The following is a 49,339-nucleotide window of genomic DNA, read 5'->3' as shown; positions in this document are numbered from 1 at the left end:
AAATGAAAGAAGGGATTTTTGAAAATCTAATACAAAGGATGGTGGCGAAGCCACCGTATCCGTACAAAGCCTTTATTTGATAAGTGCCTTATTCAAAAATTTGATTTGTTCACTAGGTTTTACAATATGACCGAAGATACTCTGTTCGTTGGTTTCCAAAGAAATGTATTCAATACTTTCAGCAATCTCACCCAAATTTACGGTTTCCTTCTTACCCGTAAGCAGGGGATCCAACTTTATCACACTAACATGCTTTGCATCGTTAGAAACTGGCTCACTACAAGCCCAAATCAGTGCGAAGAACAGAATATAATATTTTCCATTTACTACCATTAATTTATAGCAAGTTTATAGCAAGATGAATTATTAATGAATTTATTCTAATTTAAACCCTAAACTTCCACAGGATTGACGTCATGTTTTTATTTAAAAGAGTTGCATACAAAACACCAATTCTCATGATAAACACTTTGAAATTCATGTTTTTTATGATTAACTCTATTCCAATTCATAAATGGCAGAAAATAGTACTAAACATAAGCTTATCAACCACTGGAATCTCCTGAGCAAACCTGGTCACCATTGTCCTAAATTAGGTTTACTCTTTTTTTCCATTTAACACATTATTTATGTAAAACTTTTTTCAGGACGGGTCATATCGTAGACATTAATTGGATTGTGAACCAATCCCTCCGCCGCGGCGAAGGGCAAGGGGGATTTACCTACGTAACTATCAATATTTCAGTATATTGAATAGTTGAAATCCTCGAAAAAATCCCCCAACCCCCTTTAAAAAAGGGGGAATTGTTTACGTTGGGATTTTTAGGTACGTAAATACATGCACGTTGTGGCAAATTACTAGCACCGCCTACCGTTTCCAATGCTGCCGCAAGCCGATCGAAGCCAAATCCCTCCGCCGCAGTTGAGGGATTTGCTGAAATGCAGCGGGAACGGGAATGTTGAGTAGGTGTCATTTGATCGGGCTGTCCAAAAGTGAAGCGCTTAATGTACCTCCTATACCGATTACTACCAATCGCCCTTTTTCCACCCTAAAACTGCGCCGCTACCCGCTTGAAATAATCCATGCTTTCCTTGACTTCCGGCAGGTTGTTTTCCCAGTTGTGTTCGTATTCGGCGGAAAAGACGCCTTCAAACCCTTGCCGATTTAATTCGTGCAGGACCCCGGCCACATCGCAAGTGCCCGTACCCCAGGGGATATCGTGCGCATCCCGGACGCCGGCTTTGTTCAGGTCTTTCATGTGCAGGCTGATGATTCTTCCTTCCAGTTTGCGCAGGCTTGCTACCGGGTCCAGGCCGGAGCGCACCCAATGGCCAATATCCGCACAGACCCCCATCAGTTCGGACCGGCCTTCCAGAAAGCGCAAGGGCACTTCCGGGTGCCAGTACATAGAAGGCAGGGGATGGTTGTGCAGGGCAATCTTGATTTGATGTTCCACTGCCAGCTTCTCAATCAGGTCAAACTGATTGGGCCGGGGCTCTGTGGTCAGGATGCCGATGCCCATTTCTTTGGCGAAGGCAAACAAGTCCGGCCATTCCTCATCACTGGGACTGGCTACCCCGTAGGCCACGGCTTCGATACCGTACTGTTGCAGTAAAGACTTGATTTTATCTTTATCTGCTTGGGAAGCGGAAAAATGCGTGGTGGCATCACCGGTTTTGGTGATTTTTTGCCCTGGGTACAGCTCCACATAGCGTACGCCGATACTGTTGAGTTTTTCGAGGGTTTCTTCCAGGGAAAAGAGGCGAAAGGTATAGGCCTGACTGCCCAGTTTCCATCCGGAGGGAATTTCCTGCTGCGCATGGACAGATAGGGTAAGGAAGGCAGTCAATGCTAGGATAAGGGAGCGAAGGAATAAGGTTTTCATAGAGATCGGGTTTTTTGGGAAATAACGTTTTGTTAAAACTACTTATTTTTACCGAATTCTAAAATTGGCTTACTTGCGTTAAACCGGAAGAAAATGGTTTTATACCCAATTTTCGTGGAGAAACGACCATTCTCGTAGGCGACTACTTCCTTTGAGAATGAAAGGCATCCACTAAGCATCAATCTATTGACTCATGAAGGCTAATTTAAACTATTCCCTACCTGTGAATAAACGAATGCAGCGAATTAAATTTCTACTGATTCTGCTTTTTTCGGGATGTTGCCATTCCACTCTTTTGGCTCAGGAATCAGGGTTTGCTTCTTATCAACTTATTGCCCACCGGGGAGGGGTGGTCAACGATACCCTGCCTGAAAACAGCCTGGCCGCCCTGGAGGAAGCCATCAAAAGGGGCTATAACCGGGTGGAGATTGACGTACGGCTGACCAAAGACAGCGTGCTCATCAGCCACCACGACAAGGATTTTCAGCGCTATTATGGGGTGAATCGGGAGGTTTCTGATATGACCTGGGAGGAAATCCAATCCCTGACCGGAAAGCAGGGACAAGGGGTGTTGCGATTGTCCACCCTGTTGGCGCATTGTCAGGGTCGCATTCAGGTAATGATTGATAATAAAATCTCCGGGTTTAATGAGGAGCTGTTCGATTCGCTGATAGCACTGCTGGATTTTTACGATCTTCGGTCAGAAGCCCTGCTGATCGGAACCGAAGCATCGACGGAGTATTTCACCGGAAAAATCAAATTGAGTTGTAGCATGGACCAACTAAAGGAAAACCGGAACCGGGCCGATTTCAGCCCGGACCATTACTACCTGTTTTCCACGGCTATTTCCCCGCAGGAGTTCGAATGGGCCACCGAACAGGGTTTTCTGGTGGTAGCCGCCGTGAATGCCTGGGTGTTTGAAAGCGGCCGGATCCGGGAGCCGGCCGAAACGGTCGTCGAAAACCTAAAACGGGCCGGCGTTCGTACCTTTCAAATTGATTCCGTCTACGAGCCGTTTTTCAGGTAAGGTTGCCAATTTTGCTTTGCCCCGTTCATCCAGTTTCTGGTTACTAATTTCGCTTAATCCGCAATATTACGCTACTATATGTTATTGAAAAAGGGTAAAACCTGTCAGGTTTTATCTACGCAAAGAAAGATTGTATTGGGTTGAAGGTCTACAAAAACCTGACAGGTTTGCGGATTTTCGGAATCATACGAATCAAACTTTTTTCCCAAATAGGAAATTCGAATTGCATCGGGTTATGTACCTTGCGAAAAAGTAGTAGTATCCATAACATCTTTCTCTATGCTTATTGAAGCTCCTTTTTCCGGGAATAGATCCCTAGACTCCCAAACCCTTTCTGCCGACCTGGTTGTCGTTGGTGGTGGAATGGCAGGCATTTGTGCCGCCATCACGGCTGCCCGGCAAGGCATGGAAGTCATCCTGGTGCAGGACCGGCCGGTACTGGGCGGCAATGCATCCTCTGAAATCCGGCTTTGGATACTGGGAGCCACTTCCAGCATGGGCAATAACAACCGCTGGGCCAGGGAGGGTGGTGTCATTGATGAGATTCTTCTGGAAAACCAATACCGCAATCCCGAGGGAAATGCCCTGATTCTGGATACGGTACTGCTGGAAAAAGTGACCAGCGAATCCAACATTACCCTGTTGCTGAATACCGCTGTCCATGCCTGTGAAAAAGCAGGCAGCAGCCGAATTGCCAAAGTGCTGGCCTTTTGCAGCCAAAACAGTACGGAGTACCGGCTAGATGCTCCCTTGTTCGTAGACGCTTCGGGAGATGGTATCCTCGGATTTTTGTCCGGGGCCGCCTTTCGCATCGGCGCGGAATCCAGGGAAGAGTTTGACGAAGCTTTTGCTCCGGAAAAGGCCTATGGGGAGCTGTTGGGCCATTCCCTGTATTTCCACAGCAAGGATACGGGAAAGCCGGTGCAGTTCTTTCCTCCGGCATTTGCCAACACCGACCTGGCCAGTCTGCCCCGTTTCCATACCTTCAACCTGTACGACAGGGGTTGCCGCTTGTGGTGGGTGGAATACGGGGGTCGATTGGATACCATACACGCCACCGAAACCATCAAATGGGAACTCTGGCGCATCATCCACGGGATCTGGCACCATATCAAAAATTCCGGAGACTACCCCGAGATGGAAACCCATACGCTGGAATGGGTGGGCATGATCCCCGGGAAGCGGGAAAGCCGACGTTTTGAGGGGGATTACATGCTTTCCCAGCGGGATGTAGTGGAGCAGCGTACCCACCCGGATCGCGTTTCCTACGGGGGCTGGGCCCTGGACCTGCATCCGGCAGATGGCATCTACGGGGAGTTGCCCGGCTGTACCCAATGGCATGCCAAAGGGGTGTACGGCATTCCCTACCGCTGCCTGTATAGTAGAAATATCGATAACTTATTTCTGGCAGGCAGGATCATCAGCGCCAGCCATGTGGCCTTTGGTTCCTCCCGGGTGATGGCTACCTGCGCTCACAATGCCCAGGCCGTGGGAATGGCTGCCGCGCTCTGTAAAGCGGAGGGTCTGTTGCCCCGGGATCTTATGGAAGACGCGCTGATGGATAATTTGCAGCAACGCCTGATGGGCATGGGCCAATACCTGCCTGGCAGGCATTTGCGGGATACCGATAACCGGGTCAAAACGGCTTCGGTATCTGTTTCTTCTACGTTTAGTTTGCAGCAGTTGCCGGCTGATGCCGGATGGAAAGACCTGGATTGCAGCATGGCGCAACTGCTTCCACTGGAAGCAGGCAGGATTCCGGTTTTTACCTTTGTGGTGAAGGCAAAAAAAGCAACCCATCTGGTACTCCGCTTATGGGGCAGTAGTCTGCCGGGCAACTTTACCCCGGACAGGCAATTGGCGGAAAAGGAGATTGCAGTATCAAGAGGGATACAGAAACTGACCGTAGATTTTGATAGGCTGCTAGATGCGTCAGCGTACTACTTTATAGCTTTTGCCGCAAATCCCTTTGTTCAGCTAGCCATTAGTCAGCTTAGGCTAACCGGGATTTTGACGGTATTTAACCGGGTCAATTTGGATGTTGCCAAAGGCAGCCGGCAGGAGCCGCCGGAAGGGTTGGGTGTGGATGCCTTTGATTTCTGGTTGCCGGAACGGCGGCCGGGAGGGCATAACCTGGCCATCGGCTGCGAACCAGCACTGCGATTATACCGTCCTGAAAACCTGCTCAATGGCAGCTTCCGGCCGACTACACAAACCAATGCCTGGGTAGCGGATCCAACGGATCCCGAACCGACCCTTACTTTTTCCTGGCCCGTGCAGCAGGAAATCAGGAAAATTTTGCTTTGGTTTGATACGGACTACGATCACCCCCTGGAGTCGACCCTAAGGGGCCATGAGGAGCGGGTGATGCCTTTTTGTGTGCGGGAGTTTCGGCTGCTCGATGAGCGGGGCAGCCTGCTTTTTGAGGAAAAAAACAATCACCAAAGCAGGTATGAGATTGTGTTTGGTTCGACGGTTACAATAAAAAAACTGGTTCTTCAGCTCCAACACCCGGGAAAGAACGTACCAGCGGGATTGTTTGGTATTGGTGTATACGAAAGCTGAAACCCTTTAGGGTCCAGGTGTTTTCGGGGGATTGGATTCAGGTGCTTTCCCGGATGATCAGCCTGGATTTGATGACCTCATGCCTTTTCTCAGAAGCTTCCCCGGAATAGGCAATCTCGTCAAGCAGTACCCGGGCAGCCATTTCCCCCATTTCAAAAGAAGGTTGCGCCATGGTGGTGATGGGGGGACTGATGAAGCGACTCGTTTCATCATTCCCGAAACCGGCGATAGACAATTGCTCCGGAACTTGAATGCCCAATTGGTGGGCAGCGTGCATGGCCCCTATTGCCAGGATATCCGCAAAGCAAATGAGTCCATCCGGCTTGTCATGATTGGCCCATAATTTTTGGAGAGCTTCCCCGGCAAGATCAAAAGTAAAATCCTCAAGGGTAATGATTAGCTGCTGCTTCACCTGTAAGCCTGCCGCCTGTAGGGCCATATGAAAGCCTTCCAATCTATCCTTGCATACCCCTAGGGCAAGCGGGCCACCGATATAAGCGATATTTTTTCTTCCTCTCGCTATCAAATGGTTGGTCAAAACAAAGGCTCCGTTTTTATCGTCTGTTTTGATCTTTGAGGTTCCCAGATTGGCACAGGCCCTTTCATAAAGCACCACGGGAACATCCCTATCAATCACATGTTGCACATGATCAAAAGTCCAGGTCTCTTTTGAAAAGGCGATAATAATGCCATCCACTTTACTATTGGCCAGGGTTTCCACAATTTCAACTTCCTTATTGAAAGATTCACCGGACTGGAAAATCATCACTTTATAGCCTTCCTGGTAGGCCATATTTTCGATACCGGCGATGGAATTGGACCAGAAGTAACGGTTTATGGTGGGAACGACCACGCCGATGATTTTGGATTTTTTACTGCTCAGGCTACTTGCCAGCAGGTTGGGGTGGTAATCCATTTGCCTGGCCATCTCCAACACGGCATTTTTTGTCTCCTTTTTAATTTCAGTGGAACCTCTCAAAGCTCTGGAAACAGTGGCAATGGAAACCTGGAGTTTTTCGGCAATGTCTTTTATGGTGGTTGGTTTTTTCAAAGTTAGGTTTGGTTTACTCGATATTGTTGCTGGTATTGTCTGTAAATTAAACCATTTGTTATCCATTTACTAAATAGTCCCATGTTAAATACCCCGACGGCTGTTTGCCTATTTTGTAAAACAACCGAACTTCGTTGATGATTTTTTAAATGTAAACGTTTCCGATAACGTTTCCGGTATAAAAGAACAAAAATAAATAGAGCGATCGTTTTTTGTGTTGCAATATAACAGTAATTTAGAATATAATTTTAATAGTGAATACAATATCCTATACCGTTGAAAAGAAATGCGTTAAACGTTTTCTCAATTAGCTGTTGCACCATGCGAGTGAACGGTGCCTGTAAAGCGTTGACACAACCAGAGGTATCTATTTCCCACAAACCACGTTGGGGTTATGAATAGAGGAAGTTTATCCAGATTTTCCTTGAAATCACAAGGAATCGTGTTTTGGCTTGTTCTAGCCGTAGGGGCTTCTTGCGGCGTTGAAAAACCTACCGAAATACTTCGGGTAGAAAATTCCTTACCGGAAGAAATTGATTACAACATCCACGTAAAGCCAATCTTGTCCGATCGCTGTTTTTCCTGTCATGGCCCGGACCCCAATACCCGAGAAGCGGGTTTACGGCTAGATCATGCGGAAGCGGCCTATGGACGTTTGGCAAATGATCCCGATAAACAAGCTATTTCACCCGGGAATCTTCGTCGCAGCGAAGTTTACGAACGATTGATTTCGGAAGATCCGGAACGAATGATGCCACCTCCCCAGTCGAATTTAAGCCTTACTCCACGAGAAAAGGCCATCATTATACGGTGGATAGAGCAGGGGGGGCAATACAAGCCGCATTGGGCGTATACCAAACCGGAAAAAGGAATGCTTCCATCCGTTTCTGATACCACCTGGCCCAACAACGAAATTGATTATTTTGTACTGGCAAAATTGGATCAAGTTGGCCTGTTTCCCAGCCCCATGGCTGAGAAAGAACGGCTAATTAGAAGAGTCAGTTTGGATTTGACCGGTTTGCCCCCTGATTTGGACCTCGTCGATCGGTTTTTAGCGGATACATCTTCTAACGCATATGATAAGGTGGTAGATAGCTTGCTGGCAACAGTTGCCTATGCAGAAAGGATGGCCCTGGACTGGCTCGATGTTGCGAGGTATGCAGATTCCAATGGCTTGCATGCGGATGGCTACCGACTAATGTGGCCCTGGAGAGATTGGGTAATTGAGGCCTTTAACGAAAACATGCCCTACGATAGCTTTATTAAGTGGCAGGTAGCGGGTGATTTGATGCCGAATCCCTCCAAAAAACAGGTTTTGGCAACAGCTTTCAATCGGAATAACCAGACGAATTCGGAAGCTGGAATAATTGATGAGGAATACCGCCTGGAATACGTATTTGACCGTTCGGAGACAATAGGAAAAGCATTTTTGGGGTTGACGTTGGATTGTGCCCGATGCCATGACCATAAATTTGATCCACTATCGCAAAAGGACTACTTCAGCATGGCGGCTTTTTTCAACAACATGGACGAGTTGGGGATGACGGGAAATGATGGAAATTCGGGACCCCTGATGCTTTACCTGGAAGAGGAGGAGGAAAGGGAACTGGAAAGGTTGAAAGCCAAAATCCTCGCATTAGAAAACAAAAAGGAAAAGGCACATCAAAGTTTTAGGCAACAGCAGGAGATCCGTAGCCTGCCCGAACAATGGTCACCCGAAAAAACGCTAAAAATGGGCTTGGTTGGGCATTTCGGTTTCGATACCGTTGACCAAGGTGTTACTCCTGACAAATCTGGAAAGATTTTGGCAAAGGTGAAAGGGAGTCCGGAATTTATCCCTTCTCCTGCGGGCACCGGGATGCTTTTTAAGAACGAGTCGGACTTTTTGGAAATTCCCGGGCAGGGGCTATTTGAAATGACTTCGTCGTTTTCCTTTTCGTTTTGGGCGAAGCCAGAAAGTCAGGAACCGTATCGTTCGCTGCTGGCTAATTCGGGCAATAAAAATAATTTTTTCAGAGGATATGAGGTGTACCTGGATAGCATTAATCGGCTGCATGTGCGGCTTATCCATGCGTTACCCCATAATTGTATCCACATAGCTTCCAGGGATCCGATTGTTGGGAACGATTGGAGTCACATTGCCCTTACCTACGACGGTTCTGCTTCGGCTTCCGGTACTCGGCTATACATCAATGGAAAACCATCCGCTTCCGATGTTCTCGTGGATAACCTTTACAAGAGTATTTTACCGGTGGGAGATAGTCGGGGAATTTCGGTCAACAGGCCCTTACGACTTGCAAGAAGTTATCGTGCCTTCGGTGGAGACAACGGTATTTTTACGGGTGCATTGGACGAATTGTACGTCTATAACAGGGCATTGACCGAGCTCGAAATTACACAGCTACTTTATAATAAGGATTTTTCTCCGGTGAGGCAACATGAGCGTCCTATTATGTTGGAGCACCTGGACTTTCATACAAATAGGGAGGCTAGGGAAATCCGTGAATTGTTGCACGCGGCAAGGAACGAGCAGCTTGCGATGCTGGCGAACAAGATGGAAGTGATGGTCATGAAGGAAAGAGCCCAACCCCGTAAAACTCACATGCTGGATCGCGGTGATTACAATTTGCCTACGAAGGAAGTGACAGCAGCTGTTCCAGGTGTATTACCGCCTTTAGCCGAAGAATGGCCCCGAAACCGGCTGGGATTGGCAAAGTGGCTCACGCATTCGGATCATCCATTGGTAAGCCGAGTAGCGGTAAACAGGTATTGGAATCAATTTTTCGGAAGAGGTATTGTCGCTTCCGTTGGTGACTTTGGCAGTCAGGGCGAATTGCCTTCTCATCCTTTATTATTGGATTGGTTAGCGGTCGATTTTATAGAATCCGGCTGGAATGTAAAAGCCCTGGTGAAGAAAATGGTACTGTCGTCCACGTACAAGCAACAATCCCTGGCAAGCGAGGAATTGGAGGAGTTAGATCCAGAAAACGTCTATTTAGCAAGGGGTCCACGGCATCGGCTGATGGGAGAGTTTATTCGTGACAGTTACTTACATGCGAGCGGTCTTTTGGTGGATGAGGTAGGCGGACCGAGTGTGAAGCCCTATCAGCCGGAAGGATTATGGAAGGAAAAAGGAGAGTTTTCGAATTTTTTACTCACCTATATTCCCGACAGAGGGAAAGACCTGTACCGTAGAAGCATGTATACCTTTATTCGGAGAACCTCACCGCCTCCGGCCATGACTGCCTTCGATGTCCCCGGAAGAGAGGATTGCATCGTGGAGAGACAAGAAACCAATACTCCATTGCAGTCCCTGGTTTTGATGAACGACCCACAGATCATCGAGGCTTCCCGTGTGCTTGCTGAGAAAATGCAAAAAGAAGGTGGAAATAGCCTGGAAGATCAATTAACCTATGGATTCCGAAGGGTGCTGGGAAGAATGCCGGAGCCAGAAGAAATGCATATTTTCCAAAAAATGTATTTAGAAGAACTAGGTCACTTCAATCAGAATAAACGAGAGCGAGAGGCATTATTAACCGTTGGCTCCTCGACGGTAGATCGGAGCCTTTCCGGGGAAAAAACAGCGGCTTTGACGATGGTGGCGAATTTAATGTTTAATCATTTCGATTTTTACACGAAACAGTAACCGATATGGCAGATTTGTGTTCCCAGGTGAACCACTATTCCAGAAGAGAGTTTCTTACCAAAGCCGGTTTGGGAATAGGAGGAATGGCCTTAGCCAGTTTGGTGAACCCCCTTTCTTCTCAGGCCTTGCCGGACCCGGGTATGGATGGAACTCATTTTCCTCCCAGGGCGAAGCGAGTCATCTATTTATTTCAGAGCGGTGGTCCGTCACAGTTTGAATTATTTGACTTTAAACCCGAGTTGATCAAGCGAACTGGCGAGCAGCTTCCTGACTCGGTTCGACAAGGACAACGATTAACAGGCATGTCGGCAGGGCAGCAGTCGCTTCCGATGATCGGATCGAGATTTGGCTTCGAAAGACGGGGGGAATCCGGCTTGTACATCAGTGAACTTTTGCCGCATATCGCATCTATATCGGACGAAATTTGTGTCATCAAATCACTCCATACGGAGGCGATCAACCACGACCCGGCGATTACCTTTTTCCAGACGGGCTCTCAGCAAGCAGGTAGACCCTCCATAGGGTCCTGGGTGAGTTACGGCCTTGGAAGTGACAATGAAAATTTGCCAGCTTTTTGTGTCCTGGTCTCCAAGGGAAGATCGGGTGCGCAACCCGTCTACGGAAGGTTGTGGGGCAATGGTTTTTTGCCTTCTCAGTATCAAGGCGTGCAGTTCCGTTCGGGTAAAGACCCGGTACTTTACTTGAATGATCCATCGGGTGTGGGAAGGGGTCAACGTTCCAGGTACATGGGTCATTTGAAAGCCCTTTATGAACATGCGTTTCAATCCAATCCCGACGAGGAAATCAATTCCAAAATAGCTCAATACGAAATGGCTTACCGCATGCAAACATCGGTTCCAGAAACCATGGATATTTCTAGAGAACCAGAACATGTCCTGGACTTATACGGGCCCGACGTGCATATTCCGGGTACCTACGCAGCCAATTGCCTTTTGGCCAGAAGATTGGCGGAGAAAAATGTAAAATTTATTCAATTGTACCATAAAGGATGGGATCAGCATGGAAACCTTCCCAACGATATTCAAACCATGGCAAGAAGTACGGATCAGCCCACAGCAGGACTGATTCGGGATTTGAAACAACGGGGGCTTTTGGACGATACGCTGGTCATATGGGGAGGTGAATTTGGGAGAACCAGTTATTCACAGGGTCAGATAACCAAGACTACGTACGGCCGGGATCACCATCCGAAGTGCTTTTCGATGTGGATGGCTGGGGCAGGCGTAAAAAAAGGATATTCCTACGGAAAGACGGATGAACTGGGATACAATATCGTTGAGAACCCGGTACACGTACATGATTTTCAGGCCACCCTGTTGCATTTGATGGGTGTGGATCACGAGCGATTAAATTTTAAACACCAGGGTAGGAGGTATCGCCTCACCGACGTTCACGGAACGGTGGTGAAATCGCTTTTAAGCTGAACTCTTGGGTGATTCTGCCTGCAACTTCAATATTATTTCCCAAAGACTGATAATTACGACAAGTAGCACATCTGTCTTATTTCTTACTAATTCACTCCTTTCACGTATGATTAGCTTGTCAAAAATTTGTGTTTTTCTTTGCCTTTATGCATTGGTTGGATGTAATTCCGGAAGTCGAGATAAGGTTTTTATAGAAGCGGACGAAATAGTCTTGTTGAAGAACGGAATACCGTATCATTTTCAACCGAAATTTTCCATTATTTATAGTCAGGAAGACCCGAAAATGGCCATGAGGCCCGCAGGTATAGAGGGGGTACCCTATAATATCATCACTTGGACAGCCTATCAGGGAAAGGATGCGGACCTGGATGAAGTAAAAAGAAGTGAAAGTTCGGTAGGAGATGGGTTTGATGATGCAATTCTAGAAGGTGAGGCAGCCGAAAGAAGCTCCAATCCATTCAATGCAGGAACTGTCTTTTCTATCAGTGCTTCAGAAATGGAAATGACGGAAGGAACAATTCAACTTATTTTTGATGATCATGAGTGGTTTGATTTTTCGGGACAAATAGCAGATTTGGAAGGCCGGAATCCCTCCATCACCTTTACACTCAAACCCAAAAAAGACGGTTTTTTCTCAGTTGGATATACCGGTGCGCCCGAATTTTCGCTTTCTGAGGTAACAGAAATATGGCAGCCGCTGATTTGGCAGGAAAAAAGATTTCCGGAAAGCCCCATTATGACCTTGGTCTTTCGCTGCCCAATTCCTACGGTTTTAGTCCATAACAGCACCCATTCCCTTGGGGTAATGGCTGCATCGGAGGAATTTCCTTTTGATCCTTTGCCATTGTCCACGAACAGTCGATTTGGTGTAATGGTCAGGAATGAAAATGGAAAAGCCCAGCCTCAGTTATTTGCCCCGGTGCCGGGAGGGCAAGGATCCCAAATGAAAACCGGGGAGGCCTTTCAGTTTAAATCTTTTTTGGTAATTGAACCGGGAAAAATCCATGAAGCCTATGAAACACTTGCGAGGAATGACTTCGGCTTTAAAAACTACAGGAAAAATGAGACGGTATCACTGAACCGGACGTTTGAAAATATGGTGGACTATTCCATGTCGGATTATGCCTGGTTTGTAGATTCATTAAAGGGCTTTGCTTATTCCACAGATGTTCCCGGCGCCGTAAAGAATGTTTCCAGTTTGAATCCCATGGAATTGGCCATCGTAATGGATGACTCGGTGATGTTTGAACAAAGAGCCTACCCTACCTTGGAGTATATGTTGTCTAGGGAGAAATTTCTTTTTTCGCTTGACCCCGAACAAAAAATCCAGCATCCATCCAGGAGCATGACGGGGCCCATAGCCCCGGTTTCTGAGCTCACCTCCTTGTACAACATTTTCGGCCCATCCAATGCGTTTTTTTTGGAATTGGCAGAAAGGGAGTTCGCCGGGAGCCGTATTCGAAACCTGGATGTCGCCGAAAAGGGAGATTCCTGGGTCAATGCCATGCATTTGTACAAGGCCTCCGGGTATAAAAAATACCTTGACCTGGCCATTTCAGGTGCGGACGAATACATTCAAAAAAGGGTTGAAGTCAAGCAGACTGATTTTGCGGATCCTTACTTCCCAGGATTATTTTTCTGGAATGCGTTTACCCCCAGATGGGTGGATTTGACTGAATTATATGAAATTACACAATACAAACGGTACTTAGAGGCAGCCCATGACGGGGCCAGGCGCTATACCATGTTTACCTGGATGTCACCTGCTATTCCGGATACCAGTCTTTTGGTAAATGAGGGCGGCAAAGCGCCGCTGTACTGGTACCTGAAATCCAAAGGCCATGAGCAGATGTATTTTCCGGAAGAAAACGTGGAGGCCTGGAGACTCTCTGAAATCGGGCTTACGCCCGAGTCCTCGGGTACCAGCCAGGGTCACAGGGCTATATTTATGGCCAATTACGCACCCTGGATGTTGCGGTTAGGGTATTACGCACAAGACCCCTTTCTTATGGAAGTGGCCAAATCGGCCATTATTGGCCGCTACCAAAATTTTCCCGGTTACCACATCAATACCGCGCGTACCACGGCCTATGAAAAACCCGATTACCCGCTACGTGAACACAAAGCGCTAAGCGTAAATTCTTTTCACTACAACCACATCCTTCCCATGGCCAGCATGCTGCTGGATTACCTGGTTACCGATGCCTTTGTCCGGTCAGAGGGTGAGATTGATTTTCCATCGGAATACATCGAAGGCTATGCTTATTTGCAAAATAAGTTTTATGGCAGCAAAACCGGAACGTTTTATGAAGAGGACAGTGTACACCTGTGGATGCCAAAAAGGCTATTGACTGTTTCTCATTCGGAATTGAACTACGTATCGGGGTATGATGCATCCGGACTTTTTATGGCTTTTATGAACCAATCCGAACAGGCGGTGACCTCCACCATACGAATCAATTCAGAATGTGCACTTGGCACCATCGAAGATATTACGGTGCTATCGGATGATGGAAAGGCTGCTACCCTGAGTGCTTCCCTCTTTGAGGTGGAGGTTGCTGGGCATGGCATTACGGCGATCCGGGTAGAAGGGCTAACACCAATGGTGTCTTTTCAGCAACGCTTGTTGGCGAAAGGGCCCGATTCCGTGGATAGGTTAAAAGAAATTGATTTTGGAAAGGCCCGCGCCATGGTTATCAATCTGGGAGCTTACGACCGCAGAGGGTATGTTTACCTAGAGAAGGACGATGCACACTATTCCAGCGTGACCTTGCATTACGAGGATCGGGAGGGTACCATCAAAAATCTGACTGACGAACACTATCCCTTCGAATTTACGATTCCTTTGAAGGGAATGGCAGGAGAGATTTCATGTTGGTTTTCCGCCAGTAATACGGAAGGAAGTATCGAAAAAAGTGAAAAATTTAATTTTTGATCTGCTATCGTTCAAAGCGATTTTTTTTAAAATGCCCTACTAATCTGCCGTTGTTGGAGGTAAGTTCACCATGATTCGTCCATTCGGTCGGTATTTTTTTACCTGATTTGCGGTACCACTTCACCGTTACTGCAAATCAGGCGGTATAGCCATTTTCTGATCGAGTTTTTATCACCTTCCAGTATTATCAAATTGTTAAAAATAATATTGATTCGTTATTGAATTTTAAAATGAAAACGTTATCGGTAACGATTACGGAATAAAGTTCCTTATTTTTATGAATAATACCTTTTTTATTACGTTTTTTATATATAGTATTGATAGATATTCTGTGTATGCAGAAAGAGTAACAATGTTTCGCCAAAATAACCGTAACAATGAAAAAAAATTTACCAAGTTTATTTGTATTGGTCCTAATGGTCGTCGCGACCAGTTCTCTGGCCCAATCGATCACGGTCAGCGGTACTGTCTTCGACGAAAATGGGTCTGCATTGCCTGGGGTCTGCATTTTGATAAAGAATTCGACTTCAGGTACGGTGACGGATTTGGATGGAAGGTATCAAATCGAGGTGCCGGGCAGTAATTCGGTGTTGGTGTATTCCTTTCTGGGGTATTTCAAACAAGAGATTACTGTTGGGAACCAACGTGCCATCGACGTTAGTTTGCAAGCGGACATGAGTGATCTCAGTGAGGTGGTAGTAGTTGGATACGGAGATCAGCGGAGAATCAATCTAACCGGATCGGTTGAATCCATAGATGGGGCCTCCATTTCCCGCCAACCGGTATTCCAGGCTTCTCAGGCCCTTGTCGGAATGACACCGGGATTGACAGCTATCCAGTCCAGCAGCCGTCCGGGAGCGGATGGTGCCACCTTACGGGTACGGGGGACTGGATCTCTAGGCGCCTCCAATGATCCTTTGGTACTTGTAGATGGTATTCAAGGAGATATCAATAACATTGATCCTTCGGATATCGAGAGTATTTCGGTATTGAAGGATGCTGCGGCTTCTGCAATTTACGGTTCCAGGGGATCCAACGGAGTCATACTTGTGACCACGAAGCGGGGGAAAGCGGGAGCGATGACGGTTTCCTACAATACCTATGCCGGTTGGCAGGAGCCTCAAACGCTACCGTCATATTTGGGTGCGATTGACTTTTTAAGAGTGACTAATACGGACGAAGCCGCGATTGCCAATTACGAGCAGAACATGGCGACAAACCCCGACATTTATCCGGACACTGATTGGATGGATTTGTTGTTTTCAGAAAATGGATTCCAGCAATACCATAACCTCACTGTAAATGGTGGAACGGAAAACGTTCAGCTAATGGGATCCATCTCCTATACGGATCAGGGGGCCAATGTAAAGAATTACAATTTCAAGCGGTACAACGGCCGATTCAATTCCGATATCAAGATCAACGATAAATTCGATCTGACGTTTGATTTGAATTTTAGTCAAGAGTTGACTACCCAGCCCAATTCGGGTTTGGATCGCGTTTTCCTGGACGCCTTTAGAATTGACCCCACACAAATTGCCATCCATACCGATGGATCCTGGGGAGATGGTTGGAGTGGTCAAAACCCCATTGCTCACGCCACAGATGGGGGACTCAATCGCAATGAGAATAATTACTTCCGTGGGTTGATGCGGGTAAATTATTCCCCGGTGAAAGGCCTAAATGTAAGTCTAACGTATTCTCCGGAATACCGAGATCTTTTTGACCGCAACTTTAATAAGATGTACACAACGATTCTGGATTGGGACTCAAAGTCAACGCGTAATGTGCCCGATAGAAATTCCCTGAGCAATACCAATACCAGAATATTCGAGGACAACCTCATCGGTCTAATCACCTATAGCAAAGCCGTCGCGGACCACCAATTTACGATACTCGGCGGTTACGAAATGATTAAGACCAATTGGACGCAATTTGGTGCTTCGAGAACGGATTTTATCATTGATCGGTTTGAACAGTTGAATGCGGGCGCAGAGACCAACATGAGAAACAGTGGAAGAGCTACGCATTCCAGTTTGGTTTCCTATTTCTCCCGATTTAACTACTCCTACCTGGACAAGTACCTTTTTGAGGCAAACGTACGAAGGGATGCATCCTCAAGATTTGCACCGGAAAACCGGGTATCCATATTCCCGTCATTTTCTGCAGGCTGGCGTTTGACGGAAGAAGCATTTTTCAGTCCCTTAGATTTCTTTACAGAGTTCAAGTTAAGGGCTTCCTGGGGCAGGCTGGGGAATCAGCAAATTGGTAGTGATTTCCCGTATACCTCCAACATTCTTCTGGGGGCATCGAATTTTATTTTCGGTGACAACGTCGCAACAGGTGCTGCACAAAATGTATTGGCCAACCGCGGAATTCGATGGGAGTCAGCGGAAACAGCAAATATCGGATTGGATGCGGGCCTGATCAATAACCAGTTGACCTTTACGGTTGAATATTATGTCCGGACGACCAACGATATTTTATTGGCATTGCCTGTACCCAGAGTAGTGGGCTTGAGTGCTCCTCTTCAAAACGTAGGATCTGTTGAAAATAGAGGGATTGATTTCAATATCAATTGGAGGGATGCAATTGGGCAATTTAATTACAGTGCGAACTTCAACTTTTCCGACGTGAAAAATGAGGTGACTAGTCTGGGTGGCCTGGGACAGATAATCAGTGGAAACTCGATTACCACCACAGGAAGCCCTATTGGTTCGATATTCGGGTACCAATCCATGGGGTATTTTCAGAATCAGGAAGAAATCGACAATGCTCCCAATCAATTCGGAGCCCTTATTCCAGGCAACATCAGATACGTGGATCAACCTACCTTGGATACGAATGGGGACGGGATAAATGATTCCCCGGACGAGGTCATTAACCCCGATGACAGGGTAATCATCGGGGATCCTTTTCCCAGGTACAGTTATGCGTTAAACCTGACGGCGGATTACAAAGGTTTTGATTTTGCGCTGATGTTTCAAGGAGTAGGAAAAAGGGATTTGTTATTGCAAGGTGATGCGATCATGCCCTTGTGGAATGCGGGGAAGGTGCAAGAATGGCATGTGGAAGAATCCTGGACTCCTGAGAGGCCAAATGCCAGGATTCCGGTACTTGCGCCTACAAGCTCTGGTAGCAATGATGCGAGAGCTTCCGATGTGTGGGTATTTGATGCATCCTACCTTGCCATTCGAAATTTAAGTTTGGGGTATAACTTCCCCACCTTCAAGGATAGATTAAAAGCAAGGAGTTTACGGGTTTACACTTCGATCCAAAATCTGGCCAATTTTAACAGGCTTCCTAAAGGAACCAACCCACTAACTCCAAACGGTAGTTCCGGGGCATTTTTCCCAATTGCCAGAGCCTATACTTTCGGAGCCAGTCTAACCTTTTAACCAGAAAACACCATGAAAAAATTCATCTATTTTATAGTAGCATTGTTTATGATTTCAGCATGTGATTCCGACTTGTTGGATTTGGAATCGCTTACAGAACCAACGGATGCCACCTTTTTTTCCAACGAGGAGGAATTAGACCTGGCACTCACAGGAGTTTATAACTCATTGATTTGGCTGGGAGGATACAACCTGCCGGTACAGGTAAATATGGACAACGGAGCCACAGATATTGGGCTTGTTAGGGGAGGTTTTAGCAGCTTTGACGAATTGGGAGCCGGTTCTCACAGTGCAAATAGTGGAGGTTTTTTAAATATTTACACCCATATGTACCGGGGTATCGGCCGAGCCAATAACCTGATTAACAATTTGGATCGGGCCGCCGAGGTAGTATCCGCTGAGCGGTTAAACCAAATAAAGTATGAGGCAATGGTGTTGCGAGCCTATTTTTACCATTACCTGGTATTTCTATTTGGTGATGTGCCCTACACAGAAACAGTGATAGCAAATCCCCTGGATGCACTTTTGCCGCGGGTAGACAAAGAGCAGATAATTGACAATCTGATGGCCGATCTTCAAGAGGCCGCCCAGAATTTACCAGCAAACGTGGAGGAAAGTAATCGGGTATTCAGGGATGTTGCGCTTACGTTGCACTCAAGGATTGCACTGTATGCTGGGAGGTATGGAGAGGCTGCTACCTCGGCCCAAGCAGTAATTAATGGCGGAAACCTAAACCTCCACCCGAACTATGAAGAGTTGTTCACACCCCAGGGAGAGGGTTCCGCAGAAGCAATTTTGGCAATGCCGTTCAGAGATGGTTTTGGAACCCTCCCAAACTTTTCAGTCGCCCAAGGTTCCAGGAATTTTGGAGCATATAGCGTGGTCGTACCGACCCAATCCATGATCGATAGTTACGAAGCTACCGATGGGTTACCAATAGATGAATCCGCAGTATACGACCCAAAAAGCCCGTTTGAAAACCGTGATCCGAGGTTGAAAGCCTCGATCATTACACCGCAGAGTGAATGGGGAGGAATCATTTTCGAAAGCCACCCCGATAGCCTGGAGGTACGAAATGTGGATGGAACGATCAGGGGTAGGAACAACGATTCCAGGACCGTGATCTGGCCAGCTGCTTTTTGCGGGTATTTGTGGAAAAAATATACCAACGTTGAATCCCAACTTCAAAATCGATTTTGGAGCGATACAGACTTCACATTAATGCGGTACGCAGAGGTCTTGTTAAACTATGCCGAATCCAAGATAGAACTCAATGAAATCGATGCCTCGGTACACGAGGCGTTGAATCGGGTACGGGCAAGAGCATACGGAGTTCCAGTGGAAGCGACAGACAGCTATCCAGCCGTTACGTCCATGGACCAGTCATTTCTCCGAAGCTTGATCAAAAGGGAGCGAAAAGTGGAATTTGCCAACGAAGGATTCCGGCTGTTTGATATTCGCCGCTGGAATATTGCCGACAAGGTGATGCCGGTGGTTTTGTATGGAAGAATTTTGGATGAAGCTAACGCCGAACATGTACCGGATATCGATGAAGATGGTTTTGTATCCTACGCGGGAATCGAATCTCAATACGATCTCAATACGGATGCTCGTTTTCCCAATGCGATTCGGGTATTCGCCAATCCTAGAGATTACTTGCTACCCATTCCACAGGCCGAAATCGATACCTATAGGGCCAATGGTGCTAGCATTACCCAAAATCCCGGGGGGTATTAAGTCTTCCCACTGATTCTTTAAACGGCACAAGTAAGCTTCCTGATTTAAGCATACGCATCATAACCTTTTGTTTTCCTCGCTGCAACGGTAAGGTTATGATGCGTATTATCACCGTCAATGCGCTGCTTGGATGTACCTCCAGTAAATTCTAATGGTTTAGTTTATGCGGAAAAACGTCTATAGAATATGGAAACGAAGCAGGCGAAATTTCGCTGACTTTCTGGTATTTTTGGTTTTATTTTCCTGTGTGAATAGGGAAGAAGTCAAGAATCCACCGAATGTAATCATCGTTCTAGCGGACGACATGGGGTATTCCGATCTGGGAATTACCGGTTCCGAAATCCTTACGCCTAATCTGGATAAACTGGCCAGAAATGGGGTCTTGTTTACCGCTTGTTACAATGCTTCCAGGTGCTGCCCCTCCAGGGCAAGCCTGTTGACTGGTTTGTATTCACATAAAGCCGGGATCGGTCACATGGACAGCGATCTGGGATTGCCTTCTTACCAAGGCTTTCTCGCTGAAAATGTTACTACTATAGCCGAAGCCTTTCGCGATCAAGACTATAGAACAATAATGACCGGAAAATGGCACGTAGGAAATGAAAGAATCCACTGGCCCGATAAAAGGGGTTTTGACCGATTTTACGGAATACCTGCCGGCGGAGGCTTGTATTTTTACCCCTCAAAATATTTAGAGCGACCCATTTACAGAAATCAGAAACAGGTTTTCCCTGACTCCGTATCATTTTACTCAACGAATAATTTTACATCGGAAGCCAATAGCTTTATTGAAGAGGCGGTGTTGGATCAAAAACCGTTTTTTGCCTACCTGGCCTATATTGCCCCCCATTTTCCCCTACAGGCGCTACCTGAGGACATTAAAAAATACAACGGCGTCTATGATCAGGGATATGAATTCATACGATCCAGGCGGTTTGAAAAGCAAAAAAAACTGGGTATCGTGTCGGATGATATTGAAATAAGTTTGCCCGAGTTTCCGTCGTGGGAAACGGTGGAAAACAAAGCAGAAGAGACTAAAAAAATGCAAGTATATGCGGCGCAGGTGGATCGGTTGGATCGAAATATCGGAAGCCTAATCGCTCAGTTAAAAAATTTAGGCGTATATGAGAATACGGTAATCGTCTTCCTGTCCGATAATGGTGCGAGTAGGGAAGAGGTAAATAGGTCTGCGGATGCGCCGATAGGATGCGCCGATTCATTCGTGTCTTACGGAATGCATTGGGCAAACGTCAGCAATACACCCTTCAGATCGTATAAAAGCGAAACCTACGAGGGTGGAATTCGGACCCCTTTGCTATTTTCCTGGCCAAGCGACCCCAAATCAAATGGAAAAGTAATCAAGGAACCAATCCATATCATTGATATTATGCCTACTATGTTGGATATAGCGGGTATTTCGTTGGAAAAGGGGGATTTTGACGGCAAGAGTTTTTTGGGTTTGATATCGGGTACCAAGGAAAACCACCATCAGGTTCTTTTTTGGGAGCATCAGGGCAATAAAGCCGTTTGGAATAATGGATTTAAACTCGTTCAGATGTATGAAAAAGACTGGGAGTTGTATAACCTAACGAGAGATCCATATGAAACAAAAGAATCGCCTTCGATCGTGAAAGATAGCCTGAAAAATAGGTGGAATCAGTGGGCATACGAATCAGGAGTGGAAAGCTGGCCAATACCAAATACCCGCTAGTATGATTCGTTACTCACCAAATATGACAATATCCAATTCTTTCTAAACTATGCATTATTTAGTATATACATTTGTCTTTCTACTTTCAATTTCAACACAAGGTCTTTCTTTTCACGGTAAAAGCTGGAAAATAGAGAAAACGGTTTTTAGGGCTGAGAATCAATCCTACGCCATCTTAATGCGTGGAGACGTCGAAAACCCTGGACAGTTGCTTGTTCAAAGGAAAGGCGATCAAGTGGTTTCCCGGACGGTTCTAGGCAGATTCACAATTTTCTATTCCACTGACGATCCTGTATTTGGATTCGGGAAGCGAGCTACGGGTGGGTCTCCCGTGGCAAATTGGGGAGAGGCGATGGAGGCTGATATTTGGAATCAAACAAAGCAAGTCGACGTGTCAGCCATAGAAATAGTAGAGGAGGGAAATGCCATTCGATGGAAATACGAAGAGAATGAATTTTTTTCATTTTCTGCCGCCGTATCCTTGCCTGAAGGTGAAAGCGAACCGATTATTTCCTGGAATATCGTTTCTAAGGCAGATGGGTATTTCGCCGTAGCCTTTACGGGGCTGGCCGAGAGCGATCCGGAAACAGTAGATTTTTTGTACCAGCCCTTGATTTGGTCATGGAAGCGGTTCCCCGATCAGGCCGTTGTCACGCCTGAGTCGTATGCAACTACCCCCTCTGTGTTTACGGCAAAAGAAGGGATCACCGAGGGGCTTTCCATACCATCGGTTGAGATTCCCTACCGATTCGCAACGGCAACTAACTCCAGGTTCGGTTTGATGTTACGAACGAATACTGGAGCGGCCAAACCCATGGTAATGGCTCCGCTATATGGGGGGCAGGAGTCTTTTTTGAAAAAGGGCGAGACACATCGCTTTTCGGTTCAGTACTTTTTAAATGGCGGAACCTGGATAGAGGGAGTAGATTATCTCTACAAAAACGTAATGGACTACCCGCTTGAACGGCAAAATGCCATGGTATCACTTAATGATACGTTTCACAACATGATTGACTTTGCCATGGATGATTATTACTCGGGTTGGGTGTCGGAGTACAAAGGGTACGACTACAAGTTTGATGTGCCCAACACGGTAAAAAATGTCTCTGCTTTACACCCCCTAAGTATCGCCTTAACCACCGATAACCGGCAAATCTATGATCGGAGGGCATTACCAATGTTGGAATACCTGATGTCAAGAGAAAAATACCTGTATGCAATCAATGCCTTTCCAGAAAAGCAAAACCAAAACCCTTCCCATTTACTCAACGGCCCGGCGATGGAACTCTGGGAAATGGCCAGCATCCACCAGCTACTTGGGAGATCCAACTCGGCTCTGCCAAAAGAAATGGAGCGGCTATTTGGGAAAAGCCGGCAGTTGAATCTTCAGACAGAAGTAAGTGGCGCAAGTTGGAAAGATTACCTGGCAAGGTATCAGGTAGACCAACGCCAGGAATATTTGGATACTGCGATCCGCTTGGCAGATACCTATTTGGACCGAACGTTTTATCAGTATCCCACCGATTTTTCCACAAATGCGGGACTCAGGGATTCACAAGCTACGTTCGTCAACGACTATTCGACTACCTGGCAGGAATTACTGGAGTTATACGAATTAACTAAGGATGAAAAATACCTGGGTGCTGCCTATGAAGGAGCGAAACAGCTTTCGCTTTGGACAAGGTCCACTCCATTCGCTCCAAAAGAAACCATCACCGTAAACGAAGGAGGTAAAGTGGATGGAGTATTTCCCGGGAGGAGGTTTAAGTCCGATAGCTACGAATGGCAGGAATTTGACATGACTACGCAAATTCAGGAGCAAGTCGTCCCGGCTTGGCATACTTCGCTGGTAGGATTATTGCCAGAGCAACCAGGAACCTATGTGTATGGGCCCATTATGCTGTTTCATCAAGCTGGTGCCTTGTTGAGAATAGCTTATTTAAAAGAGGATGAGATCCTACAAAAGATAGCCTACAATGGTATATTGGGCCGGTATGCGAACTTTCCGGGTTACTATTTCACCTCGCTTTACACCAATGTATACCAACAGACAAACTATCCGTTGCACCCATACCTGGAAATCAACTACAATGCGGTATTCTACAACCACATTTGGCCCCATATAGCGCTAATTCAAGATTTCCTCGTTAGCGATGCCTATTTCAGATCCGACGGGAACGTTGACTTTCCCGGTCTTTTTTCTCCAGGATATGCTTTTTTATCGAATAAGGTTTACGGGCATGCCCCGGGAACGATTTATGGACACGAGAACGTGAATCTCTGGTTGCCCAAGAACCCGTTCAAGACAAAGGATATCGGGTTCAATTACGTATTAGGCAGGGATGGATCGAATACTTACATCGTTTTGATGAACACAACATCCAGATTGATCTCAGATACCTTATACCTCAGTCAGGAGGTATTCAAATGGGATCATCATATAGACTACCGCTATGAAATAGTAAACGAGCCTGATTATCAAGCCAAAAACCTGTTTTCAGAGGGGATGCTACCCATTCAACTAGCTCCGCACGGCCTGACGGTTATCAAGATTTCTGGCCTGAATCAGAAACCCTCGTTCCCTCCAGTAACTACCGCTGCCACCGTTTCTTCCATTCCGGGTTATTACAGAAATGCGTTCGGGCAAGCTGCACTGGGTACAATCACCGGGATGAGTCTGAAGGCAAATGATGAATTCAAAGATATCTTTCTTTACAGTTCTTCCCTCGAAAATGAAGTAAACCATGTCCAGCTACATTACCAAGTTGGAGACGGAGATTGGGTGGAAGAAACGGATCGGATGTATCCCTTTGAATTCAGTATTCGCGTGAGGGATGCTACATTACCGGTTCGATGGAAGTGGAAAGCGACGGACCACGAAGGTAATAATCACGAAACAGAATTAGTGAAAATATACTAAACCGATAAACTTATGGACGTTTTATCCCCAGAACAATTGCATGCATACAAGGAGGATGGTTTTCTGATTGTCGAACAGTTTCTCTCCTCAGATGAAGTTCGTTTTCTACGCAAGGCCTCTACCCAAAGTACGGGGCTGACCAAGCACTCGTATGCGGTGTTGGATGCCAATGGAAATGAATCCAGATTGGCCTTGTGGAACGATCCTGGAAACGACCCTTTTGGTATGCTCTCGAGAGATGAGAAATTGGTCGCCATTATTCGGCAATTGATCGGAGGACCAGTTGCCCACTTCCATTCCAAGGTGATGCAGAAAGTACCAAAAGTTGGTGGCGCCTGGGAATGGCACCAGGATTACGGTTACTGGTACAAAAACGGCTTTTTATATCCGGATGAAATGCTTAGTGTCATGTTCGCGCTAACGCCGGCAACTAAAGAGAACGGCTGCCTGATGGTACTTCCAAAATCCCATAAAATGGGCAGGATTGAGCATGGGAAAGTCGGGGAGCAAGTAGGTGCTGCCCTGGACAGAGTCAACCGATACGAAAAACGGGTAGATCGGGAATATTGTGAATTGAAACCGGGGGATGCCTTGTTCTTTCACAGCAATCTCCTTCATGCTTCCAATCCAAATACATCGGAGAATCCAAGATGGTCCATTATCTCCTGTTATAACACGCTAAACAATGTACCCCTCAACGAACCATCTTCTTGTTTTAATGAGATTAAAACGGTTCCGGCTGGATCGATATTAAACGCTTCGGAAAAAGGATTTGAAAAGACCTCATTTAACAAGAAAAAAAGTGATGTTTCGTTACGATGACGAAAGCATGGGACGATTACACTTGTGTAAATGAATAAATTATTTGTTATTCACCTTATGTTTAAGATCAATCAAGTCGTGTTAGGGTCGATCGCTATAAAGGATGTTTTTATAGGGGGCATTGTCTTTCTCGTTTTCGGGTTTGGTTGTGATTCCGGAAGCAATGCTTCGTTGGTTTCCAACTACCACCCCTCCATAAGTGGCATCTATCCCCACCTGGCCTATTACAACGAGGAAGGCGAATGTGGCACCGGTGCCGTAGTGCCCTGGGCGGATAAGCTTTGGGTGGTGACCTATGGTCCCCATTTCCCTTTCGGCTCATCGGATAAACTCTATGCGATCAATCCGGATCTGAGTTTTACCACCCGGGAAGAAAGCATAGGCGGAACCCCGGCCAACCGGATGATACACAAGGAAAGCGAGCAACTGTTTATTGGCCCCTATGCCATTGACAAAACCGGTAATGTGCGAGCCATCTCGTATGAAACCATGCCGGGCCGCCATACCGGAAATGCAAGGCATCTGACGGACCCGGCCAATATGATCTATTACGGTACCATGGAGGAGGGTTTTTACGAAGTGGATGTGCACAGCCTGGAAACCAAGACCTTACACGTAGACGGGAATGTAACCCGCAAAGAAGGGGAAATGGCGCAGGAAGCGGAATTGCTGCTGGGAGCCCATGGAAAAGGGCTTTATTCCGGACAGGGGGTAATGGTCTACTCAAACAACGGAGAGACCGGTCAGGAAGCCCTTAAGGATTTTTCTATAGAAGCTGGAGCCCTGTACGAATGGGACGGTATTGATTGGCACTTGGTCAGAAGAAATCAATTTGTGGAAGTGACAGGCCCGGGGGGAATTTATGGTAACCCAAATCCGGATACCGACCCGATTTGGGCCACCGGATGGGATCACAAATCGGTAATCCTTGGGGTACGGGACGCAGATGAAGGTTGGGAGTTTTTTCGACTTCCCAAAGCCAGCCACAGTTACGACGGTGCCCATGGCTGGAATACCGAATGGCCCCGCATCCGGGATGTGGGCACGGAGGAAGCACCGGATTACCTGATGACCATGCACGGCATGTTTTGGAAATTTCCGGAGACCTTCCAGAAGGGCCAGACTGCCGGTATCCGGCCCCGATCGGCCTACTTGAAGGTCATCGGCGATTTTACACGCTGGCAGGACGGATTGGTTTTCGGCTGCGATGATTCCGCTCAGCGCGAGTTTCTCAACAAGCGTAGTGCAAAAGGAAACATCGAAGGCCCCGGTCAATCCAACTCCAATCTCTGGTTTACCGATATGGATATGCCGGATAAATTGGGACCGGCCACCGCCAACGGTGCCCTCTGGCTCGAGGAGCAGGTAGGTGCCAATGAACCCTCCGAACCCATGTTGTTTTCGGGCTGGCAGGAGAAGAATGTATGGCTGCAAAACCAGGGTGACAAGGCAGTAACTTTCACCCTTGAAATTGATAGGTCAGGTAAGGGAGAATGGGAAGAACTGGAACTAGTTTCCCTGGACGGAGCTGAAAGTAGCTGGCTTTCCTTCGATCAGGATACGAAAGGGGAATGGATCCGGGTCCAAAGCGATGTAGCAACCCGGGCCACTGTGCATGTTTCTTTTTCCAATCCGGAAACCCGATCGGCCTATCAAGAGAATATTTTTCAAGGGATTCGTTCCATTGAGGAAGATGAATTTACGGGTGGACTGTTGTACGGACTGGGCGACAACCGACGAAAACTGGGCATTGCTGCCAGGCGTTATCAGGGCGAAAGCACTGAAAATGCCGGCTATTATGAAATGGACGAGAAACTCCAATTGGTCCGGGTAGACGATCCCGAAACCGAGGCCTTTATCAACAAGGGCTTTGCCATTCCCGAAAATGTATTCGAGGTGGTTGCAGCATCCGTGCTGATAACCGACGACCGGGGCAGAAGGTGGCGGCTACCGAAAGGAGACGAAGCGTTTACGGGACCCTCGCTGGAAGGCAAGCTGCGCATTGCCCGCGAAGTAGCTACCGAACGGGACCTGTTCAATTGCCATGGTACGTTCTATGAGTTGCCGGCCGAAAATGCCGACGGATTTGCGAAGATCCGCCCCGTCGCTTCCCATACATTGCGCATCAACGATTACGCTTCCTACAGGGGCATGCTGCTGCTTACCGGTGCGAACCCGGAGGCAGCCGAAACCAACGATCACATCATTGTATCGGAGGACGGTGAACTTGCCGTTTGGGCCGGAGTGATCGACGACTTATGGAAACTGGGCAAACCTACCGGAAAGGGTGGCCCCTGGGCCCAAAGCCCCGTTAAACCGGGGGTTCCATCCGACCCGTATTTGTTTGCTTTCTATGACCGGCGACAATTGGCACTCAGCCACAATTCCCCCGAACCGGTCACCTTTACCATTCAATTTGAACCCATTGGCCACGGCCCCTGGATGGATTGGAAGCAGGTGCAGGTTTCGCCCGGAGAGACCTATCGGGAAACCTTCCCGGACGAACTGGAAGCCCGCTGGATCCGGCTGGTGGCGGACAAAAACTGCGAGGCGACTGCCCAGCTTAGCTACGAATAAATGACAGGAAACCGATAAACAAACCCATGATTGACCCCTATTCGAAAATAATACCCCTTGGTATCGTACTGCTGATTTGCCTCGGAGCGGTATTGCCTCTCCCTGCAGATTTGGGTGACGGCACGCGTCGCCTGATCGGGCAGGTAGAGACCGATTCGATCCGGTACGAGCTGTTTGTGATCGATGACACCGATGGGTTGGCTCAGGAGTACATGGCCGAGCTTTTCACACCGGTATGCCATACCAATAAGTGTTATCCTGTGTACATCAATCTTTTTTGGGACCTGTTGGGGAATTTTGATCGTTTTGAGATGCCGGAGGGAGAAATATTGACCAAGCTGGACCATGTTCCCTTCGAAGAGAAGGATTATGAAAAATTGCAGGCAATTCTGGCCAACGAACGCTCCATTCTGGGAGACTATTCCATCACGGATTTGGTAGTGAGTACGGAGACGGTCGGCAGCAATAATGGGGTGGATGCCGTCACAGGGGCTACCTCCAAAACCATCCAGAGCGAAGTTATCTCAGGGGCGGTATATTCCTGTTACACGCTCTGGCACCTGGCGCATGGACCCCTGACCGAAGAAACAAAGGCGCATACGGTAGCCAACCACACCGATGAAACCCTGCTGCGGTTTTTACAGAGCGAGCATTATCCCTACCAATACTGGGCGTTGGAACGCATACAAGCGCAGGGGAAAGAAAACGAGCAGCCCTTCGCAGCAGCCCTGCTGGCACAGCTTCGGGGTAAAAATATTTTCCTCGCCCGGCACATGCTAGCCGTCCTGCCAGAAAGCCTGTTTGCCAGTGAGGCCAGGCAACAATGGCTCTGGGATACCTACCAACAAAGCCCTTACCGCATGCAAATGGACATTCTGGATCGGCTTCGGACACTGTCCCTGCGTTCCCCATTGGTGACGCAGTTGCTGCAGGAGCTGGAGGCAAGTAACCCCGCACAGCAGCGAGCGATTCTTTCCGTACTGGAAAAGCAAGCCGCATTAAGCAAGGAACAGCAGGATTTGGCCTTGTCCTACCTGCAGCAAGGGAAATGGGAGGAGCCGCTGCTCCGCTTACTAGCTAGCCAATCCAATCCCGCTGCAGCGACAAAGAAAGCATTGAAGAAGTATACCGAAACAAACCAGTAAATAACCAAACCATGAAACGAATATATTTAACCCTTGCGCTGCTAGTCGGGCTGGCGCTTTTCACACAGGCACAAAACCGGGTACTGGTAGAGGCCGAATCATTTGACAACATCGGAGGCTGGGTGATCGACCAACAGTCCTTTGATGTGCTGTATTCCTCCTACCTGATGGCCCACGGTATGGGAAGACCGGTGGAGAATGCCCATACCACGGTTGATTTCAGCAGTGGAGGCGAATACCATGTCTGGGTACGGACCAAGGATTGGGCACCGTTTCCTACGGGACCGGGAGCATTTACACTCGCCATCAATGGAGCGCCTTTACAGACCACCTTTGGGGTAAGTGGCATGGCCGAATGGGACTGGTATTACGGGGGAACCGTTCAGATGGATGCCGGAGAAAACAGCCTGGAAGTGGAGGATCTTACCGGGTTCAACGGACGCTTTGATGCGATTTATTTTTCCACCGACAAAGACGACGTCCCGACCAACGACAACGAGGCCCTGCTTACTTTTCGCAAGGAATTACTGAACCTGACTGACGGTCCGGAAAACGTGGGGAAGTTTGACCTGGTAGTGGTAGGTGGGGGCATGGCCGGCACCTGCGCGGCCATATCCGGTGCCCGCATGGGGTTAAAAGTGGCACTGATTCAAAACCGTCCCGTATTGGGAGGTAACAACAGCTCGGAAATTCGTGTGCACCTAATGGGCCGCGTAGATCAAAATCACTATCCCAAGCTCGGAAGGATTGTTCGGGAACTGGACAACGGCGATCCGGGTAACGGAAATCCGGATGCTGCCCGGTATGGGGACGAGCGCAAGTTGCAGATCGTGCGATCCGAACCCAATATTTCCCTTCACCTGAATACACACGTGTACGAGGTGGAAATGGAGGACAATACGATCAAAGCAGTAATTGGCCGGGATATCGCCACCAATCAGGAATACCGGTTTGAAGGAGTCTACTTTTCGGACTGCACCGGAGATGGCACTTTGGGTTTTCTGGCGGGAGCCGAATACCGCATGGGCCGGGAAAGTCGCGAACAAACCGGCGAGTCCCTGGCCCCGGAAAATCCGGATGACTTCACTTTGGGTACCTCCAACCTCTGGGCTTCCCTGGAGCGGGAAGCGCCTTCTGATTTCCCCGAGACGCCCTGGGCCATCCAGTTTTCCGACGAGTACCACATAGACGATCACAAGGCCGACTGGCAGTGGGAGACCGGTTTTGGAAATTTCCATACCATCTACGAAGCCGAACAGATCCGCGACCATAATTTGCGGGCGATTTACGGCAACTGGTCCTACCTGAAAAACGAGAAAGCCGACAAATACAGCCATCATGAATTGGCCTGGGTGGCTTATATTGGAGGGAAGCGGGAGTCCCGGCGATTGATGGGCGACCATGTTCTGACCCAAATGGATATTCAGGACGGCATCATGTATCCCGATGGCAGCGTGACCGCTACCTGGACGATCGACCTGCACTTTCCCGATGCCAAAAACTCCCAATATTTTAAGGGTGAGGAATTCTTTGCTGCGACCAAACACATCAAAGTACAGCCCTACACCATTCCCTACCGCTGCCTGTATTCACGAAACATCGACAACTTATACATGGCCGGCAGGAATATCAGCACCACCCACGTGGCCTTCGGCAGTACCCGGGTAATGCGTACCTGTGGGATGATGGGAGAGGCCGTGGGCTATGCAGCGTTTGTGGCCAGGAAAAACAATGCCAGCCCCAGGGAAGTATACACCATGCACCTGAACGAATTTATGGACATCATCGAATCGCCAGTCACCATTTACAACTTACCAACTCTGCCCCAAAACTAATTGAATGGAACTACTTGATTTTTTGACAATAGGTGTATTTACGGGGATTATTTTGATTGCCGGTTTGTCCTTTGGAAAGCAAGGCGCCGACATGAAATCGTTTTTTGCAGCAGGAGGGGCAGTGCCCTGGTCCATCAGTGGGCTGTCCCTCTTTATGAGCTTTTTCTCGGCCGGCACTTTTGTGGTTTGGGGCTCCATCGCCTACGAATGGGGCTGGGTGGCCATCACAATACAGATGGCCATGTGCATCAGCGGATTTTTGATCGGCACGTTTCTGGCAGCTCGTTGGAAACGTACGAATGCGCTAACGGTGGCAGCCTACCTGACCCAACGGTTTGGCAAAAATACGCAGCGCTACTACACCTTTCTATTTCTGGTGCTATCCCTGGGGTATACCGGGGCTTTTTTGTATCCGGTAGCAAAGATTCTGAACGTGGTCACCGGGTTTAATATCTACTATTCCATCTTGCTGCTTGGGGGCTTAATCATGGTATATACCGCGGTCGGGGGATTGTGGGCGGTGGTGGTCACCGACGTATTGCAATTTGTTGTGTTGACGGCAGCGGTGCTAATCGTTTTGCCTTTGTCCCTGGAGACCGTAGGGGGCTGGGGCAGGTTCGTTCAGGAGGCACCGGAAAAATTCTTTCACCTGTTCAACGATACCTACACGCCCGGGTTTATTCTCGCATTTATCGGTTACAATACCATTTTTATCGGTGGAAACTGGGCCTATGTGCAGCGGTACACCGCAGTCAAAGACCAGGCTGCTGCGAAGAAGGTAGGGTTCCTATTTGGAGGCCTTTACCTGATCAGTCCGCTGATTTGGATGCTGCCGCCCATGATTTACCGGGTCATCAATCCCGGACTGACGGGTTTGGAGACGGAAGGAGCCTACCTGATGATGTGCATGAACGTTTTGCCTGCAGGGATGTTGGGTTTGATGCTGGGCGGGATGATTTTTGCCACGGCCAGTTCGGTCAACACCTCGCTAAACCTGGCTGCTGCCGTCCTGACGAACGATGTATACCGGCCCTTGTTCCCGGCTGCCGGCAATCGGCGTTTGATGCAAGTAGCGCGGGTAGCTACCCTGCTGTTTGGCCTGGGTACGATTGGGGTGGCTTTTATGGTCCCCATGGCTGGAGGTATTGTGGAGGTGGTGCTGAGCATAGGCGCCATTACGGGCGGCGCCTTGTATGCCCCGGCGATATGGGGCTTGTTTTCCAAAAAATTAGCGGGCAGGCACATTTTGTTCGTTACCGGGATCAGCCTGCTGATCAATGTGTATTTCAAATTTATTTCCCCGGGTTTGTTTTCATTTTCCCTGGACCGCAGCAGTGAAATGTTGGTAGGTGTTTTTCTACCCCTTCTGTTGCTTGGCCTCGTGGAAACGTACGTACGGCAGCGTCGGAGCAGCTTGCTTCCGGTAGCAGAGGTGGTGCAAGAATCGATGCTTACAGCCGAACAAGCGGCCCTTTCGGCTGCCTCGGGTGAACGGCAGAATACCTACGGGATACAGGTATTGGGCTGGGCATTTATGAGTATGGGATTATTGTTTGTTTCCCTGGGAATGCTGGCTGGATCGGCTCGTTTCTACCTGTTTTTTCTGGGGGTTCTGATTGTCCTGTTAGGAGTTGGCCTGATCCGCTTGTCCAAAAAAAGAAGAGAAGCAAAAAATCAATTAGTTGTCAAGAAGTGAGTCAATGAAAAAAGAAGCGTTTAGTAGTAGAAAGAGAAGTTTCAAACGGGAGGAATGCCAGGCCGACCTGGTGATCATCGGAGGCGGTATGGCCGGTACCTGCTGTGCCATTACGGCATCCAGGCAGGGCTTGCAGGTCGTGCTGGTTCAGGACCGACCGGTTCTGGGCGGGAACGGATCGTCTGAGATCCGACTCTGGATCCTGGGTGCAACCTCTCATATGGGTAATAACAACCGTTGGGCCAGGGAAGGAGGGGTTATCGACGAGATTCTCCTGGAGAATTTATACCGCAATCCGGAAGGCAATCCGCTGATTCTGGATACCATTTTAATTGAAATGGTAAGCAACGAACCCGGCATCCGACTGCTATTGAATACGGCCATGTACGACCTGGTAAAAAGTAGTCCGGACACCATCGAATCGGCATTGGCTTTTTGCAGCCAGAACGCTACGGAATACCTGTTGAAAGCTCCCCTGTTTGTGGATGCATCCGGCGACGGCTCCATGGCTTTTTTGGCCGGAGCGGCCTTTCGGATTGGGGCCGAATCGGCGGATGAATTTGACGAGCCATTTGCACCGGATGATACCTACGGGGAACTGCTGGGACACAGCCTGTATTTCTACAGTAAGGATACCGGTAAGCCCGTACGCTTTGTTCCTCCTTCGTATGCCAATCGGGAAATCGAAAAACTACCCCGCTTTAAATCCTTTAACCTCAAGGACCATGGCTGCCGGCTATGGTGGGTGGAGTACGGAGGAAGGAAGGATACCGTTCATGAGTCCGAAACGATCAAATGGGAACTTTGGCGCGTAATCTACGGTATTTGGGATCACCTCAAAAATTCCGGGGAGTTTCCCGAGATGGCTACCCATACGCTCGAATGGGTGGGTACCATCCCGGGAAAACGGGAAAGCCGCCGTTTTGAGGGCGACTACATGTTGTCGCAAAAAGACCTGGTCCAGCAGCGCCAATTTGAGGATGCGGTTTCTTTTGGGGGCTGGGCTTTGGACCTGCATCCGGCAGATGGGGTCTACGGTGACTTGCCAGGCTGTACCCAATGGCATACCAAGGGAGTGTACCAGATTCCTTACCGGATCATGTACAGCCGAAACCTGAAGAACCTGTTCCTTGCAGGAAGAATCGTCAGCAGTAGCCACGTGGCTTTTGGTTCTACCCGTGTGATGGCTACCGGTGCACACAACGCACAGGCTGTTGCCATGGCTGCGGTTTTGTGCCGGGAAAGCAAGCTGCTTCCTGCCGATCTACTTGCGCCTTCACGGATGAAAATTTTGCAAAACCGCCTGATTCGGTCAGGGCAATACATTCCCGGATTGCGCTTGTCCGATGAGGCGGAACTGGCCCGACAGGCAACGCTGCGACCCTCTTCTACCTATCGGTTGCAGGGCCTTCCCATGAATGGGCCCTGGAAGTCGTTGGAGTTTGCCATGGCACAGTTGCTTCCCCTTACAGAGGGGGAGGTGCCGGGCATTCGTGTACGGCTGAAGAGCTCGGAAGCCGCCCAACTCCGAGTTTCGTTAATGGGAAGCAAACGGAAGGGAAACTTTACGCCAGAGCTTATTTTAGCGGAAAAGGAATTCGAAATTGCTTCTGGTGAATCAACATTACTAATTGATTTTGAGTGTACTATAAAAAATTCAGAATATTATTTTGTTGCCTTTTCTGCGAATGATTTAGTACAAATCAAGACTTCAAATACGCGATTGACGGGTCTTTTGAGTGTTTTTCAGAAATTTAATAAAGCCGTGGCTACCAGCAGCCGGCAGGAGCCTCCGGAGGGTATTGGGATGGATTCCTTTGACTTTTGGCTGCCCGAACGTCGGCCCGATGGACACAATCTGGGATTTGAACTGGACCGTTCCGTGCAGATGTTTAGCGCGGAAAATTTATGCAATGGTATTTTTCGGCCAAGTAGCCAGAGCAATGCCTGGGCTGCCGCCCTCGATGATACTGAACCTTCTGTTGAATTAAGGTGGGATAGTGAACAGGAAATCAGAGAAATAAAGTTGTTCTTTGATTCGGATTACGACCATGCGCTGGAGTCTACCCTAATGGGCCATCCCGAACACGTGGTTCCTTTTTGTGTGCAGCGTTTTTCCATTTCGGACCACCAAGGGAATCGGTTAACCCAGGTTCGCGACAACCATCAGTCCTGTTTTACCCTTCGCTTCGACGAGGCTGTTACCACCCAATCCCTAAAAATCATGCTGGAACATCCCTCTGCTACCACGCCGGCTGCGTTGTTTGGCATCGTGTGTTATTAACTACCTAAAAAATGAAAACATCCCATTTATTCCTTTTTGTCTTTGGGCTGCTACTTTGTTTGGCGGCATGTATACATCCCGTACAGGCGCAGCGAAATCTATCCCTCAGCGGGCGGGTTTCCAGCAGTTCGGAAACACCAAACCACGCCGCTACGCTGGCACTGGACAACGATGCGCAGACGTATTGGGAAAGTGGCGCAGGTGAACGTCCCTGGATCGCGATTCGGCTGCCAGGCGCGACGGAGATCACGGGTTTTAAACTCAACTTTTATCCAGATGGGAAGCCTGCCGAAGGCTTCGATTTCCAGTATTTGCTAAATGGGGAATGGCGGACCTTTCACCAAACCACCGGTAATGAGGCGGAAGAGGTCTCGATTGCTTTTGAGAAAGAATTGCTGACCGACCGGGTGCGCCTCATTGCGACGGAAAGTCGGTCTCTCCGCATTGCCGAACTGGCGCTGTGGGGGCAGCAATACGTGGACGAGGGTGCAGGAGAAGTTATGCCCCTGCTGGTAAATCAAAGTGGGTACAACCTTCACCGTCCAAAGCGCTTTACCGCTGCGGGTATGGCAGATGGTACCTCTTTTGTGATTTTGGAAAAAGGGAGTGGCCGGGAAGTTTTTTCTGGCAGGATCGCCGGAGAAAAAGGTGATTTTTCCGACTTTAACCCGGAGTCAAATCAGGAATTTTTGGTCGCCTCTGGGGATAAGAGATCTTTCCCATTTCGGATCGGGCCCTACTGGCTGGAGCGGGTGAGTTACCGGGGCATGTTGGATTTCATGATGGGGGCGAGGCATTACGTGGGAAACGTATCCGAAAAAAGGATCCTGTCTTTTGCCTGGCGGGACGGAGATTTTTTCAACTGGTCCATGCAAAGCTTGGTCGCCTTGTACGCGGCCAATCCAGCCGCCTTTGAGCGCATGGAGGTAACCGGCACCTACCGGGCCAATGACTCGTTTCCGGAAGATTACCGGGGACTGTGGGGAGCATTGGAGCCCTTTTCGGAAGGCACACCGGATATCGTGCAATTGATTCATTGGGATGCCGATGTGAAGGTATCCCAGCAGTTGGACCACGAGATGCAAAAAGCCGAACTTGCCCATTTCCTTTATGCCTGGCCATTTCTGTCGCGCTGGCTTCCCCGCCAAAACTTCGACCGGGTGTATGCCTATGCCCGGTCGGTATGGACGAAGGCAAGCGTATCTCCTCACGCCACTTCCCGATACGACCTAAGTCCCGAACACGACTTGCTCGCACGCAAAACCCAGTTGGGCAGTACCAAAGGGGAAATGCCTCCGGGCTTTTCCGTGATACCAAATTTGATGATGTACGAAGTTGGAAAGAGGGAGGGAGATCCCCAGGCAGAAACCTATTTTGATGCTGCTTACCGTCAATTGGAGTGGATGATCGCCCATTTGGATTGGGAGGACCCGATGACGACCAAGGGGCAGCGGATGTCTGAGCATCTCACCATGCGGGCCTTTGCCTTTTTTGCGCAGCAATACCCGGACCGGCATCCACCGGGTTTGAAAGCGAAGGTGGAAGAATGGGCAGCATGGATGGTGCAACGATCCGACAACCTATGGGATTTTCGGAAATATGCGGAAGACGAATGGACCCCGCCGGGGTGGAACGAAACGGGCAATATTCTGGGCTTCCCGGCGGCCATCTTTGCGGCCAATACCATTTTAGGAAAGGACCACAAACTGGCCCCCCGGCTCGAAGAAATTGCCTGGGCGCATGTTGAGAATGCCTTTGGCAGAAATCCTACAGGCAGGCATTTCTCCTTCAAGGGACCCGAGGAAGTAGAGGGCGTGGACCTGGGCTGGTACAGTCGGCACAAAGGAGGGATCGGGCTGTTGGATGAACTTCCCTTTGTCTTTGACGGTTCCCCGAAGAATTTCCATTACCCCAATCAGCCCGAAGCGGGTGACCTGGGTTGGACAGAAGGCTGGGTTCAGTTCAATACGGCTTTCAACACGAGTATGGCCTATCTGGCCAATTACTATACCCACCTAACCCATAGCCAAAACGAATCTGGTGATCTACTGATTCATTTGGAGGCCCCGCTCAATTTCTATCCCGATCAAAAGGAACCGGTTGCGGTACAGCTGGCCCTACCGTCTGGAGAGAGCATGGCGGTTACCTTGCAGGAAACATCCCCCTTTTCCCTGGTACTGGAAGGGATCGTGGAAAAAAACCAATCCGAGCTTAGGTCCGGAGGGCAGGTGCTTCCCATAGGGGACCATTCGCAGGTAAAAGTTAGTTATGGGCACGGGTTTTTCGAAAAAAGTGTTTGGATCCCGGTAAAGTAATCTAGTGGGAGGGGTACTCACGTGTTTTCCTTCAAAAAGGTTTTTCGAAAATCTAATCGATAAAAAGGTGCAGGTCAAAAACCAAATAAACGAGTGGTTTCCCGAGTACGGTCGCTACCGTTATGCCGGGTGGCAGCGATCGTATCTCCGGGCAGCATCAAAAAACTGCGGAAAAACACGTCTGCGGTCTGTGAGGAAAGTACCGTGGGGGAATAGGGGATCATGCCTCCGGATGCGTTGATGTTCCTGATCGTTACTTCTGTACCGAAAAAATACGTACCCACCAGACTTTGCACGTACGGGGATATCGTCGCCTGGAAGCGTATTCGCGAAGGTAGCCTTGACCTGAAATAGGTGTTTACCGATTTAAATTCGCGTTTTGCTGGTTTCCGTTTTTGGTGAGGTTCCGGTAAAATTGTATTTTTCTGACTAGAACCGGATCCATGATCCCAGCAAAACCCAAGGTCACATGAAAAAATTTATTTATAGCAGTATTTTCTTTTTGGGAAGTATTCCATTTTTGGTCTTTCCGCAGGTCGATAAAACAGCCGGTAGGGAGTTTATTCTATTGGATGGGGAACTCATGGAGAAGGCCAAAGCGCGCATTGCCTTCGGGGCTCAGCAACCCCTTCTTCCAGCCATGCAGGCACTTCTAAGGGAGGCCGATGAGAAGCTTGAGGAAGGCCCTTTTTCAGTAACACACAAAAAGCAGTTGCCTCCCAGCGGGGACATCCACGATTATACCAGCATGGGTCCCTACTGGTGGCCGGACCCGGAAAAGGAGGATGGACTACCCTATATTCGCCGGGATGGGGAAATAAATCCCGAGTACTACGATTACCGGGATAAGGAAGAGTTGGGTAAGTTAATGACTGCCTTGCGGGTCCTCAGCCAGGCCCATTTTTTTTCGGAAAACGAAAGGTACGCCGCCCATGCGATCGACCTGATCCGGGCCTGGTTCATACATCCGGAAACGAAAATGAATCCCAATCTCAACTACGCCCAGCGAATCCCGGGCAGGACAGAGGGAAGGGGTATCGGCATCATCGATACCCGCTCCTTTGCGGAATTGCCGGATATCTTGTACATTCTTTCCCGTTCCGAGCATTGGGATGCCGCGGTAGAACAAGGCATGCACGAATGGATCAGTCACTACCTGGATTGGCTGGTCAATAGCGCGCATGGAAGGGACGAGGCCATACATGGAAACAACCATACCACCTGGTATTTTGCTCAGACGATCCCGCTGGCACTTTATGTAGATCAGCATGAACGTGCCGATAGCTTGGTAAGGGTGGGGCTTCCCTTAATCCTGGATGAAATGATCGAGGGAGATGGATCGCAGCCAAAAGAACTGGACCGAACCCGGTCCTGGGATTACAGTGCCATGAATCTCCTGGGAATTATGAGCTATGTTCAAGCAGCTGCTCAGTCCGGTCGGGATCTTTGGACCTATGAAAACCCGAAGGGCGGAAGCATCCGGAAAGCGATCGACTTTATGCTTCCGTACCTGAGCGAAAAAAACACATGGCCTCACAATCAGATTCAGGAAAAACGGAACAAGCGCCTGGCAGAACCCCTGGCTATCGCTGCCCGCGTATACCAACACAAACCGTACAAGCATTTGTCCGAGCAAATTGCCGTAGCGGGTAATGGATTTCGCTACTGGGATCTGCTGGATTACCGGGACTTACGGGAGTAGTTTGGACCGTTGGATGCTTTCGCTGTACCTCAACCCGTATTCTTTAACCCGCTGGCCAGCGCCGTGGTGATCTTCAGCAGTCGCGTTACCAGTGGCGAATCCGGTTCTTTGGATGCGCGCCAAAGTTTCAGGTTTTTTAGCTGTAGCTGGTGCAGTCCATGAAGGGCATTTTTTCTTCGGTTGATGCTGTCGAGCAAACCCATTCTTCGGATATCTCGTTCTTTTCCCAGCAGTTCGCCGATCTCTTCCAGGCTACGTCTGTGTTCGTCCGTGATCCATTTTGTAAAGATGATGCCGGTATCCCGGTTGGAGACCAGTCCGGCGTACTGATTCATGATTTCCTGGTCGGCATTCAGCAGGTTGGTTTCTACCTGTATCAGGATATAGCGGAGGAGCGGCCAGGATTGAGCATGGTCCTGCAAGGCCCGGTAATGGTCGGGTTGGGTATCCCGAATCCTTTTGAAGGCCGTTCCGATGCCGTACCAGCCGGTCAGGTTGAACCGGGACTGGCTCCAGCTGAATACCCATGGGATCGCTCGAAGGTCTTCCAGGGATCGTTTCCCCGTTCTTCGTGCCGGTCTTGAGCCGATTTTGCTGAGTTCCAGCACGTCGATCGGGGTGGCCTCTCCATAAAACTCTAGAAAATCCGGGTGCCGGATCAATTCCTGGTAGTGATCCTGCGCAAATTCGGAAAGGTGCTGCAATGCCTCTGTAGGAAACCGGGGTTTCTCTCCGGTGAATAGGGATTGAGCCGTCTGAAGTGCGGTTCCAGAGAAAAGCATTTCCAGGTTGTACCCTGCCGTCAATAAGTTGGCAAACTGCTGGGAAATGGTTTCACCCTGTATGGTGATTTTAATGGATCCTTGCAGGCTGCCATTCGGCATGCTTTCCAGGAAGCGGTGGTACTTTCCGCCACCCCGGCTAATGGTTCCACCTATGCCATGAAAAAAGCGCAGGCGCTTGCCGAGGGGACTAGCCAGGTTGGTGAGTTTTTGCTCTGCCTGGTAAATATTCCAGCGGCTAGCGGTGATTCCCCCGTCCTTATTGCTGTCGCTATAGCCCAGCATTACTTCCTGAAAGGAGAAACGATCCGGGTAGGCTTCGTGCGCTAGGAAAGCCTGAAGTATATGGTCGGCGCGCTGCAGGTCATCGATGGTTTCAAACAGTGGTACCACTTGGTAGCGGTTTCGATCCAATCCCGCTTCCCGCAAAAAGAGATACACCACCAGCAGGTCGCTTAGACTTCGTGTCATGCTGATAATAAAGGATCCAATGCCTTCGTCCCCATAACGGTCGATGTGCGTTTTGACGCATTGAAAACAGCCCAGTACTTTATCCGCTTCCGGGCCAAAGGATTTCCCGGAAAAGGCAAAGGGACGGTTACTTCTAAGTTCTTCGGTAATAAAGCGTACGCGTTCTTTTTCGGACCAGGAGGAGTAGGGGGTTGACTCGCGGAACGTTTCGGCCAGAATTTGGTCCATGGCCTTCTCGTGAAAAGCACTGTTTTGCCGGATGTCCAGCCGAGCCAGGTGAAAGCCAAAACAGGCGATATGCCTTTCAACAGGCAGCAAGAACTGCCGCACCATGCTCCAGGCATCGATTTCATGCAGACTTTGACGGATTACTTTCAAGTCCTCCATCAATTCAGCGGAGCGAGAGTAGACGGGTTGCTTGCGTTTCTCCAGGGTGTTGTCCACCTGTACCAGCATCAGGTTGATGAATTGCCGCCAGGGTTCCCGGGGATTTCGTTGCAAAGCGAGTTCGCTGTCTGCGCCGATATACTCGGCTTTTTCCCGGATTTTTTCGCGAAAACCAGTGGGAACAGGATTACGGATTTCGGAAAAACTCATCTGGGCCCCCAGGATTTGAAGCTTTTCTTTGATCAGTATCAGGGCCATACGCCGGTGCTCCAGCAAGGTGTCTCGGGTAAAGTCGGCCGTTACATAGGGATGGCCGTCCCGGTCACCACCTACCCAGCTGCCCAATTGAAAATCGGGGAAGTCGCTCGTGTCGCTGAATTTATCGGCGTCAAAGCCCATGGCAATCCAACTTTCGATCAGTTGCTGGTCCGCATGCTGCAGGGCTTTGGGAAATACCCTGGAAAAATAGTGCAGCACGTTGTTGCGTTCCATTTCCAGCGTGGGCTTTTCCAGGTACACTTCGCCCGAGCGCCACCACCGTTCGAGCAGTCCAATTATTTCCCTTTCCAGAGCCTGCCTCTCCAAGTGAGAATAAGCGTTGTTTTCCAGCTTGACAAGGTTTAGATAAATCTCCCGGTGTAGGTCTAGAATGGATTTTCGTTTGGCCTCCGTTGGGTGGGCAGTCAAAACGGGATAGACCTGGGTATGCTTGATGCAGTCCATCATCTCAGCCTCGGTCAATCCCTGGGCCTTCCATCGACTGAAGGTTTCGCCCCAGGAACCGCGAATGGCTGCCAATCCCTTTTCATTAAGCAGCTTTCTTCTTCCCTGTACCGCCGCATTTTCTTCCACCAGGTTCATTAGTTGCAGGTAGATACTCAGCACCTGAATGTGCTTTTCCTCCAATTCGCCCGCTTCCCAATCAATGTCCACCGGATTGGATTTTTGGGCGAGGATTTTTTCCAGTTCGTGCTCTCCCAGCTGGTGCAGTACTTTTTGAAAACAGCTCGTTAGAAACTCCAGGTCTTTTCTGGTTTTTTTAAAAAGAAGGTCGCTTGTGGTCATGCCTTTTTCAATTTGTAGGGTTTTCAATGATGGTTAAATATACGAGATAAGGCAATGGAATGAAAGTTTCCGGGAAGGGGGCTATCGTAAAAAAAGAAGGGCTGGATGCTTCCGGTTTCCCGAAATGTTTTTCAGAAGCTTGGTTTTATCCGTACATTCACGCCTGACACAAGCAATCAACCAATGGAACTACCGTCTCCTACCATCGCGATGTTAGGTTGTTTCGATACCAAGGCAGAAGTCTTTGCGCGATTACGCGAGCAGCTATTGGTCAGCGGAGCCCAGGTGATCGGCATCAATGCCGGAATTTTTGGCAGCACCGACCGAATCTCTGTAGACGTGGAAGCGGACTACCTGGCTTCCCTGGCTGGAACCTCCATCGAAGCGCTGCGAAAAAAAAATAATCGGGCTCACGCCCTGGAGCGGATGGCAGCGGGTGCTGCAAAATTGCTTCGGGCCCTCTATGAGGAAGGAAAAATCAGCGGAGTCATAGGTATGGGAGGGGGCGGAGGCACGTATCTCCTGCTAAAAGCCATGCAGGTGCTGCCGCTGGGGTTTCCCAAGGTCTGTCTATCTACCCTGGCTACCCGGGATGTATCGCATCTAGTAGGCGTCAAGGACATCGTTTTGATTCCTTCGGTGGTGGATGTGGCGGGACTCAATGCCATCATCCGGCCACTCATCGATCAGGCAGCCGCGGCTATTGTTGCCATGGCGAAGGTTCCGGAACAGAAATCCAACGGCGTAAAGGGGGTGGTGGCTATTAGCATGTTTGGCAACACCACCGATTGCGTAAACGCCTGCACCCGCTTGCTAGAGCAAAAGGGGTACGAAGTAATGGCCTTCCACGCCAATGGCGTTGGAGGGAAGGCCATGGAAGCATTGATACGCGAGGGCGTATTCGATGCCGTAATGGATTTGACGACCACCGAACTGGCGGATGAGCTATGCGGCGGAATCCTGAGCGCCGGGCCGGATCGATTGACGGCCGCGATCGAAGGAGGGATTCCCTGCTTGCTGGCTCCCGGTTGCCTGGATATGGTCAACTTCGGTACGCCCGACGCTGTACCGGAAGCCTACGTCAATCGGCTTTTCTACCAATGGGCGCCCGATGTGACCCTGATGCGTACCAATGAGCAGGAAAATTTTGAGCTGGGACGGCAGATCGCAGAAAAGCTTAACCAAAGCCGGGCAAAAGAAAGTATCCGGGTACTGTTACCCCTGCGGGGCTTTTCGCAGCTGGATGCGCCTGGGAATCATTTTTATGATCAAAAGTGCACCGCAGCACTGAAGCGTGCATGGGAGACCTATCTGGACCCTGGAATCGAACAAATGTCGCTGGAAGCCCATATCAACGATATGGGATTTGCCGGCGTCGCGGTGGACCTGCTGCTGGATCTGTTGGAAAAAAAGCAAAGCGGTGGGTCAGGCAGCGCCGGGCGGTTTTCTACGGAAAGTTGATTAGCTGCCGGTTTTAAAATATCTTGCAGGCTTAACACGAAATAAAACGTTATGCCCAATCCGTGGACAGGAAAAGGAAACCCGTACACCCGGCAGGAAGTCAGGGAACGGTTAAAGAAAACAATCGCTGATAACAAGGCTATAATCGCTGCCGGTGCAGGGACAGGTATTAGTGCCAAATTCATAGAAAAAGGCGGGGCAGACCTGATTATCATTTACAACTCGGGGAGATTTCGCATGTCCGGGCATGGTTCCACAGCTGGCCTGATGGCCTATGGAGATGCCAATGCGGTAGCCATGGAAATCGGTGAGTTTGAGGTCTTGCCGGTAGTGGAAGAAGTGCCCGTGATTTGTGGCGTTCACGGATCGGATCCCCGACGAAGGATCTGGCATCACTTACTCAAAGTGAAAGACATGGGCTTTTCGGGAATTAATAATTTCCCCACCCACTGCATCGTAGATGGAAATTTCCGTCAGATATTGGAAGAGACCGGAATGAGCTTTGACAAAGAGGTCGAAATGGTGCGTATAGCAGACAAAATGGACCTGTTTTCCATTGTGTATGTGGCCAAACCCGGGGAGGCAATCAAAATGGCGGAAGCCGGTGCGGATGCCATTATTGCGCATGTAGGGACCACCGTCGGGGGCTCCGTGGGGGTTACCGGTGCTTCCTGTACCATGGAGGAGGCGATTGACAAAACCCGTGAAATAATGGATGCCTGCCAATCCATTAATTCCGACCTTTTTTTCCTAACCCATGGCGGCCCGATCAATACCCCGGAGGACGTGCGGCAGGTGCTGGATGCCACGGAGGTGCACGGTTTTGTGGGTGCCTCTTCCCTGGAACGAATGGGCGTGGAACAATCACTGCTGGATCTTACGCGTTCTTTTAAGCAATTAAGATTAAAAAAATAGACCTACTGATTTTTCAGTGGCAAAAAATTGGATCTGTCTGAGTAGGACAGGGATAACTCAAGCAACGTATGGTGTTTTAAAATAAATGAAAAGACATCTGATTTCACGCAGCGATCGCAGCGAATCCGCAGCGCTCGCCGCGTGAAATAGGTACCTTTCACATGTCAATGGTAGCCTAATATTTAAAAAAACGCAGAAATCGGGATGATGGTGTTGATTTTTAACTATTTAAAAATCAATATATTAAAAAGTTAAAGAATGGCATCAAATCACCCCCTGTCTCCCCCTCCTGAAAACAGGAGGGGGAGACAGGGGGTGTTAAGATCCGTAATCGGTAGGTGTTTCCTGTTCAGGATCGGAACTGCCTACCCCGACCTTCGAAGCAGCACAAGTTATCACCATTAAGAAAAAATCAGAAAAACATGAATTGGAAACAGCGGATTCATAAAGACCTGAGCCGGCTTGGGATAGGCGAGGGGGATCATGTGCTGGTTCATGCCTCGTTGAATTCCTTAGGAAAGTTTCCCGACAGGGCCAAAATCGTCGTTAATGCCCTTCTGGATCTCCTGGGACCCAGTGGAACCTTATTGATGCCTGCATTATCCTATCAAACGGTCACTCCGGAGAATCCCATTTTTGATCTGTCGAAAACACCCGTATGCGTCGGTGGCTTGCCGGAGTTTTTCCGCACCTTTCCAGGCGTGCAACGAAGCATGCATCCCACGCATTCGGTATGTGCTATAGGAGAATTGAGCGATTATTTTCTCTCAGAACATTTACTGGACGATACACCTTGTGGTCCGCATTCTCCTTTTGCCAAGCTTCCTGAAGTGCATGGAAAGATTCTGTTCCTGGGTTGTGGGACCCGGCCCAATACCTCCATGCATGCCGTGGAAGAAGAGATCAAGCCACCTTATCTATTGGGTGCCAGGGTTAATTATACATTAGTAGATCAGACAGGGAGGAAAATGTCGAAATCGTATTTTAGGCATGATTTTGCTGGCTTTGAACAGCGCTACGAGCGGGTGGAAGGGCTGTTGGGATCGGATTCCTGCCAAAAAGGCAAGGTGTTGCAGGCAGCATCGGTACGGATGGATGCCCGGAGCCTTTGGGAAAAAGGGACCCTCCAATTAACGAAGGATCCCTATTTTTTTGTAGACCGAAAGGAGTCTTAGTGCCTGCCAACACCGCAGCCGCAGCCGCTGTGCATGTAGGTTTGGATGCTCTCGTGCCAGGGAAAGGCTTCCTGAAACAGGCGATTTTCCCAGTAGAAGGGAGGCCGCTCCCGGTTACGGTGGCCGATCTCGTTCATGTTTTCCGTTTCATACAAACGTCCGTTGATCATGGTATGGGTGATGCTTTCCGAGTGGCGGATATCCGCTAGCGGATTTTTTTCCAGAACGATCAAATCGGCCAGTTTACCGGGCTTGAGTGATCCCAGGTCCGCATCCATACCGATATACCGGGCGCCGTTGATGGTGGCTGCTTTCAGCGCCTCGTGGTTGGACATGCCGCCTTGCGCCAGGCTCCACAATTCCCAATGAGCACCCAGGCCTTGCAGTTGTCCGTGGCCACCCAGATTAACGGTGACGCCTTTATTCGCCAGATCGGTGACCTGTCGGGAAGTGAGGATATGGCTGTTTTCATAGGTTTCCTCCGGTACCATGGTTCGGTGGCGGGACCGCGCATCGATCATTCCCCGGGGACTGAAACGAAGTAATTTTTCGTTTTCCCAAACGTTTGTTTTCTGGTACCAGTAATACTCTGCGTTGATGCCGCCATAGTTGACAATCAGCGTGGGGGTGTAGCCCACCTCCGTTTGGCCCCAGAGCTCCAACACGTCTTTGTACACCGGTGCGATGGGGATGTTGTGTTCGATGCCGGTGTGCCCGTCCTGAATCATGGAAAGGTTGTGGAAAAAGGTGGATCCACCCTCGGGTACCACATTTACCCCCAATTCCCGGGCAGCCTGCAATACCTGCTGTCGCTGATCCCTTCGGGGCTGGTTATAGGATTTTACGGCCGTGGCACCGAAAGCCTTTGTGCGGCGTACCGAAAACCGTGCATCTTCCAGCTTGTTGATGACTGCTTTGAAATCGCCATCCGCGCCATAGAGGATAAAACCCGTGCTGAAAATCCGGGGCCCTACCAGCGCACCGCTTTGCACCATTTCGGAAAGGGTAAAGACCGTTTCGGTATTGGCCGATGGGTCGTGGGCGGTGGTCACGCCATAGGCCAGGTTAGCGTACAATTGCCAGTTTTGCTGCACGGTGAGCCCATCCCGAAAAGCGCCGATATGGGCGTGGGCATCCACGATGCCCGGCATAATGGTTTTTCCGGCCATATCGTACAGAACTGCTCCATCGGGGATGGAAACGGCAGCAGAGGCACCTACTGCCTTGATGGTGGAACCTTCGACGATGACCGTGCCGTTTTCGATTACTTCATCTCCTTCCATGGTGATCAGGGTGGCACCGGTAAAGGCAATGATGCCTTCCGGCCGATCGACCGCAGCCTCCAATCCAATTTTTATCGGTTCAGTTTCGGTTTTTTCCCCTTCCGGACCTGATTGGCCCAGAAAATCAAAGTTTTCGTCCAGTCGCGTGCTGTGATAGGCATCCCCCAGCGTCCAAAAAATGGTCTCACTGTCTGGAGACCAGTGCAGGTTCAGGCCCGCATCTTCGGATAGTTGGGCCACCGGCAGGGATTTGGTTTTATCATCCAGATTGACCGGTTGGCCATTCAGTACAAGCGGTGCCAGGTAGGCTTTGTGCAAGTGGATAAAGGCTACCCATTGGTTGTCCGGGCTGGGCACCAGGCGGTTGGCGTATTTGGATTCAATGTGCGTGCGTTCGTCCTGTCCGTTTAGGTCTACTGACTTCAGGCTTTTGGTCAGGTTTCCGAAGAACTTTCCGCCGGTCTGAAAAAACACCCGTTTGCCTTCTTTGGTAAATACCGGGAAATCGCCATTTTCTACCAGCTTTTTGGGCTCCCGGGATTGCCGATCCATCAGGTAGATGCCGGGGTTTTTGGTAAAGGTACGGCCCTGATCCGGGTTACCCGGTTCCTTCCGGTAAAGAATTTGGGACCCATCCGGAGAATAGGAGGGATTTCTGTAGATTCCTTTTTCCTGGCTGAGGGTGGTTATCCGATTATTGCTCAAATTCACTTCTTTAATGGATCCTTTGTTCAGGTCATTCCAGGTTACAAAAAGGAGTCTGTCCCCAGTCGGAGAAAAGGCAGGTTCCGCCTCAAAGTCCGTACCCTCCGTAATTCTTTTCGGTTTTCCATTTGGCAAGTCTTTGATCCAGAGATAGCCCAATGCCCGGAATACGAGTTGCCGGCCATCTGGCGAAGTGACTGCATCCCGGATCATGCGGGGGGTGAAGGTCTCTCTTGCGATGGAATGGCTGAAATGAACCCGTTCGGCTACGGGAATAGCCACTTCTACCGTAAAAGGGATGCTGCTTTGGTCCAGGTTTTCGGTATCGATTTTCTGGATTTTCCCCTTGGCCCAAATCAGAATCTGCCGGTTGTCGGGCATCCAGGCAAATCCGGGGTATACCCCAAAAATAGCCCAGGCGGTTTGTTGATCTTTGTTTAGTTCCTCATAGACCGGCCATTCTTCGCCCGTTTCCAGGTCGTGGATGTAGAGCACCGATTTGGTTCGGACTCGTTTTACAAAGGCCAGTTTTTTTCCATCCGGAGAAACCTGAGGCCGTGCCGCACCTCCGGGTCCTCCGGTGAGGATTTCCGTTTCGCCCGTTTCAAAGTCGTAGCGTTTGATGACATAGATTTGTCCATTGGGATCCCGGTTGTATGCAAAGCGGCCCCCAGGAGCCATGTCTTCACTGAAATACAGGTACCTGCCATCGGGGGATACGCTGGGTTCGTTGACGTCCTGTTGATCGTTTTTCCGTTGGGTAAGCTGCAATCCTTCTCCGCCGGAAATATGGTACTGCCACATTTCTCCGGCACCCAGCGATCGGCCGGAGGTAAAGTGTTTTCGGGCCACCAGGTAGTTGCCATCCGGCATCCACACCGCATTATTGAGCAGGCGGAAGGACTCTTTGGTAACCTGACGGGCATCGCTGCCATCGGGCCTCATCACCCAGACGTTGTCCCCTCCTCCGGCATCAGATGTGAAGGAAATCCATTTCCCGTCCGGGCTAAAACGTGGCTGAACCTCAAAAGGCAAGCCGGATCTCAGGACAGTTGCGGTTCCTCCGGAGATCGGCATGGAGTAGATATCTCCCAACAGGTCGAAAACAATGGTATTCCCGTCAGGGCTGACATCCAGGTTCATCCAGGTGCCTTCGTCGGTAGTAAAGGTTACGTTTTCAAATTCCCAATCTCCTTCGGGTGCGGCTACCTCCCAGTCGGTTTCTTCCTGGGCCAGGATAGGAAAGGTGATGAATAGGAGTATAAAAGTTGTCTTGATAAGTATACTACGCATGAAATTCCGGATTAGTGATTTGCAGGGTAAAGATAAGGAGAAATTGCTAGTCTGCGATTTTTTTGGAGAACTTGGAGGAACGGAAAAGGGCGGTGCGGCAACACCGTCTGCCGGGGTGAATCAAATCCATAAATAAATCGTTAACTTTACTGGGTAAAATCATGATAGGTATGGACAAGAAATCTATTAAAATCGATCTTATCCACTGGCTTACCGAGCTTCAGGACATATCCGTTCTTAAAGAACTTCAAGGTCTAAAGGAAGCGCAGGAAAGTTCTTTTGAATTAAGTGCAGGAAAAAATAAGGAGCTGGATAGCAGGCTTGGAAAGTATGAAACCGGGGATATGAAGTTTACTTCGTGGGAGAAGGTAAAGGAAGGAGTAATTATTATGGGAGCAATAGACATAAAACAGGAATTAAGAACGCTGATCGAAAAGGAAAATGACCTTCATGTGTTGGAGGCGATTAAAACCTTACTTATAAAGTCCAGTTTAGATCCGGTCCTTAAAGAGAGACTGACCTCCAGGGCATTAAAAGCCGAAGAAGATATCCGGACAGGTAGCGTATATACAAGGGAAGAGTTAGAGAAGAAGTTGGACGACAGGTTGGGTCTATGAGGGTAGTTTATACAGACCAATCCCTGGAAAGCCTAGAGGAATCCCTAAAGTTTTTGCTGAAGGTCCAAAAGGTTCCATTAGAAAAAGCATTAGAGATTAGAAAACAATTACTGGACAGGGCAGATGGTCTGATCATCAATCCCCACATGGGCCAATATGAGGAATATCTGATGCATTTGGGAAAAGGGCACAGAAGGTTGGTGGAAGGCTATTTTAAGATCATTTACCTTATAGAAGACGGCCTGATATTTATAACGGATTTTTTTGATACCCGACAGTCCCCGGAAAAAATGAAAGGATAACCAACCTCCCACAAAAATGAGGAGTGAACCAACGACAGACTTATCAGATTAGGCGGTATTCGTCATCAGTCGTCAGCAAAATACGCTGGGAGTGTTAGCTCAACTCTGTCTGGCTTCCCTTCGGGGGGCTAGCCCCCCGAAGGGAAAATTCACTATTTTTTTAGGACTCTGTCTTCAGATCCAGTT

28 protein-coding genes are annotated in these 49,339 nt (G+C 49.0%); 22 read left to right on the top strand and 6 right to left on the bottom strand.

Translation table 11 applies throughout. The annotated features are described in order from the left end of the window. Positions 1-72 precede the first annotated feature (72 nt). Both GCU44_RS20030 and GCU44_RS20025 read right to left on the bottom strand, forming a co-directional pair. On the bottom strand, positions 73-333 hold the full coding sequence (locus tag GCU44_RS20030) for a hypothetical protein (RefSeq protein WP_154859049.1): 261 nt from the start codon (positions 331-333) through the stop codon (positions 73-75). Positions 334-1,049: 716 nt separating this feature from the next. Continuing rightward, a complete protein-coding gene (locus GCU44_RS20025; RefSeq protein WP_154859047.1) occupies positions 1,050-1,886 on the bottom strand; it encodes a sugar phosphate isomerase/epimerase family protein in 837 nt (278 codons plus the stop codon). Positions 1,887-2,079: 193 nt separating this feature from the next. Between GCU44_RS20025 and GCU44_RS20020 the strand changes: the two genes are divergently transcribed. Both GCU44_RS20020 and GCU44_RS20015 read left to right on the top strand, forming a co-directional pair. After that, on the top strand, positions 2,080-2,913 hold the full coding sequence (locus GCU44_RS20020) for a glycerophosphodiester phosphodiesterase (protein WP_154859045.1): 834 nt from the start codon (positions 2,080-2,082) through the stop codon (positions 2,911-2,913). Positions 2,914-3,192: 279 nt separating this feature from the next. Continuing rightward, positions 3,193-5,478, top strand: coding sequence for an FAD-dependent oxidoreductase (locus GCU44_RS20015; RefSeq protein ID WP_154859043.1), 2,286 nt, complete (start codon positions 3,193-3,195; stop codon positions 5,476-5,478). A 37-nt stretch (positions 5,479-5,515) separates the two neighbouring features. On the opposite strand, the gene GCU44_RS20010 is transcribed toward GCU44_RS20015, so the two are convergent. Continuing rightward, positions 5,516-6,529 (bottom strand): LacI family DNA-binding transcriptional regulator, encoded by a 1,014-nt coding sequence (locus GCU44_RS20010; RefSeq protein ID WP_154859041.1) that lies wholly within the window; start codon positions 6,527-6,529, stop codon positions 5,516-5,518. A gap of 394 nt (positions 6,530-6,923) precedes the next feature. Here GCU44_RS20010 and GCU44_RS20005 point away from each other — a divergent pair, with 394 nt between their 5' ends. From GCU44_RS20005 to GCU44_RS19940, 14 genes are all read left to right on the top strand, one after another. Further along, positions 6,924-10,175, top strand: a complete 3,252-nt coding sequence (locus GCU44_RS20005; RefSeq protein ID WP_154859039.1) for a DUF1553 domain-containing protein — start codon at positions 6,924-6,926, stop codon at positions 10,173-10,175. A 5-nt stretch (positions 10,176-10,180) separates the two neighbouring features. Further along, positions 10,181-11,620 (top strand): DUF1501 domain-containing protein, encoded by a 1,440-nt coding sequence (locus GCU44_RS20000; RefSeq protein WP_154859037.1) that lies wholly within the window; start codon positions 10,181-10,183, stop codon positions 11,618-11,620. Positions 11,621-11,834: 214 nt separating this feature from the next. Continuing rightward, positions 11,835-14,555: a glycoside hydrolase family protein gene (locus GCU44_RS19995; protein ID WP_241685042.1), complete on the top strand. Its 2,721-nt coding sequence runs from the start codon at positions 11,835-11,837 to the stop codon at positions 14,553-14,555. A gap of 377 nt (positions 14,556-14,932) precedes the next feature. Next, positions 14,933-17,953 carry a SusC/RagA family TonB-linked outer membrane protein gene (locus GCU44_RS19990; RefSeq protein ID WP_154859033.1) on the top strand — a complete coding sequence of 1,007 codons (3,021 nt, stop codon included), beginning with the start codon at positions 14,933-14,935 and terminating at the stop codon, positions 17,951-17,953. A 12-nt stretch (positions 17,954-17,965) separates the two neighbouring features. Beyond that, a complete protein-coding gene (locus GCU44_RS19985) occupies positions 17,966-19,690 on the top strand; it encodes a RagB/SusD family nutrient uptake outer membrane protein (protein WP_154859031.1) in 1,725 nt (574 codons plus the stop codon). Positions 19,691-19,853: 163 nt separating this feature from the next. Continuing rightward, a complete protein-coding gene (locus tag GCU44_RS19980; RefSeq protein WP_154859029.1) occupies positions 19,854-21,401 on the top strand; it encodes an arylsulfatase in 1,548 nt (515 codons plus the stop codon). Between the two features lie 49 nt (positions 21,402-21,450). Then, a complete protein-coding gene (locus tag GCU44_RS19975) occupies positions 21,451-24,321 on the top strand; it encodes a hypothetical protein (protein ID WP_206670864.1) in 2,871 nt (956 codons plus the stop codon). 12 nt (positions 24,322-24,333) lie between these two features. After that, complete coding sequence (locus tag GCU44_RS19970; protein ID WP_154859025.1) at positions 24,334-25,143, top strand: phytanoyl-CoA dioxygenase family protein; 810 nt, start codon at positions 24,334-24,336, stop codon at positions 25,141-25,143. Between the two features lie 30 nt (positions 25,144-25,173). Continuing rightward, positions 25,174-27,720 (top strand): hypothetical protein, encoded by a 2,547-nt coding sequence (locus GCU44_RS19965; protein ID WP_194201675.1) that lies wholly within the window; start codon positions 25,174-25,176, stop codon positions 27,718-27,720. 26 nt (positions 27,721-27,746) lie between these two features. Further along, positions 27,747-28,865, top strand: coding sequence for a hypothetical protein (locus GCU44_RS19960; protein ID WP_154859023.1), 1,119 nt, complete (start codon positions 27,747-27,749; stop codon positions 28,863-28,865). 11 nt (positions 28,866-28,876) lie between these two features. Then, on the top strand, positions 28,877-30,700 hold the full coding sequence (locus tag GCU44_RS19955; RefSeq protein ID WP_154859021.1) for an FAD-dependent oxidoreductase: 1,824 nt from the start codon (positions 28,877-28,879) through the stop codon (positions 30,698-30,700). A 4-nt stretch (positions 30,701-30,704) separates the two neighbouring features. Continuing rightward, a complete protein-coding gene (locus tag GCU44_RS19950) occupies positions 30,705-32,396 on the top strand; it encodes a sodium:solute symporter family protein (protein ID WP_154859019.1) in 1,692 nt (563 codons plus the stop codon). A 4-nt stretch (positions 32,397-32,400) separates the two neighbouring features. Next, complete coding sequence (locus GCU44_RS19945; protein ID WP_154859017.1) at positions 32,401-34,680, top strand: FAD-dependent oxidoreductase; 2,280 nt, start codon at positions 32,401-32,403, stop codon at positions 34,678-34,680. Positions 34,681-34,691: 11 nt separating this feature from the next. Continuing rightward, positions 34,692-36,995 (top strand): discoidin domain-containing protein, encoded by a 2,304-nt coding sequence (locus GCU44_RS19940; protein ID WP_154859015.1) that lies wholly within the window; start codon positions 34,692-34,694, stop codon positions 36,993-36,995. A 74-nt stretch (positions 36,996-37,069) separates the two neighbouring features. On the opposite strand, the gene GCU44_RS19935 is transcribed toward GCU44_RS19940, so the two are convergent. Beyond that, positions 37,070-37,291 carry a hypothetical protein gene (locus GCU44_RS19935; protein ID WP_154859013.1) on the bottom strand — a complete coding sequence of 74 codons (222 nt, stop codon included), beginning with the start codon at positions 37,289-37,291 and terminating at the stop codon, positions 37,070-37,072. Between the two features lie 173 nt (positions 37,292-37,464). Between GCU44_RS19935 and GCU44_RS19930 the strand changes: the two genes are divergently transcribed. Then, complete coding sequence (locus GCU44_RS19930; protein ID WP_154859011.1) at positions 37,465-38,697, top strand: alginate lyase family protein; 1,233 nt, start codon at positions 37,465-37,467, stop codon at positions 38,695-38,697. Positions 38,698-38,726: 29 nt separating this feature from the next. Here GCU44_RS19930 and GCU44_RS19925 read toward each other — a convergent pair whose 3' ends face one another. Beyond that, positions 38,727-41,402, bottom strand: a complete 2,676-nt coding sequence (locus tag GCU44_RS19925; protein ID WP_154859009.1) for a phosphoenolpyruvate carboxylase — start codon at positions 41,400-41,402, stop codon at positions 38,727-38,729. Between the two features lie 183 nt (positions 41,403-41,585). Here GCU44_RS19925 and GCU44_RS19920 point away from each other — a divergent pair, with 183 nt between their 5' ends. The 3 genes from GCU44_RS19920 to GCU44_RS19910 all read left to right on the top strand — a co-directional run bounded on the left by GCU44_RS19920 (position 41,586) and on the right by GCU44_RS19910 (position 44,953). Continuing rightward, positions 41,586-42,863 carry a Tm-1-like ATP-binding domain-containing protein gene (locus tag GCU44_RS19920; RefSeq protein ID WP_154859007.1) on the top strand — a complete coding sequence of 426 codons (1,278 nt, stop codon included), beginning with the start codon at positions 41,586-41,588 and terminating at the stop codon, positions 42,861-42,863. Between the two features lie 51 nt (positions 42,864-42,914). Next, positions 42,915-43,778, top strand: a complete 864-nt coding sequence (locus GCU44_RS19915; RefSeq protein WP_154859005.1) for a phosphoenolpyruvate hydrolase family protein — start codon at positions 42,915-42,917, stop codon at positions 43,776-43,778. A 422-nt stretch (positions 43,779-44,200) separates the two neighbouring features. After that, the gene (locus GCU44_RS19910) at positions 44,201-44,953 is read left to right on the top strand and encodes an AAC(3) family N-acetyltransferase (protein ID WP_154859003.1); all 753 of its coding nucleotides are present in this window, start codon (positions 44,201-44,203) and stop codon (positions 44,951-44,953) included. Here GCU44_RS19910 and GCU44_RS19905 read toward each other — a convergent pair. Then, positions 44,950-48,234, bottom strand: coding sequence for an amidohydrolase family protein (locus GCU44_RS19905; RefSeq protein ID WP_154859001.1), 3,285 nt, complete (start codon positions 48,232-48,234; stop codon positions 44,950-44,952). The genes GCU44_RS19910 and GCU44_RS19905 overlap by 4 nt on opposite strands. A gap of 170 nt (positions 48,235-48,404) precedes the next feature. On the opposite strand from GCU44_RS19905, the gene GCU44_RS23315 reads away from it, so the two are divergent. Together GCU44_RS23315 and GCU44_RS19890 are read left to right on the top strand one after the other, a co-directional pair. Then, entirely contained in the window at positions 48,405-48,851 is a 447-nt protein-coding gene (locus tag GCU44_RS23315) for a hypothetical protein (protein WP_241685041.1), read from the top strand. Beyond that, complete coding sequence (locus tag GCU44_RS19890; protein ID WP_154858999.1) at positions 48,848-49,153, top strand: type II toxin-antitoxin system RelE/ParE family toxin; 306 nt, start codon at positions 48,848-48,850, stop codon at positions 49,151-49,153. The genes GCU44_RS23315 and GCU44_RS19890 overlap by 4 nt, the downstream gene beginning before the upstream one ends. The last annotated feature ends 186 nt before the right edge of the window (positions 49,154-49,339 follow it).

The organism is Cyclobacterium xiamenense (assembly GCF_009467825.1).
GTDB lineage: Bacteria > Bacteroidota > Bacteroidia > Cytophagales > Cyclobacteriaceae > Cyclobacterium > Cyclobacterium xiamenense.
Note: the sequence above shows the minus strand (reverse complement) of the source record. Positions and strands in the feature narration are given on the sequence as shown.

Bases quoted from the DNA above. Each gene is read 5' to 3' on its own strand.
- GCU44_RS20000 (WP_154859037.1), top strand. From the start codon at position 10,181: ATGGCAGATTTGTGTTCCCAGGTGAACCACTATTCCAGAAGAGAGTTT.
- GCU44_RS19960 (WP_154859023.1), top strand. From the start codon at position 27,747: ATGATTGACCCCTATTCGAAAATAATACCCCTTGGTATCGTACTGCTG.
- GCU44_RS20005 (WP_154859039.1), top strand. From the start codon at position 6,924: ATGAATAGAGGAAGTTTATCCAGATTTTCCTTGAAATCACAAGGAATC.
- GCU44_RS20015 (WP_154859043.1), top strand. From the start codon at position 3,193: ATGCTTATTGAAGCTCCTTTTTCCGGGAATAGATCCCTAGACTCCCAA.
- GCU44_RS19985 (WP_154859031.1), top strand. From the start codon at position 17,966: ATGAAAAAATTCATCTATTTTATAGTAGCATTGTTTATGATTTCAGCA.
- GCU44_RS19930 (WP_154859011.1), top strand. From the start codon at position 37,465: ATGAAAAAATTTATTTATAGCAGTATTTTCTTTTTGGGAAGTATTCCA.
- GCU44_RS19975 (WP_206670864.1), top strand. From the start codon at position 21,451: ATGCATTATTTAGTATATACATTTGTCTTTCTACTTTCAATTTCAACA.
- GCU44_RS19965 (WP_194201675.1), top strand. From the start codon at position 25,174: ATGAATAAATTATTTGTTATTCACCTTATGTTTAAGATCAATCAAGTC.
- GCU44_RS20030 (WP_154859049.1), bottom strand. From the start codon at position 333: ATGGTAGTAAATGGAAAATATTATATTCTGTTCTTCGCACTGATTTGG.
- GCU44_RS19890 (WP_154858999.1), top strand. From the start codon at position 48,848: ATGAGGGTAGTTTATACAGACCAATCCCTGGAAAGCCTAGAGGAATCC.
- GCU44_RS20020 (WP_154859045.1), top strand. From the start codon at position 2,080: ATGAAGGCTAATTTAAACTATTCCCTACCTGTGAATAAACGAATGCAG.
- GCU44_RS19955 (WP_154859021.1), top strand. From the start codon at position 28,877: ATGAAACGAATATATTTAACCCTTGCGCTGCTAGTCGGGCTGGCGCTT.
- GCU44_RS19980 (WP_154859029.1), top strand. From the start codon at position 19,854: ATGCGGAAAAACGTCTATAGAATATGGAAACGAAGCAGGCGAAATTTC.
- GCU44_RS19920 (WP_154859007.1), top strand. From the start codon at position 41,586: ATGGAACTACCGTCTCCTACCATCGCGATGTTAGGTTGTTTCGATACC.
- GCU44_RS19940 (WP_154859015.1), top strand. From the start codon at position 34,692: ATGAAAACATCCCATTTATTCCTTTTTGTCTTTGGGCTGCTACTTTGT.
- GCU44_RS19925 (WP_154859009.1), bottom strand. From the start codon at position 41,402: ATGACCACAAGCGACCTTCTTTTTAAAAAAACCAGAAAAGACCTGGAG.
- GCU44_RS19970 (WP_154859025.1), top strand. From the start codon at position 24,334: ATGGACGTTTTATCCCCAGAACAATTGCATGCATACAAGGAGGATGGT.
- GCU44_RS19910 (WP_154859003.1), top strand. From the start codon at position 44,201: ATGAATTGGAAACAGCGGATTCATAAAGACCTGAGCCGGCTTGGGATA.
- GCU44_RS19950 (WP_154859019.1), top strand. From the start codon at position 30,705: ATGGAACTACTTGATTTTTTGACAATAGGTGTATTTACGGGGATTATT.
- GCU44_RS19990 (WP_154859033.1), top strand. From the start codon at position 14,933: ATGAAAAAAAATTTACCAAGTTTATTTGTATTGGTCCTAATGGTCGTC.
- GCU44_RS19905 (WP_154859001.1), bottom strand. From the start codon at position 48,234: ATGCGTAGTATACTTATCAAGACAACTTTTATACTCCTATTCATCACC.
- GCU44_RS19915 (WP_154859005.1), top strand. From the start codon at position 42,915: ATGCCCAATCCGTGGACAGGAAAAGGAAACCCGTACACCCGGCAGGAA.
- GCU44_RS23315 (WP_241685041.1), top strand. From the start codon at position 48,405: ATGGACAAGAAATCTATTAAAATCGATCTTATCCACTGGCTTACCGAG.
- GCU44_RS19945 (WP_154859017.1), top strand. From the start codon at position 32,401: ATGAAAAAAGAAGCGTTTAGTAGTAGAAAGAGAAGTTTCAAACGGGAG.
- GCU44_RS20025 (WP_154859047.1), bottom strand. From the start codon at position 1,886: ATGAAAACCTTATTCCTTCGCTCCCTTATCCTAGCATTGACTGCCTTC.